Below are 56845 nucleotides of genomic sequence, written 5' to 3' on the forward strand. Positions count from 1 at the left end.
TGATCGTTTTCGGTCATCGGATGGACTTGCGTTTTGCGGCCCATGCGGCGAAACGGTGAGCAAAACACAATTCGATCATGGTCTTTATGGTAATTACTGCGGCCAGCTTCGTGATTGGGTGAAGTGTCGTTGAGAACGCCGAGTCGGTTGGCGGATAAAAGATCGTGCCAATTCATCATTGGGTGGGTTCCGATTGTGCGTAAAATACTTTGAATGCGTCAAAGGTGAGTGGGCGGCTATAGAAAAAGCCTTGGATGGTATCGCAGTGATGTTGCTGTAAAAATTCAACGCCAACGATGTCCTCTACGCCTTCGGCAGTGACGGTGAGATTGAGTCGATGCGCCAGTTCAATAATGCTTTGCACAATGGCGGCGTCTTTGCTTGATTCTTCAATGGTCTTGATGAAACTACGATCGATTTTCAGCTCATCAATCGGTAGCCGTTTTAAGTAGGATAGTGACGAATATCCGGTACCAAAATCATCGAGCGCCAGCATGCAGCCCATTGCTTTGAGCTGATAAAGCTGTTTGAGTGCTAATTCAATATCATCGATTAACGCTGATTCTGTAATTTCTAAAATGAGGGTATTGGCAGGTATACCCCATACCTCAAGCGCATTGGCGATATACGTCGCCAAACTGGCGTCGGAAAGATTGCTTGGACAGAGATTTAAACTCATCGTGCCGGTAAAACCATCGACGCGAAGTTGTGCAAATTGTCTAAGGCCCGATTGAATGACCCAGCGAGTTAGCGTGTCCATTAAGCCAAGATGCTCGGCAACATTGACGATCTGGTCAGGTGGCACACTACCCAGAAAGGCGTCTTCCCAGCGCAATAAAATTTCCGCACCGCTGACGCTTTGATCGAGACAACTGATTTTGGGCTGGAATGCCAGATGGAATCGATTTTGCGCTAAGGCTTCGCGCAGCGGAGTTTCTAGCCGGGCGATCTGCGTGCCCAGCCAATCGCGTTCTGCGTCGTACACGCCAATGTTTTCTTGACTAAATTCTCTGGCGGCAATCCCGGCTGCATGCAGTAAATCAGCTAAATTTTCGCCATGCTCGGGATAAATCGCAATACCAATGTGTGGATGCAAGCGCACGATGCTGTCTGGATTTTCGCTCAGTAGCATGTGTGCGCGATTGGCGGCCAGCATGGCGTGACTGACCCCGGCGATATTGGGCAACAGTAGTGCCAAAGTTTGATGATCAATCTGAAACAATTGATCATGCTCGCGCAGCATTGGCTGTAAAGCTTGCGCCATTTGCCCGATTGCTGATTGATTCTGCTTGGCGTGGCGACGATGGCGCAGCTCAATATGTAATACACCACATTGCCGTAATGCTTGAGTAGCAGCTATCGCGGCTTGCAAATACTGCGCCTGCTGTTGTTCGATCGCAGCGAGATCAAGCGCGGATTGGAAGCTCGGCATGCGTTTACTCCAAAAAGTATTCTCGTGGATCAATATGGTACGAACCGCGTGGTAATTCGCAGCGAATGGTGATCGGCAAACCGCTGGGTAGGCTTGGATTGGTAATTAAATCCAGTGTATGCGGGCGGGCGTAAGGTTGTTTGTCTGGCCCTAAAATAATCAATAACTTTGGTTTGAGGCGGCGAACTCGATTTTGCCCGATCACAATCCCGACTTCTCCGGTGGTTAGCTCGACCAGAGTGCCTACGTGGAAAATCCCTACGCATTGTGAAAATTGTTCAATTAATGCCGGATGAAAATAGCGCTCGCTCCATTTGTACATCAACTGCAGTGCTTCATGTGCTGATTTGGCGTTGGAGTAGCTGCGATCACTAGTGAGCGCCGTGAAACAATCCACAATTCCTGCCATGCTACCAAACATTCCAATTCGCTCGGCTTTGAGCCCGAGTGGATATCCGCTGCCGTCATAACGTTCGTGGTGCCGGGCGACCATATCAAACACATCAATGTGGATATTATCCATTTGTCCAATGATGTCGAGGCTATGGTTGACGTGGGTTTTCATCAACATAAATTCGCCCGGTGTGTAGCGACCTTTGCGACTGAGTAAGTCACTCGGTAACTTCATCTTCCCCACGTCCAACATCAAGCCCGCCATACCGAGTTTTTGTAATTCCTCACGCGGATAACCTAAGTGCCTGCCAAACGCTAACAAATACACCGCAGAATCGATCGAATGTGCGTACGTATATTGATCACGGTCTTTTAATTGGGTCAGCCATAGTAGGGCATTTGGATTGCGGATAATTGAACCGACTAGGTCGGACACGACTTCATTGACCTCTTCGACTTTAGGCTGCAAGTCTTGGCGAACCGACTCCATCAAACTTAACACAAAGCGCTGGGCTGTTTTGTGCGTTTGGCTGGCGACTTTAATCTCTTGTTCGACGGCTGCTGAATCGTCGTAAAGAATGATTTTGGGCTCGTGTTTTGTGTGTGGGTTATCAGTATTTTGTTGTTGCCGCCATGTTGAAAATAAGCGACGTAATTCGCGCAAAATATTCAAACGTTCGGCTTTTTGCTCTGGACTGAGCTCTGGTTCAAATCGTGGTAAACGTTTTGAGCGGCTGGATTTTTTATGGCTTGGCGCTTCGCTGAGCAAGGTGGTCCATTGCGCGATTCCCCCTTGAGAGCGCACTAAATCAACCGTGACGAATTCGCAGTATTCGATGAGTAACTCGATTTGTTGTTGATTTTCCAGTAAAAATCCTTGCATTAGAAAAGGCGTATCAAGCCATGGCCGATCAAGTTCACTAATGAACAGGCCAAGTTGCAGCTTGAGAACGGGAATGCGGATTTCCACGGGAGAGCTAGATCCTAAAGGTCGATATCGTTATTGATTTTTACAATTATAGGCTTTGTTTGATTAAATCCGGCTTGGAAAAGTATCGCTAGCATTAATTTAAGTCAAATAGGATCGGCTTTGGCGTTCATGGTTCCCTTTACGCTGTTCAAATTCAACCGCAATCGAGCCTATTCACAAGCACTGATGGCTAATATCTTGTTAAAATACGCGAAAATTTGTAGATAAGGGTTTATTCATGGCGCTGTTGGAAATCCGTGACGTCGTAAAACGCTTTGGTGATTTTACCGCTGTCAATCATGTGAGTTTATCGGTCGAGGCCGGCGAGTTTTTTACCTTATTAGGGCCTTCTGGTTGCGGCAAAACGACTCTGCTACGGATGTTGGCTGGCTTTGAGCAGCCCGATTCTGGAGAAATTGTACTCGACGGCGTCAATGTGGCTGCAGTGCCGCCGGAGAAGCGGCCGGTACACACGGTATTCCAAAATTACGCCTTATTTCCTCATATGACCGTAACGCAAAACATTGCGTTTCCGTTAAAAATGGCGAACGTTGCTCCGAACGAAATCAAGCAACGCGTTGATGAAGTGCTGGAGGATGTGCAACTGACTGCATTTGCACAGCGTTATCCGCATGAGATGTCGGGTGGCCAACGGCAGCGCGTGGCGATTGCTCGAGCACTGGTTAATCGTCCTAAATTATTATTGCTGGATGAACCTCTTTCGGCTTTGGATGCCAAATTGCGTGAAGAAATGCAAATTGAGCTCATTCAGCTGCAAAAAGAAGTTGGTATTACATTTGTTTATGTCACACATGATCAAGGTGAGGCGCTGGCTTTATCGCATCGAATTGCGGTAATGAATAAGGGTGAAGTCTCGCAGTTGGATGTGCCCGAAGTGATCTACAGTCATCCCAAAAACCGCTTTGTGGCTGACTTTATTGGGCAGTGTAATTTATTAGATGCCACGATTACTTCGATTGGAAGCGATCGGATGCAGCTTGAGATCCCTGGTGTGGGCGTCGCTGAGACCTTGTTGGTTGCGGGAGCACAGGTTGGCCAAAAAGGCACGCTGACTTTGCGTCCGGAGAAAATCAAATTGGCGGCGCAATTGCCGCAAGACGCGGTGGATGAAGTCCACTTCAAAGGCAAAGTCCACGATTGTTTGTACTTAGGTGATGTGACGATTTATGTGGTCGAGTTAGACAACGGGGTCTTGGTTGAAACCATGCTACCTAACTCGGCGCCGGGTCGTGCGAAGTTTTTTGATGACAATGATTTAGTGGAATTGGCTTGGCGTTTTGATGCCGGGCACTTTATTTTGGGTTGAGTGATGGCAAAAAATAAGTCCTTAGGTCGCTGGTTGTTATCTGGGCCACCCTTATTGTATTTGTTGGTGTTTTTTGCGATTCCAACGCTGATCATGGCTGCTGCCGCGTTTCGCTATCCTGGCGATTACGGCGGCCTATTGCCTTTGATTGATATCAATCCAGACACAGGAAAAAATGAGCTGCTGATTAATGCGCAAAACTGGCGCGATTTCCTCACTTTTGAGAACTTCGGCCGTTTTTTTGAAGATAGCATTTATATTGAGTTGTTCGTTAAGTCGTTTTGGTATGCGGGCATTACCACTTTGGTATGTTTGCTGATGGCTTATCCCTTAGCATGGCTGATTGCACGTAGTCCAAAGAAGTACCGTGACGTCATGATTTTGCTGGTGATTTTGCCATTCTGGAGCAATTTTCTGATTCGTGTTTATGCGTGGATGATCATCCTTGGGCCGCAAGGCTATTTCGTTATGACGATTAATCAAGCGCTGTCTTGGGTTGGCATCGCTCCGATTCAACTGATGTATACGCATTTTGCGGTGATTGTCGTATTGGTTTATGTGCACTTGCCGTTTATGGTGTTGCCATTGTATGCCAACTTAGAAAAACATGATGTTGCTTTACTTGATGCCGCACAAGATTTGGGGGCATCGAGCTGGCAGCGTTTCTGGAAGATAACTTGGCCGCTATCCCTCCCTGGGGTATGGGCTGGGGCGGCTTTGGTGTTTATTCCCGCCTTGGGGATGTTTGCAGTGCCGGATTTATTGGGTGGCACAGACGGAATGATGATTGGTAATTTGATTAAGCAACAATTTTTGGATAGCCGAGATTGGCCGTTTGGTTCGGTGCTGTCGATTATGCTAACGCTGGCGGTGTTGCTGATGGCAGGATTGGCGATGCTGGTAGGGCGTGGAGGCAAACGTAATGCACTCTAAACAAGCGAAATGGCTATGGGCTGCCGCTATTTTTGTGTATGGCTTTTTGTATGTGCCATTAATTATTGTGGTCGCTTATTCATTTAACGATTCAAAGCTCAATGCCGAATGGGTCGGCTTTACGTTTAAATGGTACGCACTGCTGATGAATAATGAGCAGATGCTGGTCGCGGCGCGTAATTCTTTACTGATTGCCTTGGTGTCGAGTTTTTTTGCGACGGTATTAGGAACCTTGGCTGGCTTGGCAATGCACAAGTATAAATTACGGTTGCTGCCTGTTTTGGTTCTGACGCCCATTGCGATTCCGGAAATTCTAATGGGCGTTGCGTTATTGATCTTCTTTGTGATGCTCAATCTGACCTTGGGTTTGCTGTCGGTGACTTTAGCGCATATTGCATTTTGCATTGGTTTTGTTGCGATTGTGGTGCGATCTCGTTTGCAGGGGATGGATGATTCTCTGGTTGAAGCCGCGCGTGATTTGGGCGCTACGCCAGTACAAGCGTTTCGCTTGGTGACAATGCCATTAATTATGCCGGGCATTATTGCGGGAGCCTTGATGGCGTTTACGCTGTCGATTGATGATTTTGTGATTACTTTCTTTACCGCGGGTGCGGGTGCGTCGACCTTGCCATTGCAGATTTATTCGATGATTCGTATTGCGGTCACTCCAGAAGTAAACGCGATTTCAACCTTGTTGATGTTGCTCACGCTCGGGTTGATTTTGCTGGCGAGCAAAGTGGCGCCAAGTGCGATTCGAGCCAGTTAGTTTTTGTGGTTAAGCGGACTGTTTGAATCGCCGGAGTCGCTTGTTTTTTGTGCCATAATTTATTGCTTTAGTGTTAATACTGGGCTTACTAATTTTAATTACACCCATTTGGAGTGAAGTCGCGATGAAAAAACTTCTGCTTGCTTTGATGATGACGGCCGGTCTGGCGCAAGCCAACGATGTGTTGCATGTGTATAACTGGAACAATTACATAGCCCCAGAGACGGTGAAACGTTTTGAGCAGAGCTGCAAGTGCCGTGTTGTGCAAGATTACTATGGTGCAATGGAAGAAATGCTCGCTAAATTATCGGCGGGAGCAAAAGGCTATGATGTTGTCGTGCCAACTGGGTTTGCGATTCCACCGTTGATTAAACAAAATTTGTTGCAGCCTTTGGATATGGCTAAATTGCCGAACGCCAAGAATATTAATCCGGCATTTATGAATAGCGTGTTTGATCCGGGTAATAAATATTCTTTGCCTTATTCATTTACCACAACGCTGCTGGGTTACAACGAAACAAAACTCAAAGAGTTGGGCATTAATCCAAACTCATGGGCAGTCATTTTTGACCCGGTTATTTTGGCTAAGCTCAAAGGAAAAGTGACAGTCCTTGATGATAGCCGTGAACTCTTTGCTGCAGCTTTGATGTATAACGGTTTTTCTGCAAATTCAACCAATCCCGCTGAGTTGAAAAAAGCGCAAGAAACGATTGTGAAAGCTAAGCCATTCTGGGCCGCATTTAATAGCCAAAGTTACATCAAGGAATTAACGGTGGGCAACATCTGGGTTGCACATGGTTATTCTAGCGATATGTTCCAAGCTGTAGCGGATGCGAAAGCGGCCAAACGTAAATTCACCGTGAATTTTGGCTTGCAAAAAGAAGGTAATACGCTGTCTGTAGATAGCATGGTGATTCTTAAAAATGCACCGCGTCCTGATCTTGCCTATAAGTTTATGAATTTCATGCTAGAAGGCAAAAATGCAGCTGATTTGACCAATATGATTGGTGCTGGCAATCCAAATCTAGCAGCAGTGGCTTTTGTGAAACCAGAAATTAAAGCACTGCAATCAGTATTCCCTGATCCAACGACAATGAAACGTTTGCAACAACTTAATGCGTTGGAAGGTAAGCAATTGCGTGAGTTAAATAAACTGTGGACTACAGTGAAAACCTCAAAATAAGGCGTATTTAGACCTCTAAGCGAATCTTCGCTTAGAGGTTTCTCCACTGAATGAAGCCCTCATCGATTAGCTTTCTCGCCCGAAAAGCGAAACCCACCATGGTTTCGCCTTTTTTCTTTGCCGTTTATTTACTCGTTATTTTAATTTTAAGCTGGTATCCGTTTTCTGGTTGGCGATTTACCGGCGAGCCAGTCTTTGCATTCTATAGCTATCCTCTACCTTATTATTTCACGCTCTTTGATAATACCATCAACATTTTGGCCTATATTCCGCTGGGTTTAAGTGCTGCTCTGATCTTGCGACGCTCACGTTTGGCGCTCATCTACGCCACATTAATCGGGCTTTTTGTATCAATGGGCGTTGAATTTGTGCAGCAGTTTTTACCAAGCCGTGTTGCTTCAAATATGGATATTTTAAGTAATGGCTTTGGGACCTTTTTGGGCGCAGTTATCGGCGTCCTGTTTAGCCATCGCAGTGTCATCAGGCGTTGGCAAGCATTTCGATATGACTATTTGGCGCCTGGGCCGGCAGTGGAATGGGGCGCCATTTGGTTGTTACTTTGGTTCACCACCCAATTTGACCCTAGCTTGCCTTTTTTGGGAGTGGTGGTACTTCCTCAAGGTTTACCGCAACCCTTTGTTTCTCCGATGAATAATCCAGCATTGTTTTTGAGATTACTGGAAGGGGGAGGGATGATGCTGCATTTGTTGGGTGTCGCGCTGTTTGTTTCTGTTTTGGTGCGTGAAAGTCGACAAATTCCGCGTGCAATGCTGGGCGTTTTATTTTGTGCTCTGTTGGTCAAAATGGGTTTTGCAGGCATGTTGCTGCAGCCCGAGCAGTTCTTTGCATGGCTCAATTTGAATATTGTTTTGGGTGGGGTTGTGGGTGGGATTGTACTGTGGGTGTTATGGCAGTTGAATCGCCGTCTTCGCGCCGCAGCTGGATTTGTTTCCTTGTTTGCTGCAACTTGGGTTAGTGATATATGGCCATTGACAGCCAAGGCCAGTCCGCAATTAATGATTTTTAGGTGGAATTACGGTCATTTACAGCATTTTAATGGTTTATCTCATGCGATTGGGGATGTGTGGCCATTTGGAGCGATGTTGTTCTTTTTGTATTTCATCGCCGTTCCAGCCCAAGAGCAAGATTGGTAGTGAGTATTTATTGAGTTCAATGAGTCAGTTTGTCTGTGATGTTTAAATCAAGGGAAATCGTCAATGGCATTGCCTTTTCGAGTAGGACAAGGATGGGATGTGCATCGTATGGTTGCAGAGCGACCGTTGATTATAGGTGGTGTTCATATACCCTATGAGAAGGGTTTGCTTGGGCATTCGGATGCCGATGCCTTATTGCACGCCATAACTGATGCGGTGCTCGGTGGTGCTGGATTGGGCGATATTGGGCGACATTTTCCGGATACCGCAGCAGAGTTTAAAGGTGCTGATAGCAGAGTACTCCTGCGTGAAGCAGTTCGACGCGTCAATGAGCTTGGCTGGTTGGTCGGCAATTTGGACGCTACTGTCCTTATTCAGCAGCCCAAAATGGCGCCACACATTCCGGCCATGGTGGCTAATATTGCTGCTGATCTTGGTGTCGATGTGGCGTGCGTGAATGTGAAAGCGAAAACTTACGAAAAATTAGGGCCGGTCGGTTGTGGAGAATCGGTTGAAGCTCAGGCTGTGGTGTTACTATATGCAAAGCCTTAGCTGACAAAATATGTTGGGTTTTTTTGTGTAAAACGCGGATTGAATTGATTGAATCTGGATTAGGCTGACGAGCTATGTTAGCATTGTTGGTCAAGCGATTGCACAAAGCAAGAGTTATTTTCAATATCACCGGAGATGAGCAATGCATAAAAATTTATTGGGATCCATGTTTTTGGTTGCTGGTTTGTTGCTAGGGCAAGTTGCACACGCAGAGCAGGCGGCTGCCGATGAAGTGATTATGAGTGTTGCTGAATTTGAAAAAGAGCAAGCCGTTGTGGTTTCTGTGGATCTGGCAACGCGTAGCGTGGTTTTAGCGATGCAAAATGGTCGTACGCTCGAGTTTGATGGTATTGATGCTAAAGTCGCTTTAGATCAAGTTAAGCCTGGTGATCTAGTGAATGTAGCGGGTTCACAAGCCATTGTATTGATGCTACATAAAGGCGGTGCGGGCATGCGCAGTATCGTTGAGACCTCAGGCCGAGATGCGACGGCCAATGGCGTAGGTACTGTGATTACACGCACAGTTCGCAATGATATTGTTAGCGTTGATCTAAAAAAAGGTGAAGCAGTTGTGCGTAATGTGCCAGGTGAATTTATTACGATTCCTGTACCAAATAAAGACTTGTTGGCGAGAGCTTCTGCGGGCGATCAATTGCTGATTGTGACTCGTATTAAGGCGGTTGTTTGGGGGCAGTAATTTAATAAATTTCAAAAATTGAATGAAAAGCCTGTGCCAATAGCACGGGCTTTTTTTTACCTAGCAATTTCAACATGATAGCCAAGCTTGTTCTATAACTAAACTCTGCCATCGGTGTGAAAGACTATTCTGGGTATTCTTATGAAGACAATAAAATATATGGCTTGTGTGGCAATACTCATGCTGTTTATTGCGGGCTTGTTACGTGCGGAGGTTCTTGAAACGATTGCGCTGCGGCATCGTTTGGCTGATCAAGTATTACCTGTATTGCAAGCGACATTTCCGCAGGCGAGGATTCAGGCTTTTTATGGCACTTTGATCGTCGCAGCACCCGATGCACAAAGCATGACCAACATCAGGCAATTGCTTCAGCAGTTGGACATGCCGTTGCAAAATTTAATCGTGACCGTTGAGCAGCGCAGCAGCAACCGTGATGCTCAATCTGGGATTGAGGCTCAAGGCCGTGTCATTCTCCGCAATGGCGACGTCGATGCAAGTGGGCGTATCACGCTTCAAGATCAGCAATCGCAAGTTCAGCGTTCTAGTGTGCAGACTTTACGTCTCCTCGATGGCGCGGAGGGCTTTATTCAATTAGGGCAGCAGCGCTTTATTCCCCAATTGAGTTTTATTTATCGGCCAGATTATTCCATCAGCCATTTTGGCGGTGTGTGGCAGAGTGCAGGAACTGGTTTTTATGTGGCCCCACGTCGAATCGGTGAAACAGGCGTGACTCTACAATTGATGCCACAGCAACGGCGATTCGTTGGTGCTAGAGGGACTGAAGGGCAGTCTGTGTTCAGTGAAGTACAAGGGCAGCTAGGGGAATGGCTGCCGATCGGTGAGACTCGGCAACAACAAGCAAGCAATGATAGCGGCTTGTTATCGCGTTCATCTGGCCGCCTTGAGCAAACTTATAGCGTTTGGGTTAAGGTTGAGCTGCCTAAGTAAGCTTGAATTCTGACTTATTGGCTCGTGTTGTTTTGTCTTCGCGCTTTGCCCGCACGAAGTCGCTCCCAATACTGGCTGCGGAGCGCGAAATCTTCCGAAGGCTCAAGCCAAATAATTTTGTCATCCTCTTTGAGGTGACCGGCAAGCAAGGTGTTTGGTAGCCCTTGGCGTCGACTGAGCGCAGCACTGATGTTTTTCTCTAGTGTGAAATTAATCCACTGCTCTGCGAGCGATTTGTTTTTTGCTGCAACGGTGATTCCCCAGCAATCCAGCCATGCTAAAGCGCCTTCCTTGGGAATAATATAAGCAATATCTGAATTGGTTTTCTGTAATTGCTTGAGTTGTTGCTGGCCGTAATTGGCAAACATCAAAGCCGCTTTATGTTTTAAAAACATTCGAATACTCTCTTCTGGGCCAGTATAAAACATAGGGTTTTGCGAGCGCAGTTGTAATAATTTTTTGACCGTTTTACTCATTTCATCGTTGGAAAGCTGAAATGGATTACTGAATTCGAGCAACAGAGCAGCTAGGCTAAAATTATGATTGCTACCGTCATACAGGATGATTTTCCCTTTGTTTTCTGGCTGCCATAAAGCACTCATGGACGTTGGTGCTGTTTTAAACTGCTTCGAGTCATAAATTAAGCCCATTTCTGAATAAGTAAATGGAATACCATAAAGATTGCCATTGTGAACTAAGCCAGCAATCTTTTCCGTTTCTCTAAAGCGAGGTAGTTGATTTTTAATATTGCTGATCTTGTTGATTTTAATTGGCGCAGCAATATCATGGCTGATATAGCGTTGTAATTCTGCGGTATTGGCGGCGAAGACATCATAATCAGCACCGTGATTTTTGCTCAGCTTTTCCCATAATTCATCATCGCTTTCAACAAAACTGACCTCAATGCGGACATCGTGATCCCGCTCGAACTCTGCCACCCAATCGGCATCGGCGTACCCATGCCAAGCGATGATTCTGAGTACATCGTCGGCCGCCCATACCGCTTGCGTAAGCTGCACGATAATAAACAGTACTGCTCCGAGTTGATTTAAGGTTTTCATATGCAGAAGACAGTTCTTGGTTGATCTCAAAAATATAGTTGAAAACATCATTTAATCAATGGTTTATTATCTTTGTTGCATATTTATTACGTTCTTGCTTATGGGTGAGCAGGGCGCCAAGGAAGCCGGCAAGATGCGCTCTGAGGGCTGGGACTATGTGGTGAAGGATGGTGACGTGCTGAACTTCCTGTTTAACGTCTAGCTAGTCACCCTATCCCACTGCAGCGTTTGCCAATAAAAGGCTATAAAACAATACCCAGACCCCGCTTCGGCGGCATAAGTATCTACACATCTTTTCCCAAGAACTGCATAGCCGTTGCTTTCAAGGCGGCCAGCTCTTCTGGGGTGTAGGCTTCCATTACTTCGAGCATCGACAGCCATACCCACAGTCCAGCTAATAAGGCTGGGTGTGTGATCGGCTTGCTGCGTTTCACTTGCCGCCCACTCAATTTCATCAAGAATTCTCGCAGTTCTGCCGCTTCCTGCGTTTTTGCCGCCGCAATTTCCCACACCGTGACGCATGCCATACTGCTGACCAACAGCCGCTTGCTGATCGCTAAGGCCGACTCTTGTTGCCACGATTCGAGCTGATGCCCAGCCTGTTTCAATAGCTTGAAGAAGCTCTCAATTTGCCAGCGCCAGTAATACCATAACGCCAGCGTAGCGGCATCCACTTCCGGAAGATTGCTCATCAACAGCCACTGCGCCAGCACTTCGCCTTCGTCCGATACAATACGGCTGACGATCAGTCGCGCCGCCACTGGGGCTCCTGGCTCTTTGGGCTTATAGCCTTTTTTCTGGCTCGGCTTGGCCGCCCGCGTTAAGGTCACCGCTGTTTCGGCGATCCATTGCCAGTGGACTTTGCCCCGATAGGTGATCTGGCGGGTTTTATTAAAACTCAGTGTGTTGGCGACATCCTTGCAGGCCAACTCCTGCCCTGCGTGTTCAACTTTCGGGTTGTCATTCACCCGCACTAACCAGCGGCAACCCGCTGATTCCCAACGCCGAATATGCCCAATCGAATCGCCTTCGCGATCAATCAGATGCACCAAGGGTTTGGCAAAGCCCTGTGCGGCCAAGTGTTCAATGCAGTCGCTGACTTCGTCTAAGTGGGTCTGAACTTGAGGCGCTAACGTCGTTGCGCCATACGTGGCATAACTGCCTTCTGCACTCACCAAACGCTGCGCCACCGGAGCAATCGGCTGGCCAGTTTGATCACTGACGATGAGGCTGGTTTGCAAGTCATAGCCCACATCGGTGGCATGCGTGATGGCGTAAGTATCGGTTTTATTCTCATGCCGATAATGCAGGCGCGACCAATCATGAATGCACAGCGCATACCGGCTGCAATGCTGGGCAATCCCGGCATGGGCGGCGTCGGTGAGTGGTTGCTGCAGTCCTGAGAGCGTAATAGCCTCATTAGCGTAGAAACGCCAAGCCGCCTGTGTACTGGCAAAGCTGTCGATTTTATCGGGCAAGGCCTTAAGGCCTGCGCTCAGACGTGCGCTACCATTCATATGTTCTGCCACCAAACGCTGGTAACGCGCATTAAGACGGGCATCGACGCCCTGTAGTGTTTTTTATAAGCCATACTACATCATGCCAGTTTATGCGTTAAAAGATGTGTAGATACCTATGCTTCGGCGGGGGGGGGCCATGTCGATGCGGTGATGATCTCTAACAAAAAACCGCTCAGTTTGCACTGAGCGGCATCGCAGTAGAGTGGGGCTTTTTACGGGTCAAGCGATGTTATCTGCCTCAGTGCTCCAGTTCGTCGCTGTAAGTGCGCTTGCCTTTTACTTCGAAGGTTGTTGGTGTGGCTGATGCTGCTGGTATGAGGTGACTACGATCTAGGATCGTGTTCAGATCGACCAGTACCCCACCGCCCTTGCTTGAAACGGATGTGCCAAGCGCCAATTCGGCCAGCTCGCGGCGCGATAGGTCAATGTGAGTGCTGGCCTTCGTGCTGGTTTCAGTAATTACGAGTACGCTGTTGCGTAACTCGAGCCGCCAAAGCTGTGGCTCGCCCTCGACAGACATGGTGAAGGCCAGGCGCTTGCCCTCGGCCTTGCTGGGGTTGACGAGGTAGCGCACGAACTGCAGATTTTCCTCTGCTTTGGTTGCCATCAGTTGGTCGAGGCTTGGGGTACCCACAAATGCGCGGATTGTGTCCAGAGTCATTGGTCGGCCCTCGACTTTCAAATTCCCCTCCAGTTGCAGGGCTTCAGTGAGGTAGAAGCCGCGGGCATTCGCCGAACTTGTGCGCTGGCCAAGGGCTCTTGCCGCGTCGGCGCGAATCTTGCGGGCATCGGCATCTTTGGCGTCGAGCTGCAAGAGCAGTGATGTCAGCTTGAGGCTCCAGCGCCAATTTGACAACCCGCCTTTCCTGGTTGCCTCTGCTGCGACTTTGCGCACGGCATTACGACCACCCATCATTTCGACAAACTTGCGGGCTTCTTCATTTACTGATAACGGATTGATCTCGTACACGTCACCATCAAACCACCCGACCGTCCCGTTATATATTTGGCGTACATGACTTTCGACTTGTCCGTAAGCCTCGCGCCCCTGGCGCAAGTGCCTTGGCATGTACAGATTTTCAGCGGCTTCACGCGGCCCCATGCCGCTGGCAATCAGGCGCATTGTCTGGTCGTGAATGAGTTGCACCTGGTCTACGGAACGTTCGATTGCTGCTTGGACGACCTTGTTGCCTTTTAGTGTCGGGCCATGGATATCCAGCAGGACTTCGGCATTTTTGGACTCAACCCAGCGGGCATCGTTGAGAAACGTATCCGGATTACGGAAGGCCCCGCCGCGCAGCGTATAGATGTTGAAGATCGCCCCGGTCACCATCATGTTGGTTATAACCAGACTGTGTCTTGGAAAATAAAACGCGACGCTGTCACCCGTGTCCGTTCTGTTGGGGGCAACCTGCACCGGTTCGCCAGCAACCATGATGTCGAGAACTTTGCCATCTTCGAAAAGGCGATTCGGTGGCTGATAGCCAGACTCGGCGAGCAATTTTTCCGGAAAGAAACGCATCAGGCTCGGAAAGGCATCCGGGCCTGTCAGCGGATGGAATACGCCGAATTGTGCGATTGCTCGTGTCTGGTAAAAGCCACTTTTAATGCTTACACCTTTTGAGGCATTGCGATTGCGGTCAAGGTGTTCATGCCCCCAGATTTCTGTGCCTTGGTCAGCCCAAGCATTGGTGCCGTCGGCATAGTGCCAGTGAGTTAGCAGAATGGCTGCGACTTTGACTTTCTTCCCTAGTGTCTGCTCGAGTAATTCGCGCATTTCTGAGGCCGCGCGGGTGGAATCGCCAGTATCGATGATGATCCAGCCTTCCGGAGCCTGAATGGCGTAACTGCTGGCGATGCCCCAGCCCCGCAGGGCGTAGATATCGGAAGTGACTTTCTCGGCGGTCTTGCTTTCTGTGAGGCCCCAGAGGGCGTTGGCTTCAAGTTGTACGGGGTTAGTAATGGCGCCATTTGGTGCGGTCACCGTTTCCATGCTCAGCGATGGGCTGTGCCAATCCACTGCCGTTTTCGCGGGATGTTTTGCCGCTGCGCCAGCGTTCTGGTGGAAGCCCAGTGCCATGCTTGCCAAAATGGCACAAGCCACCGTGGCTTTGCTGAACTGTGATGTCATAGTTTCGTATCCTTCGTGTGGAGAATGGTTTTCCAGGTAGTAGGCCGTTCATGTGCGAGGGGTTCCCCCGCACGGTCAGCGGCAACGGATGCAATCCGCCCCGCTCAGAACTTGTAATTCATGTTGGCGGCCATAAACAGAATGCCCGCTGGGCGATCATAAGAACCACTTAAATTGCCACGTAAACCTCCAGCGGGGAGCGCGGCTGAGAGATTGGTGTTGAGGGTGCCTGCGTATAAGTATTGCAAGCTGAGCCCCCAGCTCAATGCTTTGCTTTCATTGATTTGGGCGCCCACACCAAAGCGCCAAGTGTCATTGGCGGGAATTGCAGGTGGGATAGCGCTACTATCTTGAAATTCGCTGTCGTATGCGATGCCGCCCATCAGCGTATAGCGTTCAGAGAGCCGATATTGCGTACCTGCGGCAATATGCCAAGTGTCTTTAAAATCGCGTGCGGTGGTGAGGTTACGTGGGTTATTGCTACTAATTCCAATATCCACTTCGCCGAACTTAGACCATTGCTGCCAGCCTAAACTGCCTAGCAGCGCCCATTGTGAGTCTAGCTCGTGATAGATCCCAGCATTAAAACCCTGTGGCACGTTCATGCCGAGGTTGATATTTGCATTTTGCAGGCCGGTTCTTTGTAGACCCGCATTTAACAGAGGTCCAACCCCGCGCCATTGCGGTTGGCTATCAAAATCGAGCTTGATTTGTGAATGGTAATTCAAACCTACACGGGTGCTGGGAGTGAATTCATAGAGCAAACCGAGGTTGGCGCCAAAGCCCCAAGTACTGTCATCCAACTCAAGTTGCCCATCTGCGCCAATGAGATTATTGATGGCGACCTTGGTTTTAAATGAGCTACGCATGGCATTCATTGAGGCGCCCAGCGATAATTTGTCATTGATGCGATAAGCCACAGCAGGCACCACAGAAAGCCCAATCAGAGTGGCCTCTTGGGTGTAGTAGCGGCCAGCCCACGCATCATCATACTGAACTGAGAGACCAAAATTCCCCGTCATTGCTAAGCCCACTTTGAAATCGGGCGATACGCTATGCGAATAGAATAGCCCTCCTCCAGGAAAAAAGCCGGTAGCATTCCCACCGCCATGATTGCCTAGCCGTGCAGAGCTATTCGCCTCATCGACGTTGAATTTAGTGCGACCAAACAGCGCTTGCACACCTAGGGTAACTTGGTCGCCATCCAGTCGCGTCATACCGGCTGGATTGGTGAATACGGTGGCAGCATCTTGCGCGCGCGCTGTATAGCCAGCAGCGGCTAAGCCGACATCGGGGGTGCCTACTTCATATAGTAATAGACCACCAGCTTGAGCGCTGGCTGCAGTAACTGCAGCGATTGCTAGCGCGAACTGGGTGGCTCGCCATACTGGGGTGGATATTTTTTTGCCCATATGAGGTTCTCCCTTTGAAACATTGCCGGAGAGGGAGGGCTGCTCACCTACCGGATCAAATTTGTTACAAGCTTGCTGTGGTAATAAGTAGGCAAGCCATCGCAGTGCTAGCGATGGCTTCTCTTGTTATGAAATAGGGGTGTTTGATGCATTGACTGAGTGGTTCGTAGGAATTTAGTTTCATCTATATTTTTACTTAGTCTTTGGCCACCCACACAACCGTAATTACCCCGTCGTATCGTGATACGGCGGGGTATCTAGCCTTGTTTAGTCGTCGTGTTCTACGATATCAACGACTTCAAATGGCTTAGGTGCAACTGATTTTTTCTTCGGTGCTGTGCCTGGCATGATTTCAAAATCAGGAGTGAATTGAACAAGTGTTGCACGTAATTTGTCAAAGCTGCTGCGATCACCATCAAACTTCGCTTTGCCTGCACTGATCAAGTCATCAAAGCTGGCTCGTCCCATCATGACCTGATTCAGGTCTTCGCGGTTCACGGTAATTGTCAAGCTTGGCTTGTCACTTTGGAAGCCTTTGATCGTGGTCAGTGTGGCGTTGCTCAGTTCAACCACAAATTTTTCGCCATTATCCGGAGTGACTAAGTTGATGGTGAACTTCAATCCTTCAGCTTTTCTCGGGTCGAGGCTGATGGCGATGAAATCTAACCATTGTTCGGTTGACATTGCGCGGATCGTGTCAGGTCCAGTACTGCGAGGTGGGGTGCCGCCTGGAAGGCCATTGCGGAGCTCATAAGCACCTTGCAGGAATACGTTACGTACGCTGGTACTTTCAGCGCGGTAACCGAGTTGCTCAAACGCATCGGCCAGTAGGCGACGTGCAGCTTGATTACGTGGTTCGGCAAAAACCAATTTATTTAGGATTTCAGTGGCTTCTAGGTATTTGCCCTTGGCGATCAATTGCTTGCCTTTGGCGATGATTTTGGCTGAGCCGCCCATCATCTCTACATACAGTGGTGCAGAATCTTTCGGTGACAGCGGAATCAGGTTGGTTGGATTGCCATCGAAATGTCCGAGGAAGCGATTGATTACGCCGCGTACATTGTTTTGCACGTCACCGTGATAGCTGCGTACTGACCACTGTTGCTGTAGGCTTTTCGGTACCTGATAAACATTGTGGATTTCGTTGATCGTAACACCTTTGTTGGCGTAGTGCAGCGTTTGATTGTTCAGGTTGGCGTAGGCATCTCGCTGGGCGCGCATCACTTCTTGAATGCGGTCATTACCCCAGCGTGGCCAGCTATGCGAAGCAAACATCACTTCAGCTTCGCCACCGAAGTGATAAAGAGAGTTGTTGATTTCTTTTGACCAGTTCATTGCGTTGCGTACAGCCGCACCGCGAACTGTGTAGATATTATGAATCGTACCGGTCATCACTTCGGCAGCCCAGAATGCTTTGAAGTCAGGGAACCAAGTGCTCATCTGTACTGGTGCTTCTGTGTCCGGCTGGTTTTGAAACACCATTTTAACGCCATCGACTGTGATTTCTTCGAAATCTTTGCTCACCAACACATTGGGCGCGATCAGCCCGATATTGCCGGAGGCGACATTTTTGCCAATGGCTTGGTCAACGTGGCCGTTGGGGTGGCGGTCTAGCAGCATGGAGTATTGCCACTGTAGGCGGCGATTCATCGCATTGCCGGCAAAGACGTTTTCTGCAATCGCTTTATCCATGAATCCTTCGGGGGCGATCACTTTGACTTTGCCGCTTTCTACGTCTGCTTCATCGACGACACCACGTACGCCGCCGAAGTGATCTCCGTGTGAGTGTGAGTACACCACACCAACGACTGGGCGCTTACCAAGTTGCTCGTTGATAAATTTCAGCGCCGCGCGGGCGGTTTCTTTCGCGGTCAGCGGATCGAACACAATCCAGCCAGTGTCTCCCTTAATGAAGGTAATATTGGCAAGATCAAAACCGCGTACTTGGTAGATGCGGCCTGGCAGAACTTCGTAGAGCCCATAGGCCATATTGAGAATGGCTTGACGCTGCAGCGATGGGTGGATCGATTCAAAATCTTTGCCGGTCAAAAGCCAGCCGTAGCTGCCCATGTCCCATGCGACGTTGCCGGCGTCGGCCATGATTTTGGTAAAGTCAGGTTCAGCGATAAAGCCACGCTTAGCTTCTTCGAAGTCACGTTTGTCTGCAAAGGGGAGCTTTGCTTCTAAACCTTTGCGTAATTCGAGTGTAAATGTTGATGGCGGTTTGCCGAGTGGGTCGAAATGTTTCGCTGCGCTAGCACCCTTGTCGGCAGGCTTGAGGACCGCGCCCGGTTGAGCTGCGCTGACCAGTGCTGGGAGTAAGCCTGCGACTAAAAAAGCTGCGCGGATTTGGCGGCTTAAAGTATTGTTCATGAGGAGCCTCTTTAATTTTGGTTTTAAAGTTGTGTATCTCGGTGCAACGTTGCTGAGTGTTTAAGTTAGGGTTTAGAGTTCGGCTTCGATGGTCTACCTAGCGTAGCATACTTAGCGCATTTTCTTTTGAAAACGGCTTGAGTATGAGCTTGGTTGATTTGGATCAATAACTTGTAAAATAAAACTTGTCTATGAAATTTTTACGTCAGAACGAGTTCAGAGTTTACAAAATTTGGCTTTGGCTTGCCACCCGTTGATCGTTTTTTCCGTCGCTATTTATTCAGCTCGTTGAGTTTGAGTTGACCGTCTTGGCAGCTTAAGTAACCTCCCACGCCGTCTTTCCAATCAGGTAATACCCAGCGAACGCCATTGTCGTGCTGATGTTGAGCGGGGCGATGGGTATGGCCATGAATTAAGATTTTGGCAGGGCTGCGTTTCAATTCGGTTTCTATGGCTGCCGGATTGACGTCCATGATGGCTTTGTTTTTGAACTGATTGGCTTTTTTGGATTTTTCTCTGAGCTTGTTGATTTGCTTGTCGCGAATTTTTTGCGGCAAGTTGAGCCAGATAAATTGAACAATTCGATTGTGCGCGATTCGGCGGTAGCGTTGGTAGGCAATATCGTCAGTGCAATATAAATCACCGTGCGCCAAGATGATTTTTAAGCCTTGTAGCTCAATGACCGTTGGATCGGGCAATAGCGTGAGTTGTGCGGCACGAGCAAAACGTTTTTTGGTCAGTAGGTCACGATTGCCGGCCATAAAGAAAACTTGGACACCGCTTTGGGCAACGGCGGCAATCTGCTCGACTTGCTCAGCATAAAATGCATCGCTCAATTGGTCGTCACCAAACCAGTATTCAAATAAATCCCCTAGTATATAAAGACGTTCCGCCTCTCGTGCCGTCGTGCGCATGAATTGTTGAAAGGCTAGAACAGTAGCCTCATCGTTGGGCGAGAGATGCAGGTCGGAAATAAAGTAGCTAGGTCGAGTCATGAATATACTGATCAGTTGAACATAAAAAAAGCGCAGGCTGAGCTGCGCTTGGCGAGTTTGGCTGCTAATTAAGCGAGCACTTCAGCGCTGATGATGACCACATCGGTTTTGGGTACGTCTTGGTGAAAACCATTGCTGCCGGTTTTTACTTTTTCGATTTTATCCACGACGTCTTGCCCTTCGATGACAGTACCAAATACTGCATAGCCCCAGTCTTGGGCTCTTTTATCGTTGCGGTGGTTGAGGAAATCATTGTCAGCCGCATTGATAAAAAATTGCGATGATGCTGAATGTGGCTCAGGCGTGCGCGCCATGGCGATGGTGTAAATGTCGTTCTTCAAGCCATTGTTGGCTTCGTTTTGAATCGTTGGGTGCTTGTCTTTCTTTTCTTTCATGCCCGGCTCAAAGCCACCACCTTGGATCATAAAACCATCAATGACGCGGTGAAAGATCGTGCCATTGTAGTGGCCGGCAGTGGCGTATTGAATGAAGTTAGCGACAGTAATCGGTGCTTTTTCTTCATTGAGTTCCAAAACGATGTCGCCCATGCTGGTGGTGAGTTTTACTTTAGTCATGTCGTTTCCTTGATTAAAAAATTATTTTGCGTTGGCTTTGCTTGCGCTGCTGGCTTTGGTTTTTTCTGCTTTAGCGGCTTTTGCGGCGACTGTTTTTGCAGAAATCAGCACGATTGGTTTTGCCGGCGTATCACCCGGTAGGATGGTGACCGTTGCCATTTGGTCAGCTACTGCCATGCCGCTGATCACCCGACCAAATACGGTATAGCCGTAGCCATCTTGCCCTGGGTAATTTAAAAAGCTGTTGTCTTTATAGTTGATAAAGAATTGGCTGGTGGCTGAGTGAGGTTGACCAGTACGTGCCATCGCGATGGTGCCGCGTTCATTGCCTAAGCCTTTTTCTAGCGCCAGCTTGGCTTCATTTTGAATCGAGGCTTTGGTTGGTTTTTGTTCCATTTGTGCAGTGAAACCGCCACCTTGCGTCATAAAGCCTGGAATCACGCGATGAAAAATGGTGCCGTCATAGTGCTTGCTGTCGACATATTGCAAAAAATTCGCCACCGTGAGTGGTGCGGCTTCGGGATAAAGTTCAACGACAATTTTACCCATGCTGGTATTGAGTTCGACTTGTGGATTGGCGGCAAAAGCCGTCAAACTCGATAGCGCGATGGCTGCGGCAGTGATGAGGCGTTTCATAGTGCGTCCTGCAAAAATGGAAATAGGAACAATCTGCTAATCATATCATGGCTGCAGTGTAGAATTGTCGCCTAAAGGAGAACCCATCATGCTGAAATTACCTTCTGTTGATCAATTGATTACTGAGTTTGATACGGTGTTGCGTACTTTGGCTGCGCCGGCGACCAGTGCGCGCCAACATCCCGACGCCGCACTTGAAGAGGCGGAGTTAAGCGAAGCAGAAAAAACACATGCGGCCGGCTTGATGCGGGTGAATCATTGTGGCGAAGTCTGCGCTCAAGCCTTATATCAGGGGCAGGCGCTCACCGCGCGCGATCCGGCGGCACGCGACGCGCTGAAGCAGGCCGCACAGGAAGAAGTCGAGCATTTGGCGTGGACTGAGCGCCGCTTGGCTGAACTAGGTAGCCATCGTAGTTTATTGAATCCTTTGTGGTACGCCGGATCGTTTGCAATGGGGGTGACCGCTGGGGTGATTGGCGATAAGTGGAATTTGGGTTTTTTGGCTGAAACTGAGCGACAAGTAACCGCGCATTTGGAAAGTCATCTGAGCCAATTGCCGGAGCAAGATGCTAAAAGTCGCGCCATTGTGACTCAGATGGCGATCGATGAAACCAGCCACGCTGAACAAGCGGTCGCCCTGGGGGCTGCGCCATTGCCCTTGCCCGTGGTGCAGTTGATGACGGCCACGTCAAAAGTAATGACGGGCTTGTCGTATCGAATCTAGTACTGTCTGATTGGCTAGGGTATTTCTCTATAAGCTTTGTTTAGATTTGATTATGGGGAGATACCCTTTTTTTATTGGCTTTGGTTTTGTTCGGTGTTGTTGTGCTATTGGTCGTCTGAAGCCAGTTGCACGCAATTAAAAATACCGACGTTTTAGTGTAATAGTACCTTGTTGATTACTGTCAATGTGTGTTCGTAAGCATGGTGGCACTCTAGTCCTGACGCAATAAATCTTTATCGGGTGGCATAAAGACCTGCGCATTTTGATGACTGGGGGTCATGATGGCTAAGAATCGGTGGTTGATGGCAGCAGCGGGGGTCGGAATTCATATTTCGATTGGTTCTGTGTATGCATGGAGTGTGTTTTCAAAACCTTTGATGGCACAAATGGGGTGGAGCTTGAAAGAAGTTGGCTTCACTTTTGGCTTGGCCATTTTCATGTTGGGTATGTCAGCGGCGGTGATGGGGCATGTGGTTGAAAAACGCGGCCCACGTTTTTCTGGCACGGTATCCGCTGTATGTTGGTCTTTGGGTTTGCTGGGTGCGGGCTTTGCTGTTTCGATCGGTAACCTTTGGCTGCTGTATTTATGCTACGGCGTATTAGGGGGCGTGGGTTTGGGAACGGGTTATGTAACGCCGGTTTCAACGCTGATGAAGTGGTTCCCTGACCGTCGTGGTTTGGCAACGGGTTTGGCAATTATGGGCTTTGGTTTTGCCTCATTCTTTGGTGCTCCGCTGATGGCGAAGTTGATTCAATCGGTTGGGATTGCCAATACGTTTTATACCTTGGGTTTGATTTATGCGGTGGTGATGTTGTCATCAGCGCGCTATCTGGAGCCGCCACCTGCGGGCTGGAAACCGGCTGGTTTTGAAGATAATCTAGCCAGCGGCAAAGCCAAAGTGGCGATGGACTTGATGCCGATGACGGCCAATGAAGCGGTGAAAACCAAACCATTCTATGGCTTGTGGATCATGATGTTTATTAACATCACTTGTGGTATTGCGGTGATTTCTGTGGCATCACCGATGACACAGGAAGTGACTGGAATGAGTCCGTTAGCCGCCGGTGCTGTTGTGGGCTTGATCGGATTGTTTAATGGCGGTGGTCGTCTGGTATGGGCTACATTGTCAGATTATTTGGGGCGTCCAAGCACATACATCACATTTTTTACCATTGAAGTGGTCGCGTTTTATTTCTTACCTTCGATGCGCGATGCTTTGGTGTTCCAAGCGGTGCTGTATCTGATTATGACTTGCTACGGTGGCGGTTTCTCGACCTTGCCAGCCTATATCGGTGATTTGTTTGGTACGAAGCAAGTTAGCGCAATTCACGGTTACGTGTTAACCGCATGGGCGATGGCGGGCTTGGTGGGATCATCATTTGCGTCATTCTTGCGCGAAGCGACGGGCAGCTACGCCGCGATGACGGTGGTGTTCTCTGGAATCTTCTTATTTGCCTTGGCGGTGTCGATTGCAATGAAAGTATTTGTTAATCGTGAGTTGGCGAAAAAACAAGCCGGCGTTGCGAATGTGGCTTTTGGCACGGCGCAATAATCGGGTAAATTTGATATGACGCAAAAGAGCCGAATTCTCGGCTCTTTTTCGTTAGGATTTGGTAATTTTGTGCGTTTATTTTAATGGCATGAAGCCTAGAATATGATTTCCGCATGTCTCGTTGGTACTCAATAAATGGCCGCCTCAAATATTTTAAGTCCTGATCATCTTGTGAATTATATTGACGACGCTGCCGTCACTAAAGTGGCGTTGCGTCCGCCACGTTTGTTGGTGATGGCGTTTTTGGGCGGCATTTTTATTTCGCTCGGTGCTTTGTTGGCCGTCGTGGTGGCAGGTGGTGCAACGCAACTGCTCGCAGAAAATCCGGGTTTAGATAAATTATTGTTTGGCGCGGTTTTTCCGATTGGTTTTATTGCCGTCGTGTTAACCGGCGCTGATTTATTTACGTCTAATTGCGCGACGCAAATGGTGCCTTGGTTTCGCCGTAAAGTGAAATTGCAGGAGGTCGTTCGCGTCTGGGGCGTATCTTATTTGGGTAATCTGATTGGTGCTTTATTTGCGGCTTGGGCTTTTGCCTATATGACCGGATTACTCACTCCCAGTCAGCCTTGGACTGCGTATATTATTCATTTGGCCGAACATAAAGTGCATCAACCCTTTCAGGTGGTGTTTATGAAAGGGGTGTTGGCTAATATGTTGGTTTGTGTCGCGGCATGGCAAGGGTATTCTGCCAAAGATACCTTGGGGCGGATGGTGGGAATTTGGGCGCCAGTGATGACTTTTGTTGCACTGGGAATGGAGCACAGTATTGCTAATTTATTTTTTGTGCCAGCGGCGATGCTCGCAGGGGCGGATATTACTGTAGTTGATTTTGCGACTCATAACTTATTACCGGCAACGCTGGGTAATATTGTTGGCGGCGCTTTGCTGATCGGCTTGCCTTATGCTTGGTTGTATTCTGAAACCGATGGCAAGGTCACTACACCGACGGATATCGATTTACCATGAGCAATCAAGCTGCCACTGGTTTAGAACCAAGTCGTTACCATCCATTATCGATTTTGCTGCACTGGCTGACGGTGTTGTTGGTGCTGGGTATTTTATTGTCTTTGGGTTTGGCGCACTGGTTGGGGCGAGGGCATGCGGGTTTTGCGCCCTGGATGCAAACACATTCGCTGCTGGGACAAGCGACTTTTGTGGTGAGTATGTTGCGTTTGTTGGTGCTGAATTTTTATGGCGCCCCTCCGCCTTGTGGTGTGGATGAGGCGCAGCTTTTGGTGGCAAAGATTATGCATGCGCTGCTGTACGGACTGATTGGCTTTTTGGCGTGTAGTGGGATTTTGCTCAGTATTGCATATTTGGCGGGGCAAACGGTTTGGGGTTTCGCAATACCAATGACTTTGAATCCTGCTGCCATGGGCTTGATTCGGCAATTGCATGGTTTGGTGGCGATGGGCTTTATTTTTATTGCATTCGCGCATGGACTCTATGCCACCGCGATGCACTATTTTGCAGGGCAGGTCGCGTTGCGTCGTTTGGCTGTACGAGATTTAAGCGTGGTGGATGCGATTGTGGCGCCGCAGATTGATGTGCACTACATCCAATTAGAGCAGGAGCAAGCCTAGTCGGCAGCTATGGTTAAATCGGTCAATCAACGCTTTGTGGCAATCATTGCTGGTGCGGTGTTGTCTTTGCTGCTGATTGGTCTAATCGGGGTGTTGAGTACGCGGCAAATGGCCGATGAGCTTGAATATACCGATGAAAGCATTATTCGTAGCTTGGCCATATTGTCTGGGATTGAGCGCGACTTTTTATTGATTCGCGTTAATGCGCTGTATCACCTATCTTATTCCGAAGTTTCTAAAAAAGAACCGCACGAAGCAACCATTCGGCACAATATTGCTGAAACACAAAACTTGCTTGACGAGTATCGGCGCACCTTGGTGGTGAATGCGCGCGACAAAGAGCTCATTGAACAGGATATTCGCTTGTTTAATGTGTATCTAGCGGCCTTAGAAAAGGTTCTGGCGCATTCGAATGCCAATCAGAACGAGGCTGCGGTCGTCGTGGTCGAAAGTGAATGGAAACCCGCAGGAGAGAGTTTAACGTCAGCCTTGGCGCAACATGCTCATTTTAAAGAGCAGTTTGTTGAGCAAGCGGTGCAGCGTTCTATGCAATCGGGCCGACGTCAGACTTGGGTGATTGTTTTGCTCACCGTCTTGGGTGTGCTAGGCGTGGTGGTGGCGGCGTATTTCTTTCGTAAAAGCCTTGTGGCCACCTTGCCTCCGCGCTAGCATCAATTTGGTTTTTTGCTTAGTTGGCTTCTAACACTTCAAAGTCATGCGTAATCGGCACGACTTGACCCAGCATAATCGATGCCGAGCAATATTTTTCAGCCGACAATTTAATTGCTCGCTCTACCACTTCAGGCTTGAGCCCTTTGCCGGTCACAATAAAGTGCAGATGAATCTTGGTGAAGACTTTAGGGTCGACTTCAGCGCGTTCAGCATCCACTTCGACAACACAATCGCGCACGTCTGCGCGGCCCTTCTTCAGAATATGAATCACATCATAGGTTGAGCAGCCAGTCATACCCATCAGCAGCATTTCCATCGGGCGTGGCCCCAGATTACGACCACCACCAGCAGGTGGGCCATCCATTAAGACCGCGTGGCCTGATTCAGACTGCGCTAAAAAGCTAACTTCTTCGACCCACTTAACACGTACTTTCATTTTGCAGTTCTCGCTGACGGGAGGTTAATTAGAAAACGGTCAGCTATTTTAGCGGGATTCCAATTGCGTAGGATAATTTGTGAGTGAACTCACTGCGCCAAAAGCGTGCCACCATTAATCGCATTGCACCAAAGTAGGTTGCCTTACATTGGCTTGTCTGTGATAATCGACAGTGACATTGGGCTTGCTCAGTGTCGTCTCCTCCATCCTCCATTAATTTGGTGGAATTTCGCGCAATCACGGCATGCCTTGGTTGCGTTTTTTTTGTCTCAGACATAAATCTCTTTGCAAATGCATTTGACAGAGTGGCATTTTACCCGCTACAATCCGCGACTTTCTCAAATTCAAAAACGTGGACTAGCAGTCATGAAAACCTTTTCTGCCAAGCCGCACGAGGTGAAGCGCGAGTGGTTCGTTGTGGACGCCACAGACTTAGTGCTGGGCCGTCTCGCAGCCGAGATCGCCAAACGCCTGCGTGGCAAACATAAAGCTGAATACACTCCGCACGTCGATACTGGCGACTACATCGTTGTGGTAAACGCAGACAAGCTCCGCGTTACTGGCGACAAAGCTGCATCGAAAAAGTACTACCGTCACACTGGTCACCCAGGCGGTATTTACGAGCGTACCTTCACTGAAATGCAAAACAAATTTCCTGGCCGTGCGTTGGAATTTGCTGTTAAAGGCATGTTGCCAAAAGGCCCATTGGGTTACGCAATGATCAAGAAAATGAAAGTTTATGCCGGTGGCGAGCATCCGCACACTGCGCAAGAACCTAAAACTCTTGCTCTCTAAGCGATCGCAAAACTTAAAGGAATTGCATCATGGTAGGTAAATACAATTATGGTACTGGCCGTCGCAAGAGCTCTGTAGCTCGTGTGTTCTTGGCTAAAGGTACTGGCCAAATTATCGTTAACGGCAAAGCATTAGATAACTACTTTGCTCGTGAAACTGGCCGTATGATCGTTCGTCAACCACTCGTGTTGACTAGCAATTTAGAAGCTTTCGACATCATGGTAAACGTGGTTGGTGGCGGCGAATCTGGCCAAGCTGGCGCGGTTCGTCACGGTATCACACGTGCTTTGATCCAATATGATGCAGCGTTGAAATCAACGTTGAAATCAGCGGGTCTGGTTACTCGTGATGCTCGTGAAGTTGAACGTAAGAAAGTTGGTCTGCGCGGCGCACGTCGTCGTAAACAATTCTCTAAACGTTAATTCGTTTTGGATTGTTGGATCAAAAAGCCATCCTGCGGGGTGGCTTTTTTGCGTTTGGGCGTAAGAATTCAGCTGTGTTTTCCCCTCTACAGCTCACACTTCACTGCTTTTTTGCTTTATTATCGCAATCATATTTTCAACAGGATAAAGAGCATGATTAAGGTTGGCATCGTTGGCGGTACTGGATACACAGGGGTTGAATTGCTGCGCTTATTGTCGCGCCACCCGGATGTTGAGCTCAAAGCCGTGACTTCACGTAAAGAAGCCGGCATGAAAGTCGCCGAGATGTTCCCTAGTTTGCGTGGTCGTGTTGAGATTGCTTTTTCCACGCCAGAAGAAGCCAAGCTGACTGAGTGCGATGTGGTTTTCTTTGCTACGCCACATGGCGTTGCGATGGCGCAAGCGCGTGAGTTGCTTGATGCGGGCGTCAAAGTCATCGATTTGGCCGCCGATTTCCGCTTGAAAGATCCGGTTGAGTTTGAAAAATGGTACGCAATGGAACACAGCTGTACCGATTTGCTCGCTGAGGCCGTGTACGGTTTACCAGAAGTAAATCGCGCAGCAATCCAAAAAGCGCGTTTGATTGGCATGGCGGGTTGTTACCCAACTTCAGTTCAGCTTGGTCTATTGCCATTGATTGAAAATGGCCTGCAACTCATTGAAACGACAGGCATTATCGCCGACTGCAAATCGGGTGTTTCCGGTGCTGGCCGTAAAGCCGAAGTGGGTACCTTGTTTGCTGAAAGTAGCGATAATTTCAAAGCCTATGGCGTTAAAGGCCATCGCCATTCACCAGAAATCATGCAAGGTCTGTCGGCGATTCACGGTGCTCCAGTGCAATTGACATTTGTGCCGCATTTGACGCCGATGATCCGCGGTATTCATTCCACAATTTATGCGCGTTTGACCGAAGCGGGTAAAGCAGCAGATATCCAAAAATTGTTCGAAGATCGTTTTGCGGGTGAGCCGTTTGTCGATGTGATGCCAGCGGGGTCTTGCCCTGAAACGCGTTCGGTACGTGGCAGTAATACGGCACGTATTGCCGTGCATCGCCCAGGCAATGGCGATTTGCTGGTGATACTGGTCGTCGAAGACAATCTGGTTAAAGGTGCGTCAGGTCAATCAGTGCAAGTGATGAACTTGATGTTTGGTCTGCCAGAGCAGCACGGTCTTGATGTTGTGCCGCTACTACCTTAAGCAATAATGCCAATCAAACGCCTCTATCGTTTGCAGCGGGCGCGGCTGACCGCCACGCCCTTGGCGTTGCGACCGCAATTGGGTTTCAAAGCAAGACTGCTTCGTTATCTGATATTGCTTGGGGTATTGCTATTAGCGGCTTATATTGGAATGCGTTACGGGCAATACCAGCAAGAAATGGCTTTGGCCAAAAATGCGCAAGCGAAGCAAAATCAAATCCAAAGCAATCAACAGCGACTGGCTACGTTAGAACAAGAAAAGGCCTTGTTGACGCAGCAGTTGACTGTGATTGGGGCAGAGCGCGATGCACTTAAGCGTGATTTATCGACGCTGCAACAAGATGCCGCGGTGACTCGTGAAACGCTGTCTTTTTTTGAATCCTTATTACAAAGCAATGATCGTAGTCGTTTGGCGAGTTTTGTCGCTTGTGATCTGCAAATGCGAGCTACTGATCGACTGGGCTACCGTTTGTTATTGGTGCAAGGAACGGATAAAACGACGGAATTATCAGGCCGCTTGTTGCTGAGTTTGCAGTTTGTGGTTGATGGCAAAAAACAAACGTTGACGCTAGGGGATGAGCAAAGCCCGGTATTGGCGGTCAAGCATTATCATCGTGCGGAAGGCGAGTTTAACTTACCGGAAAATGCAGCGGGTCCAATGTTGATGGATGTGCGCTTTGTTGAGGCGGCAGGTAAAAAAGTACTCGCCAGTTGCCAAAAAAAAATCTAAGAGGGGATGTCTGTGTTTAGCAAGAAAAAAGGCAGCACGAAGATTGATAGTTTGATTGGTCAAGGTACGACGGTAACTGGCGATGTAAAATTTGCCGGTGGCTTGCGTGTCGATGGGATTATTATCGGCGACGTGGGTATGGCTGATGAAAAAACGGGCACCTTGGTGGTGAGTGAAAAAGCGCGGATTGAAGGCAAAGTGACGTGTTCGCATTTGATTTTGAATGGCGAAATTCGTGGCCCGATTGAGGTGAGTCACTATGTCGAGCTACAGCCCAAATCGCGAATCATTGGAGATTTGGCGTATAAAACCTTGGAAATGCACCCCGGCGCGATTATTGAAGGGCATTTAGTGCATGTTCACAACGGTAAACGAGAGGAAGTCGCCGCCGCTGATATTCCGCGTGTGGAAGCGAAGTCAGCGCAGTGATTGACCACGCAGGGTGAGAGGCGGATAATAAATCCTATCAATTTAGTCAACTATTATTTGCGGAGCTGTTATGAGCACTGAAACTGAGATGCCAATGCCTTTTATTTTTACCGATAATGCAGCCAGCAAAGTCAATGAATTGATTTTAGAAGAAGGTAATCCTGATTTGAAACTGCGAGTGTTTGTCACTGGCGGTGGTTGCTCAGGTTTCCAATATGGGTTTACTTTTGATGAAATCGTCAACGATGATGACACGCCAATCACTAAAAATGGCGTGACTTTATTGGTGGATCCGATGAGCTACCAATATCTAGTCGGCGCAGAAATCGATTATGTAGAAAGCTTGGAAGGTTCACAATTCACGATTAAAAACCCAAATGCCCAGTCAACTTGCGGCTGTGGTTCATCTTTCTCGGTGTAATTGCGCTGGTAAATTGATCAGAAAAGAGGCGAAAGCCTCTTTTTTTTTGCTCAAGGTGGCGCGTAGGGTACAGTTTGTAGTCGATGTATATTCGCTTGGCTTTTGTTTTACTTGTCTTGTGTTCATATACTGTATCAATATTCGTTTTTTGATTTCGTAATTGCGCAACTCGGGCAATAATGAAAGCTCATTTTTGGGAGTCATATCATGTTTGAATCGGCAGAGTTGGGGCATAAGCTAGACAAAGCGTCATATCAGACTTTTGAGGCCGAGTTGCGGCAAAGTTTATTGTCGATTCAGTATGATTTAAAACAGCGCGCAGATTTTCCGGTAGTAATTTTATTGGGCGGTGTTCCGACTGCAGGCAAAGGGGAAACCGCAAATTTATTGCTTGAATGGTTAGATCCGCGCCATATTGCCACACATGCGTTTGCCGAGCCCACCGATGAAGAGGCTGCTCGACCTCCATTTTGGCGTTACTGGCGAGTCTTGCCGCCCAAAGGCAAGATGGCGATTTTGTTTGGCGGTTGGTACAGCGGCCCGATGTGGGATCATATGCAAGATCAGGCTGATCCTGCCGCTTATGAGCGAGAGCTGGCGAAAATTGTTCGCTTAGAGAAAATGCTGGCCGATGAAGGGGTTTTGGTGCTGAAATTTTGGCTGCACTTGCCCAAAGAACAGCTCAAAAAACGCCTGAAGAAGCTCAGTGCGGATCCACGTACTGCATGGCGCGTTGAAAAATCCGACGAGTGGTTTTTAAAAAATTACGATGAGATGATCGAGCGCTATCGTGATTTATTGCTACGTACTAATTTGGCCGATGCGCCTTGGCGGGTGGTGGAAGGAACTGATGGTAACTATCGAAGTATTTCGGTTGGCCGCCAAATTGAAGAAGCCATTCGGCATCATTTGCAGCGCGCTTCAGTGAAGCAAAATCGGGTCGATGCAGCGCCATTGATGCCCTCGATTGATGGAGTGCGCTTGCTTGATAAATTACCGCTGGATCATGAATTAAGTAAAGAGGCTTATAAAATCCAGCTGGAAGAACTGCAAGGTCGTTTAAATCGTTTAACCCACCATGCCAAATTTAAAAATTTTTCGGTGGTGTGTGTATTTGAAGGGATGGATGCCGCAGGTAAAGGCGGTGCGATTCGCCGGATTACCGCGGCACTAGATGCACGGCAGTACCGCACGATTCCAATTGCCGCGCCAACTGAAGAAGAGCGCGCGCAGCCCTATTTATGGCGCTTCTGGCGTCATTTGCCACCGCATGGGCAGATTACCCTGTTTGACCGCTCTTGGTATGGTCGAGTTTTAGTTGAGCGTGTAGAAGGCTTTGCCAGTCGCGCAGATTGGATGCGTGCGTATGGTGAGATCAATGATTTTGAAGCACAAATTGGTGCGGCCAATGTGATTGTGGTGAAATTTTGGCTGGCGATTAGTAATGAAGAACAACTTAAGCGTTTTAAGGGGCGTGAAGCGATTGAGTATAAGCGCTTTAAAATTACCGAAGAGGATTGGCGCAATCGGGACAAATGGGATGAGTATGTGAGCGCAGCCAGTGATTTAATTGAGCGTACCAGTACCCCTGCTGCTCCTTGGCATTTGATCGGCGCGAATAATAAGTATCACGCTCGGCTTGAAGTATTACGCCATTTATGTGAGCAAATTGAAGCCGCCCTGAATGTGAAAGGGCAAAAATAATGCCACAGGCTTTATCTGCAGCGGCTCTGGAGCAGCTATTTACGCAAGCTCGCACTCATCATCATTGGTTGGCGCGCCCAGTACCGGATGAGCTATTGCATCGTTTGTATGACTTGCTCAAATTTGGCCCAACTTCGGCTAATTCGTGTCCAGCTCGTTTTGTCTTTATCAAGTCCGCAGAGGCCAAGGCAAGATTGCGGCCTTGTTTGTCGGAATCGAATATCGAACAAACGATGGCAGCACCAGTGACGGTGATTGTTGCGCATGATTTAACTTTTTTTGATGATCTGCCCGTTTTATACCCGCGCGCGGATGCGCGCAGTTGGTTTATCAATGGCAGCGCCGAAAAAATTAGCCGAACAGCTTTACAGAGCGCAACACTACAGGCTGCGTATTTGCTCATCGCGGCGCGGAGTTTAGGTTTGGATTGCGGACCAATGGGCGGATTTAATCCCGCTTTAGTTGATGCGGAATTTTTAGCGGATCGTCAGTGGAAAAGTAATTTACTGATTAATTTGGGTTATGGTGATGCGGAGCAATTACAGCCACGTGACCCACGTTTAAGTTTTGCCGAGGCTTGCCGGATAGAATAGTTTTGCGGTGACGATATTTAGCTTTCTAGCCGAAACATGGTTGCAGGCCGTTCAATTTACAGTTGTATTGTGTTGATATGTAGTGGTTGATTTATTCAGGGATTAAAAGACAGCATGGCGGATTGGAGTATTTGGCAAGCATTAGAAGAATGGCGCAATAAGCGGCATGAGCTCGATCCGGTATTTGCCTACGCAGGGGTTGCCCCGGAGCTTGATAGTCAAGCTAATCGAATCGCCCTCGATTTGCGCCGCAGTCCACCAACGCGCCCCTTATTGTCCGGTGACAAAGCCAAAGACGAAGAAGAAGTCGGGCGTTATAACGAGGCGTATTTTCGTCACTATGATGAGCCGCTAGATAAAGTCGAGCAATTATTGCGCCGACCTTGGGTACCGGAAGCGGGGCCGATTGCTGATTTGGTGCGTCAAGAATTAAAACGTATCCGTGACTTAATGCGTGAGCAACCGGGCACGCATCCTCAATTTGATGATTTAGATGGATTGATCCAGCATTATCTGCATTTAGATCATCCGGCGGTCATGATCGATCCCGATGTATTGGCTGCTAGACGTCGAATGTTAATCGATGTGGCTGGATACCCGTTGCAGGTGCAGCACGCATTGAAAGATCCCTATAACGACAGTGTGCCACCACTAGCGAGTAGTCAGTTTCGCGATGTGTTACATGGCAAGATGGCCGAGTATTTGGAACATAAATGGCTGCATTCGCGGGTCATTACGCATTGGTATATCAGTCTTGCTCTCGATGGTGCGCTGGCTCGTAAAAAACGGGATGCAACGGACGATACCCGGATTGCGTCGATGATGAAGCGTCGTTGGCCCGCGCTGTCGATCATCACGCCTGGATTTGATCAGGCCGACCAAGTTTGGTATTTAGTGCTGACATTGATTGCGATTTGTTGTTTGTTTTTTGAGTTTTGGTGGATTGCTGGTGGTTTGATTTTTTGGCTGTACTTATCGGTCGGTGGTCATCAAAGAGAGCGCAAAGAAATCGAAGCCCGTCGCGCTCAGTTGGCTGCGCGAGCAACCAGTATGAAAAATACCCGTGATCGTTTCGCTCAAAATCAAATGACACTCGAGCGTCTATCGTTTCAGTTGCGGCAACTGGATGAAAAAGGTGAGTATTTTGATGATACGGTGTTTGCTTTACTCAGCTTGCATCAGAGCGAAGCTTAGCTTTAATTTTTCGCCGTTGCTAAAGCCAGCGCCAAGCAAGCTGAGCAAGGTTTGAAAAACCATAGTGACGATTGTGGATGTTTGCTCTGCTTGATTAATCTTGTACGCGAATACATAATTTCTTGCTTGGTATATTTAGCTAGTTCTTATTTAGTAAGGGCTAGCTGAATATACTGTCTTCTATACGGTAGTGCCATCGACAAACATCAGTAGCTCGCCTGCTTGCATCGCTGTCCATGTTTCATTGTCGGTCAGTGGCTGTGTCGCAATCATCGCAACTCGGTCGTTGGGGGTGGTTTCGGTCGAGAAATCAACCGCCATATCCATATCTGATAAATGCGCCACCGTGAAGGGCGCTTGTCGCACAATATAATGTAGCGCAGTGCTGCAGTGGGCAAACAGTGTGTCACCGTCCGACAGTAAAAAATTGCAAGTGCCATGCAGCGCTAATTGTTGTGCCAACTGCTTCATCGCCGCATGCAATTGAGCACGATTTGGCATTGCGCTAAATTGCTGTGAAAGCTGGTTCAGTATCCAGCAAAATGCGTGCTCACTATCGGTATTTCCGACGGTTTGAAAACGAGATTGGCCAAGCGCAGGCAAGTCAGTTAGGTTGCCATTGTGAGCGAAAATCCAATATCGCCCCCACAATTCGCGCTGAAATGGATGCGTGTTTGCCAGATTAATTTGGCCTTGTGTCGCTTTGCGAATGTGGGCGATGACATTTTTGCTTTTGATTGGATAGCTACGAACTAAGTCGGCGACGGGGCTGCTGATTGAAGGTAAATAATCCAAAAATAGCCGACAGCCATTGTCTTCAAAAAAAGCGATGCCCCAGCCATCTGCATGTTCATCGGTGAGCCCTCCACGGCAGCGAAATCCTTCAAATGAAAAGACGATGTCGGTTGGGGTATTGCAATTCATTCCGAGTAACTGGCACATCGTCGGCAACCTCTTGATTCTATATATAAAAAGCGTAGACTAAAAATAGCAAGCCAAGGTGATTGACTGTCTTGATGTTCATGGCTGGCAAAGGTTGTCTATCATGCTCAGCACGATTGGAACTCGTACAGACTGGTCTGCTGTACGCAATAATGCGATTGCCTCTCCTGCCCAAGCTGGCGGTGGCGGGCTGTCCGCGACTCAAATTTACCAAATAAACCAACTTGATGCAGTGAGAAAAATAGGCCCATCGGCTTTAAGCGCGTCGGCGAGTTATTTTTCGCCGCAAAATAATTCAAGTTTCAATCCGGGTGGCAGTAGCGATGTTCGTCTCTCTGCCGCTGCGCGCACACAGTCTAGCTTGGCTGAATTTAAAAAGACACTCGAAACGGTTACGCTTAATCTGACAGCGCCTTTGCAAGCGCAAGTATCTAGTTCTGTTTCCAGTTCAATTTCAAATAGTGACGCCAAAGTATTGAGTGCAAAAGCCTTACAGGGTGGAAAAACGCAGGCTGCACTGGATATTGAAGTCCAGCAATTGGCACAAAGTCAGCAAATCCAGTCTAAAAACTTCACTCCTGCTGATGTGACTGTTGGTACTGGAAAACTAACGATTCAAAGTGGCGAATTAACGGCGACGGGTGGGCAGGTTTCGGGTGGTAGGGTGGTGACGATCACGATTGATGGCCGTAATAATACCCTGGCAGGCATCGCAGAGGCGATCAACCGTAGCGACGCGAAAGTGAGTGCCCAAGTCGTTCGTGATGCGTCTGGCAGCCGTTTACAACTCACTGGGCAAGAAACGGGCGCAGCGAATGCGTTTACGGTTAGCGTGCAAGATGGCGACGATAACAATAATACCGACGAGAGTGGCTTGTCTGCGCTACGATTTGACGCGGTCAGTACGCCGCCGAATCGTCTGGCTCAAGATGCTAAGTTGCGTATCGGCGAGCGCGATGTCATCGCGCAAAGCAATACTGTCAGCGATAGCAGTAGCAATTTACAGTTGCAGTTGTTTACAGAAGGAAAAGCGAGTGTCGCGTTGAGCCGAGATAGCGCGGCGGTGACAAGTAAGGCGGTCGATTTAGTCGCTAATTACAATAAAGTACGCGAGCAATTATTGGCGATTGATGATAGTAGTGCACGCCGAGAATTGAAAAATTTAGATGATAGTTTCAAAGGGCTTAGCGTGAACACGGGCGGGGAGCGCTTAGTGAGCGCTGATTTGGGCTTGAGTCGCGATGTGACTGGCAAGTTATTTATTAATGAAACACGCTTGAGCCAGCAAGCTTTGAGCAAGCCCGAGGCGAGTAATGATTTAATCAATACTGCTGTTGATAAATTAAGCACCCAATTGAATGCAAGTTTGAATGAGCGTGGCAGTCTGGTATCGACGATTAAAGTGATTCGCGATAGTCGTGGCGTGCAAGCCGGTGTGAGTTCTTTGCTGCAATCGTTTGGTAGTGGCGGCGATATTATGTTGAATCGGCGTGCGACTGGGGGAATACAGCAGTATTTGCTGGTGGCTGGGTTTTAGTCACCCTAGTAGTTACTGCGCGCGTTTTCTCTGTTCGTAAAAGCAAAGCCCGTTCTATTAGTAGATACGGGCTTTGTTCTGATTGTGTTTTAAACTTAGCCAGCTAAAGCGCCTGCGCCGATGCTAAAACCCATGTCAACGTGCAAGATTTCTCCGGTCATACCTGAGCACAAGTCAGACAATAAGAACGCCGTCACATTGCCGACTTCTTCCTTGGTCACATTGCGTTTTGAAGGCGTGGCTTCGGCTGCGCCTTTGAGCAATTTACCAAAGTCAGAAATCCCTGCCGCAGCCAATGTTTTGATTGGACCAGCTGAAACACCATTTACGCGAATCTCTTTGCTCGTGCCTAAAGCAGCAGCCATATAGCGAACATTCGCTTCAAGGCTGGCTTTTGCCAAACCCATTACGTTGTAGTTAGGAATTGCACGCTCTGCACCTAGATAAGACATCGTTACCAAAGATGATTTTTCATTCAACATTGGGCGAGCTGCTTTGGCTAGCGCAGCAAAGCTGTATGAGCTGATGTCATGCGCAATTTTGAAATTTTCGCGCGTTACGGCATCAAGGTAATCGCCTTTTAGGGCATCACGTGGTGCAAAGCCAATCGAGTGAACGATACCGTCAAATGTCGGCCAAAATTCTGCTAAAGCAGGGAATAAGGCTTCAATTTGTTCGTCGCTGCTCACATCACAGGGCAATACAATGTTGGAATCAAAATCAGCGGCTAGTTTCACCACGCGATCTTTAAGGTCTTCACCGACGTAGGTGAATGCCAGTTCAGCACCTTCACGGCGGCAAGCTTCAGCAATACCGTAGGCAATGGAACGGTCTGATAATAGACCACAAATTAAGATTTTTTTATTAGCGAGAAACCCCATGGGGCGACATCCTTGCTTATGCGAATTTCGCGATTATATGATGAAATCGCTTTTTTGGGTTTAGTTCAGTGTGTACGGCAGGCTTAATTGCGTCAGTTTTGGGCCGTTTGCGTCATGTAAATGCAGACCTTGCTCAATACTGGCGATTTGTGCCACCACTAAAACCTCTGTGCCACCTTGTGGGGCAGGCGCTGCGAGCATGATTTTGCCACTGGCTTGCCCATTCATTTCGGGGCTGTAAACATCTTGCCCAGCGACGACGTCGAGGCTATCTACATGCATACGATAAGTGCGACGTTTCAGTTTGCCTAGATATTGAGTGCGCGCCACAATTTCTTGACCGGGGTAGCAGCCCTTGGTAAAGCTCACGCCACCAATTAGCTCCAGATTGGTCATTTGCGGAACGAATTCTTCTTGAGTCGCGGCGGTAATCCACGGCGCACCAGCACGAATTTCGGTCAGTTGCCAGACTGCGCTTCCTGCTGCAATTGCGCCATGAGCGATAAGTTGCTCCCAAATTAATGGCATTGCAGCTGGGCTAGCCATGATTTGAAAACGTGCGCCTTCTAAGCCAATCACACTGGCATGATCATGATGTTGCACTTCAAGTACCGCTGGTGCTGTCGCAAATAGTTTTGTGATCAAGCTGGCTGCATGTGGGCCAGCTAAGCCGATTTGCACTAGTTGATCGTTGGCATCGCTCACTTTGGTTTTGCTGCGCATAATAAACATTGCCAGTCGTTTTTGAACCGCGGCTTGTAGTTCAGCGGCAATCTGCAATATGAAATCGTCGCCTTGGCGAGAAATCAAAAAGCTCGCTTGCATGCGGCCTTTCGGTGTTGAATAGCTAGAATATTGTGCGGTATTGTTGTTCAGCGCGCGTATATCGCTCGACAGTTGGCCTTGTAGGAAGGCTTGGCTGTCTTCTCCCTGAAAACGGATCAAACCATATTGCAGTAATGGGCAACAAACGGCGCTGCTTTCTAGCGCTTCGAGTTCGTTTTTTGCATCAGCAAAGTAAACATTATTCTCGCCTTCGATGGTTGCACCTGCTTGAAGTAGAAAATCGTTCCAGTTCATTGCATCTTTCCTATTGAGCAAAAAGTAAGTACGCCCCGTAAAACGGGGCGCAAAGGCATATACTTAGTTTAACGGATTATTCCGTGATTTCGTCTTTGCTAGGGGCGGTATTGTTGATAGTTTCACTTTGTGGCCGGTTTGCACCTTCACTACGCAACTCAGGAGCCGACAGCAAACCAGCGATGCTGAGATTATTACTTACAATAATTGCCCCTGCTGCTAACTGCGAGGCGACCGAGCCTGAAATTTTTCCATTTTGAATGACGACATTACCCCGCGAACGTAGTTTGCCTGACTCAAGTATCAGGTTGCTAAGCTTGATTGAATTGCTATTGATAGCAATACCCCCTGCTAGTGAGCTGAAATTAGTTTGGCCCCCACGGCGTAATACAGTTGGGCTTTGCGATTTTAATGGGGTGATTAAATCAAAGTTATGTAAGGTGCCGTCTTGGATGATAAACCGTCCTTGAATTTGTGGTTCTTTAAACAGTTGATGGTAAGAAGGGCTCTGATATTTGAACGTGACATCGCTGTTCATCCGACCAGTACTGCGGGTGATTGGGCTAAAAATGGTCATGAGCGGCTCTACATTGATGCTCTTGCTAAAAAGTTGCCCTGTAAGCACCCATTCTTGGCCCCATGAAAGCTGTGCGCTACCTGTTACGATGCCACCATAGATATCTCCACGAATATCTGGGATTTGCAAACCATCGGCATTGGCGGTGCCCATCAGCTTAAGGAAGTCAAATTTCACTGGATAAGTAAACGGTAGCTCCCAGCCTTTAGCATTAAATTGCACTTTAAATTCACCTGCTGACGCCGGTTGCACTTGAATTTCTGCGCGACCTTGGTCGGCACGAATCACTAAGTCGCCGATGCTGCCATCAGGGTTGAAGTGTAATTCACCATCGACCGGTCCTACGGTACTTGATTCGAGTTTAACTGAGGCTTGCTCTAGTTTTAGCCGATCAATTTGGACTCCTTTGTTGGAGTCGGATTTGATACGATTGGGTAAATCCAGCGCAAAACGACGTGAAAAGGTTGCATTGCGTATCGTGACGTCACGAATTGATTTGCTAAAATTCAGCAGGTTGTAGCTGGTTACCGGAATAAGTACTTCAGCAATTTGAGCGGCATCAGCTGAATCGATAACCACGTTGCGTAAAGTAAAAACAGGAGCAGGCTGATAGCTAAATTCAATTTTAGCGATTGTGGTTTTGCCACCATTGATGGTGCTAAGTGTATTTTCTAGATCGCTTTTGAAGGCATCGTAAGGAAATACGAGCGGCAAGGCCGCCGCAAGACCAATAATAACAGCGCCGCCGATAAGTATATTTTTTGGATTAGGCATCTTTAGTCGATAAAATTGTTAGGTTATTCTTGACTACACCGTGGAGGGTGGCTATTATACGCCTCCTAAGCAATTCCTCGATAGCTCAGTCGGTAGAGCAACGGACTGTTAATCCGTGTGTCCCTGGTTCGAACCCAGGTCGAGGAGCCAAGAATACCGAAGTTGTTATAGTAATAGCAACATCAAAACGATTTGATCGTAAGTTTAGATCAATTCCTCGATAGCTCAGTCGGTAGAGCAACGGACTGTTAATCCGTGTGTCCCTGGTTCGAGCCCAGGTCGAGGAGCCAAACATACCGAAGTTGTTACCATTGTAGTGACAATAAACTGATTTGATCATTATTTTAGATCAATTCCTCGATAGCTCAGTCGGTAGAGCAACGGACTGTTAATCCGTGTGTCCCTGGTTCGAGCCCAGGTCGAGGAGCCAAATACAAAGGGCTAACTAAAAAGTTAGCCCTTTTTCTTTGCTTTGCAATCTGATTTTTTTTGAACTTCGTCTTTGACCCGTTTATGCTGCTTGTATATTCGTTACGAAGGATGTTCTCAATGTCTGAAGATGTACCGGCAGCCGAGCCGACACACGCTCCCTCTTTAAGTTTTTTTGCACAGCATCGCATAGCCATCATTGGCGCCGGAGTGTTCGTTCTCCTGATTTTGTTTCTTCTAGTCGGTATCGCGATAGGGATGGCGAAAAAGAATTTTGAGAAGAAATTTTATTTAACCCAAATTGAAAAACTAAAAGAAGCACTGACTGATTCTTTAGATAAACGCACTGAGTTAGATAAAGAAATGAAGGAGCTCCGTGTTGAGCTGAAAGCAAAAAAAGATCATATTCGGGATCTTGAAGATAAAGTTGCTGATTTAAAACATGCCAATAACAAAGTCGATGCCGCCGAGTTGCACTCAAAAGCTGTTTCTTCGGGTGGTGCTACAGGTGTTGCACCTGATCCAGGTGAGGCTTATTTACGTTTGAAAGCAGGGGATTGTTTGATAGAGGGAAGCGGTAGCACTTCGGCTAATTGGCAAGAGTGTTTAAAAAAAGGAAAGAAGACCGCCGCACCATCAGCAGCGCATTAAGATGTGCTTGAAGTCTATTAGCATGCTGTACACGCATGACGGTAAAGATAAAAAAGCGGCCTCAATTGAGAGCCGCTTTTTTATGTACTTAATAATAAGAATTAACGCGTCAGCGCACCGGTGGGTGACATCATGGTGATCTCGCCGAAATGTGAGCCTTCACGTTTTTTGTCCGAGAAATCAATCACAAAACCGCCCATATCGTACTTTTTCAGTGTAGTAAGTGCATTGTAGATTGCGGAACGTGTGGGGTTTTTTCCTGCTCGTTTAATGGCTTCAACGATCAGGCGCGCCGAGATATAACCTTCCAGCATCGCGTAGCTTGGGTAGTTGGCAATCGCCGCTAGTGAGTCTTCTTCGCCTGAACCTGTTCCCATTTCATTAAATACGGCCGCTTGGAATTCTTGAATAATGCGTTCGCGAGGATTACGCGGGTAAGGGAATACTTGGCTGATGCCTAAGCCATGGCCACCTTTCTTGCCGATGGTTTTTGCAACCTCTTCAAATTGGACTTGAGACAGCGCATAAATCTGCGAAGTGCCACCTTTTTCTTTGTATTGCTGTACAAAGTTTGCAGCAGGCTTTGAGAGGGCAACAATAATAATGGCCTCAGGGTTGAGTTTGGCTAATTCTTGCGCCGCTTTACTGGTATCGCCGGATTTGCTGTCGAAGTAGGCCTCGCCCATCAAGCTTAATTGTTTTTTGGCGAGCGATCCTTTTAATGAGGCCACTCCTGCTTGACCTAATGCGCCTTTTTCGGCCACAACAGCGATTTTGGTTACCCCAAGATTGCCTGCTAACAACTTCACTAGGCGATCGGTTTCTTGGCTGAAGTTCGCTCGCGTATGAAATACGAAAAGATTGCCACTATTCCGTAGAGAGTCTGCACCACTGTGTACGCCTAGCAGTGGGATTCCTGCGTTGTCCAAAGTTTTTGTTTTGATCAGTTCGGCCACGCCTTCGGTACCAAAGTAGGAAATCAAAGCAACTGCATTTTCTTTTTCGATAAAATCGATCGTGTTTTTAACGGTGCGTTTTGCATCGTAGCCATCGTCACGAACAATATGCGTGATCTGTTCGCCGTTGATGCCGCCGCGGCCGTTGATGCTATTAAAGTAAAGTGAGGCACCCAGTGCAATCGCTTTGCCCGTTTCTGCGGCAATACCGGTCGTAGGAACAGACTGCCCAATGATGATGTCAGCTTGAGCTAATGTTGAAATAGTTAAACTCACGCCAATAATGATTTTTTTAAACACGTTCTATTCCCCTCCGAGTGTCATTCTCTGGCAAGCATCTTAAATTATTGTTTGCTGATGGTATAGTATTCGCCGTTCGCAACGTAGTAATACGTTTGAGATTGCGCACTTTTTCATGTTTTGTTGCTGGTAAGTCCGCGCAAAATGCCGCATCATGCCGACCTAAGCTTGCTAGAGATTTTTATTTTTGAGTGATTCGTTTGGAGTGGGGTATGCGGCGGGCCGTTTACGCAGGGAGCTTTGATCCGGTTACCAAGGGTCACTTATGGATGATCGAACATGGCGTTGGTTTGTTTGATGAAATGATTGTTGCGATTGGTGAAAATCCAGACAAACGCTATACCTTTAGCCTTGCCGATCGCGTGGCGATGTTGCGTGAAACAACATCGCATTGGTCAAACTTGCGGGTAGAAACTTTTGAAAATCGCTTTTTGGTTGATTATGCCCGTGAACAGGGGGCGCAATTTATTTTGCGTGGCATTCGCGAAGCGGCTGATTATGAGTTCGAGCGCAAAATGCGCTATGTCAACGCTGATTTGGCGCCGCATATTGATACTATTTTCTTGATGCCACCGCGAGAAATCGCCGAAATTAGCTCAACGATGGTCAAAGGTTTAGTCGGCCCCACCGGTTGGGAAAACGTAGTGAAACAATATGTCCCTGATCCTGTCTTTTTGCGCCTCTTGGCTGGGCGCCGTTAAACCTTGATTGTGCAGAAAAAACGCGCATAAACGCGAGAATCGCGGCCTGAGCTGCTAAACTACGCTTTTGCTTTTCAGTTGCCGCCATGTCTGATCTTTCCAGTTATAGAAATCGTCTTACCAAAAATATGCGCCATTGGGGTAAATGGGCGCGTCGTCAGGGGCTGACGTGCTATCGCGTATACGATCGCGATGTGCCCGAGTTCCCGATGATTGTCGATGTGTACGGCGACCGGGTGCATTTGCAAGAGTACGATACTGGCTGGATGGAAACTGACGAGGCGTATTCAATTTGGGTGGATGAAGTCCATGCGGTGACTGCTGAAGTCTTTGCTATTCCGCTCGAACATGTTGCGCTGAAAATTCGCAAGCGGATGAAAGGTTTGGCGCAATACGAAAAAGCCGAAGGCGCTGGCGAATTTTTTGTTGTAGAAGAAAACGGTCTAAAATTCGAAGTGAATCTCGAAGCCTACCTTGATACGGGCTTATTCCTTGATCACCGCAACACACGTAAACGTGTGATGCTGGAAGCTAAAGGCAAACGATTCCTGAACCTATTTAGCTACACGGGCGCATTTAGTGTTTATGCGGCTGCCGGTGGTGCGGCCACAACGACCACGGTGGATTTATCGAACACCTATTTAGATTGGGCTGGACGTAATTTTGTGCTCAATGGTTTTGATTCGGTTCAGCATCAAAGAATCCGTGCTGATGTGTTTGAATTTTTGCGTGAAGCGACGTGCAGTCCGCAAAAATACGATTTGATTGTGATGGATCCGCCGAGTTTTTCCAATTCGAAAAAAATGCTTGGCGTGCTCGACGTGCAGCGCGACCATGCCTACTTAATTGAATCGTGCATGGCGATGCTGGCGCCCGGCGGCGTGCTGTATTTTTCGAATAATCTGCGCAGTTTTGAGCTCGATCCGATGTTTGTTGGCATCTCGGAAAACCTCACTGCATCGTCGATTCCGGAAGACTTCCGCAATAAGCGGATTCATCAGTGTTTCCGCTTTGTGAAAAAATAAGGCTAAAAACATTAGTCCACGAAAGGCACGAAAAACACGAAAGTTAAAGCAAATGCAGTTGATGCTGCGGCGAAATTGAGATGGTTTGTTTGTGCCTTTCGTGTTTTTCGTGGACTATTGCCCTGTAGTTTTCTTTTGAATTCCCTTTGAGTTGACGTATGCCGCAGCCGTTTTATCCTGCACCGCTGGTGTTGCTGGATTTGGAAACCACGGGAGCCAATCCATCGCTTGATCGCATTACCGAAGTCGGCCTGATTCAAATTAATCCTCAGCAAGTTGATGGTGAGGGTATTGCTACCTGGTCATCATTAGTCAATCCTTGTCAGGCAATACCCCATTTTATTCAGCGTTTAACAGGAATTGATGATGCGATGGTTGCCGCCGCGCCGTTGTTTGCGGAGTTAGCGCCCGCTCTTTTAGAAAAACTCAAAAATCGCGTCTTCGTTGCGCACAATGCGCGCTTTGATTACACCTTTTTGCGTAATGAATTTAAGCGTCTTGGCTTGACGTTTCGCGCCAAAGTGCTCTGCACCGTGCAGCTGTCGCGCAAACTTTATCCTGATGAATTCAAGCATAGCCTTGATGCCTTAATAGCGCGGCATGGGCTGGAATATCACGGCGAGCGCCACCGAGCGCTGACCGATGCCGAGCTGATTTACCAATTTTTGCAGGCGGCGGTGAAAGACTTGGGCGCTGAACGCGTTCAGCAAGCCATTGATGAATTGATTCGTCCGCCCGCATTGCCGCCGCAAATTGACGAGTCGGTGCTTGATGATTTGCCCGATACCGCCGGTGTGTATGTGTTTTACGGCGAGAACGATGAAGCGCTGTGGATTGGTAGCAGCCCGAATATTCGCCGCCGTGTGTTGCAGCATTTCGGTAAAAAAGCCAATGAAGGCCCTGCGGCATATTTGGCGCGCGATTTAAGGCGGATTGACTGGATTGAAACTTCGGGCGATTTGGGTAGCGCATTGCTAGAGCGCAAATTGATTCAAGAGCTGCGCCCGCGGATGAATCCGGTGGTGCGGCAAAAAGTGGATCAAACCCAGTCGGTCTGGGAAATCGCCTTGCCCACGTTATCGAAGGCGGTACGTGGCGAAGAAATCGCCGCGCTGCAGCCCAAATTATTGCCTTTGAGCCAGCTTGCCACTGCGCGTGGTGAATTGTTTGGCCCGTTCCGTGGCGCGCGCGAAGCGCAAAACATCATGAATCGCATCATCAAAGGGCAGGGCTTGTGCCGCCAAGTGTTGGGCTTAGAAGCACCGCGCAAAGACGGTGGCCCGTGTACGGCATATTTGCAAGGCGATTGCCGTGGTGCGTGCATTGGTCGCGAGGCGATGGGCCTGCATAATGGTCGTTTACTCGCTGCGCTGGCTAAGCACAAACTCGCACCGTGGCCGTATACAGGTGCGATTGCGATTAGCGAGGGACCAGAATGGGCACCGGTGCTGCATGTGATTGACAATTGGTGCTATCTTGGGCAAATCCATGATTTGCGCGAATTGCCAGAATTAATCGCCAGCAGCGAGCCAGCGTATGATGTAGATATGGCGAAGTTGATACGTAGCGAGATCAAAAAACAGGCAGGTAAAATTCAGCGGCTCTAATTGAAGCGATGTTCTAATTGCCGTCGAGACAGTGATGCAGGGCGACTAAAAAAGTAAAAAGAATTTCATACTGACCTCGACTTCGAGTTGCTATCGAGTCGTCAATTTGTTTTTTATTAAAGGCAGTGCGATGCAAAGATTTAGGCTGCTTATCCTTTTATGTAGTCTTGTACTGTCGGCAGCACAGGCTACGCCACTGGCTGAATGTCTTGGACTTCCGGCAGCCGGAAAATACCTGATTGTGAATGCCGATGATGTCGGGATGCATCCTGATTTGGATAAAGCTGCATTCAAGCTGATTGATGCGGGGCAGATTCAAGATATTTCTATGATGCCGCCGACACCGAATTTTGCCGCCGCCGCCAAAATGGCCAAAGCGCGTAATATGAGTGTTGGCGTGCACCTCACCCTCACGAATGAATGGCAGGAAAAGCAGCCTTGGGGCGCGGTGCTTTCCAAGAAAGAAGTTCCATCGCTGTACAACCCACAAGGTCGTTTGTGGGCGACGACAGCCGAAGTCGCCCAGCACGCCAAATTGCCCGAAGTAAAAAAAGAATTGCTGGCGCAAATTGCCAAAGTGCAAGCAGCAGGGCTGAAGGTGACGCATCTGGATGCGCACATGCTGTTTTGGGATGCGAGTAAGCCATTAACCGAGCTGTATTTTTCGCTTGCTAAAGAAACGGGGATTCCCGTCTTATTGCAGGTGTTTCGCCAATCGAATGCTGAACAAATGCAATTAACGCAGCAATTTCAAACTGAATTTGGCGTTGTGACGCCCGATACGTTTTCGATGCATTACAACCCCAGCCAGCGTGAGCGCGGCGTGGCATATCGTGGTTATTTTAATTTAATCAGTGAGCTGCCCGCTGGCGTGCATACCATCGGGATTCATCCTGCCGAAGACAGCGCGTCGGCCAAGGCTGCGATTGCCGATCTGACTTTGCGGCTGACTGACTTTGCCGCTTGGCAAGATCCGGCTTTGCAGCAGCATATTCAAAGCTTAGGATTTCAACCGCTCACCTATGCGCCATTACACGTTTTGCAGCGTAGCGTGGTGGCCAATTCCAAAAATTGTTTAAGCCAATATAAATAACACGCACCGGGTATATCGTTGAAATAAATTATTTGATTTAATTTTGGCGCTATACCCTAATCACTGCTGCCCTTTTGCCACGGCCAGCGGCCAGAGAGTTCGAGTTCCATCGTAAAGCTGAGGAAGGTGCGGATCAGCACAACGAGGCCGAGCTTAATGAGATTGTCGAGCGTGAGCTCAATCGCGATGGTGTAGATAATGTCGCTGATAATTAGAAATTCCAAGCTCAGCAAAATGCCGCGCCCTAGCTGTTGCCGCAGCGCGTGATAAGCGGGTTCTAGTTGCTGCGTTTGTAGCACATCACGGGCAAAGAGCCCTAAACCGATGAGCGTCGACAGCAGTAAAATCCCAATTCCGAGGTATTCGACTGCCATGGCAATGCTGTGTAGTGAAATGTCCATAGTTTTCTCTTAGAAGTATTGCCTTTAAAACCTTATTTATTAATGCTTGGCTCAATATACATACAAAAAAACCGCACGATCAACATGCGGTTTTTTTTGTTTTGAAAACGATTACGCCAGAATCGCTTTAATATCATCGCTTTCGCTAATCGTGAATTTTTTGTCGGTTGGCACCAAGTCGTTGCCGTCAAAACGGCCTACATGGTAAATCGAACCAAATGAGAACGTCGGCGCTGCGGCACCTTGGCCGCCGCACACTTCGGCACCACGGCGAACGTTGTCGGCCATATAGCCTGGCAGACGCAAGTGGTATGGATTGCGGCGAACTTCTTCCACGTGGCAAGCCAAAGCCGCGATCAAATCGGCCGTATCGTTGATGCTCGTTGCGATCAAAGCATTTGGCGCTTCCATTTGACGCCAGAATTCGCTTTGTACCAAGACACAGCTGTGATTCGCCGCTTTGAGTGCGTCGGTGAGCAGGTAGTAAGTGCCGATGTGCGCTGAGTGGTAGTCGTTATTGTGTGGGCAAACGACGACTTGCGGTTTGTATTTACGCAGGATGTTGGCGATGACTTCGACTTTTTCAGCCCATGCAGTTGGGTTGCCATCACGTGTTTTGCAGTTTACATCCATCAAGCCGCCCGGAATGGTTTCGAGCAAGCCCCAGCCGAGGTAATCGCAGGCATTTTTAACTTCAACCCAGCGTTCTGGCTGGCGTTTGAGGTTTGAGCCTTGTGAAACGGCGACGTTGATGACGTTGAAACCGGCTTCGCGGCCTAGGCGTAGTGGCAAGCCGCCGATAATGCATTCGTCGTCGGGGTGCGGTGCAAAAATCATCGCGATTGGCGCATCAGCAGCCAATTCAGCTTTTGGTGCGTGACCCAGCTCATCTAAATTTGAAAACAAAGGCGCGTCGGTTTTTTGTAATAGGGCGTTATGCGCCTCAACCAGCGCGATATATGGGTTGCTCATTGGCTAAACTCCGGTGCGGATTGCAGGACAGAAAAAACATTATTCAGAGTATAGGCTTTCAATCCCCCGTCACCAAGAGTCTGTCGTGCACAACTGCGATTTGAGTTGATTTTTCACAGTATTTACGTAAGAAATTGCGTGCTCAATAGCCTAGTTTGGCAATCAGCGCAGAAGGCTGGCGGGCAAAGTGCGGCATAATGCTTGAAATTCATTCGAGGTTGGCATGTTTCATTATTTTCATAGTTCATTGATTGTGACGCTGATTGGCTTTATCGGTGCATGGTTGATCGCGGGTTGGGGCGGCTTGTGGATTGCGTTTAATTTGGCGCTGCTGGAGACCAGTCTGAGTTTTGATAATGCGGTCGTGAATGCCTCGGTGCTCAAACATTGGGATGAAAAATGGCGCAAACGCTTTTTGCTGTGGGGCATGTTGATCGCCGTGTTTGGTATGCGGGTGTTGTTTCCGCTGCTGATTGTGGCCGTGATCGCGGGGCTGGCACCGCTGCCGGGTCCGATGGCGCTGATTGATTATTTCAGTAGTGGCGTGTGGCCAGCGAATGATGTGCTGTCGATGGCGATGGTCGATCAAAATCGCTACGCCAGTATTTTGACGTCGGCGCATATCGAGGTATCGGCGTTTGGTGGCGCATTTTTGCTGCTGGTGTTTTTGAATTTCTTTATTGATTCAGAGAAAAAAACGCATTGGTTTTTGCCCGTGGAGCATGTGTTGGCCAAGTTGGGCAAGCTCGATATGGCGGCGATTGTGCTGAGTTTAATTTTGCTGGCGCTGATGGCAGCCTCACTCCCTGCCGCCGAAGGCTATCGATTCCTCGTTGCGGGCGTGTGGGGCGTGATTGTGTTTGTGTTGGTCGATGGCTTGGGCGATTTGATTGGCGACGAAGGCGCGGCGGCGAAGACCGGCTGGGCCGGGTTTATTTACCTTGAAGTTTTGGATGCTTCGTTCTCATTCGACGGCGTCTTAGGCGCGTTTGCACTGACCAAAAACATCTTTTTGATTGCGATTGGGCTGGGGATTGGCGCGATGTTTGTGCGTAGTTTTACAATTTTATTGGTCGAAAAAGGCACGCTCAACGCGTTCAAATACCTAGAACACGGCGCATTCTGGGCCATCGGCGCATTGGCTGCCGTGATGCTCCTCGCCGCACGGTTTCATATCCCCGAAGTCATCACGGGCGGCGTGGCGGCGGTGTTGATTATGGCGGCAGGGGTGCATTCTTGGTTGATTCAGCGGGATGTGAAACAGCAAACGATATCGTAGGTACGAATAGCGCAGCGTATTCGTACGCATGAAATGAATAGGATAATGACGATGGCGCGGCGAAGCCTCCGATTACGCTGTGCTAATCGGAGCTACGGCGCTAAAGCGAAAGGTGTTTGTAGGTTGGTGCTGAGCTTGCGAAGCCCAACAATCGCGGTGAATGTTGGGCTGGATTTCATTTAGTAAGTAATGCTCGAAATTTGCTCGCAGTTGCAACCACAGGCAGCACCCGACCCAATACGGACGCTGCTTAACAAACAACACGAGTGACTTATTTCGCAAATAAAGTTACCGCTCATTCGGGTTCAACTTGGCTAATGTTATTTACTGCAAATGGCAATGCCTGAACATGCTGTATTAAATTCAAGCCCTCTGCAATCTCGGGTAACATGACGAGGTTAGGTTCACAGTTGGTGTTATGTACCCATACCCCGCAATCGACAAAATAGGTATGGAAATCCTCAACTTCTAAGTTATACACCCGCACTTTTAGGTAGGGATCATCGTCACCCCAATCGTCTTCAGTAGGATCATATTGACCGGGGATAGGTTCTCGACCGCGATTGAAGTCAGTCAGATTGCCATAATCATGTCTATTCGGGTCTTGAAGCAGCGGAATAAAGCCAACACCCTGCTCCTTCGTGCAATAAACCGGAAGAATTGCCGATACCATCGCCAACGAACCATCCGACAACTGAACATGGTGTTTATAACGAATCAGTTCATCCGCCGGCAACCAGCCGATGGCGGTGAAAGATGAGGTTGAAACCAACTCACCATTCTCCAGCTCGCGCCATTCTTCTTTTTCCTCGACCACCCAGAACGGGTGGTTTCCCGTTGGATAAATAGTTTTAGTGTACTCGCCGACCTTCACACGAAGCTGCAAGATTTCCTTAGCTTCGTGCACAAAGGTTTGACCACGCGCTTGTATTGTTGCTCGCCTTCACCATTTTCAGGTTTAGACAGCACCATATTGCCAACCTGAATTGCCTCAATGGGTTTAAGCCCCTGGTCGGTCCACACTTGCGTACCTGCCACAAAGCAACCTGCATCTCCCATGATTTCACCTCAAGAAACACCAGAAAATTTCACCAAAACTTCTCGCATCCAAATACAAGAAAGCAAAGAACATCGGCGCTACTTCATCACCATTATCAAAATGCGGATGTTCATTCTGGCATGAAAAAACGCAGCATTACTTCCGCTCTTGGCCGAAATCAGTCTGTCACGTAGTTTAACTCAAGCACTTCAGCTAGGCATTTTCTCCACGTGCTCAGTGGCGAAATGGATCGATTTTTTGCTAAAACAACGGCGATAAATCCGTTGATAAGTTGAGTAAAGTTTGCCGCGTAATCAAGCAAACAACACCAAAGGCCGCTCTGCATCTTTGGGGTGCGGCAGTACGGTGACGGGTAGATCGTAGGTTTGCTCCAAAAAGTCGCTACGCAGAACATTGCTGGGTATACCGCTGGCGATAATACTTCTATTGGCTAACATGGCAATACGGGTGCAATACCTTGCGGCTAGGTTGACATCATGCAGCACAGCAACGACGGCGATGCCGGTTTCTAGCGCCAATGTTCTGGCGGCGGATAAGAGGCTGTGCTGATGGAGCGGGTCGAGGCTGGCCGTTGGTTCATCGAGTAATAGACAGCGATATTCTCCCGATTGATAGCAGGCCAAGATTTGCACCATTGCCCGCGCAAATTGCACGCGTTGTTGCTCACCGCCCGATAGACTGGGGTAGCAGCGGCCTAATAGATGAGTGACATCGGCTCTTTGTGCGGCGCGCTTGACTTGCTCGGCGACCTCTGCCGGTGATAGCTCTGGAAAAGGGTAGGCGCCCATTGTGATGACGGCGTCGACCATCAGATTGAAATTTAGCCCCGGATTTTGTGGCAAGACGACGCGTTTGCGGGCTAATGCCGCCGTATTCATCGCAGACAATTGCTGATCGCCCCAGAGTACCTGCCCCGCGCTAGGCGCAAGCTCGCCAGCGGCAATCGATAACAGCGTTGATTTCCCTGCGCCATTCGCGCCCAAAATTGCGGTGAAGTCGCCCGCCGGAATGTCGAGCGAGATGTCCTGCAAAACTGTCGATTTGCCGCGCGAAAAAGAAATATTTTTGAGCTGTAACATACCCATTCCTGTTTATTTGCGACGCAACAAAAGCGCGAGAAAAAACGGCCCGCCAATCAGGCTGGTGATGACGCCAATCGGTAATTCGGCGGGCTGTACGGCGATGCGCGCCAGCCAATCGGCCAGCAGCAAGGCTATTGCGCCGAGCAAAAACGAGGCTGGCAGCAGCCTGCGATGATCCGCGCCCAGCACCATGCGTATGCAATGCGGTACGACCAAGCCGACGAAACCAATCCCGCCGGTGGCGGCGACCAAGGGGCCGATGAGCAGGGCTGTGAGCGTAATCAGAATGCGGCGCAAACCTTTAATTTCAAAGCCTAAATGATGCGCTTCGCGCTCGCCCAGTAGCAGCGCATTCATTGCGCGCCAATAGCGCATCATGCATAGCGAGATGAGCAATAAAAACGGCGCTAATATCGCTAATCGTTGCCAACTCGCGCCCGCCAAACTGCCCATATTCCAGAAAGTGAGGCTGCGCAGTTCGTTGTCATCCGCCAAGTAAGTGAACAGGCCAATCAAGCTGCCGCAAATCGCATTAATCGCAATCCCCGCCAACAATAAACCCGCCATGCCCGGATAACGGCGACCGAGGTGATAGGCCAAAGCGGTGGCGATTAAGCTGCCGATAAAAGCAGCGGGCGCCAGCACAGCAAAACTACCCCCACCCAGTACAATCGCCATCACCGCACCCAGCGAAGCACCGGACGATATACCTATCAAACTTGGCTCCGCTAATGGGTTGCGAAATAAGGCTTGCATCGTCGCGCCAGCCAGCGCTAACACGCCACCTGCTAATGCCGCCAACAAAACGCGCGGTAGGCGAATATCGAGCAATACATCACGCCAGAATTGTTGGTCGCCATCCAAGCTGGCATTAAAAAATACGCTAGGCAATTCGCGCAGCGGAATTTGCACGCTGCCGTGGCTGGCGGTGATTAAAATCAGCGCTATCAAAACGCCGCCGCTGGCGAACCAATGAAGAGGATTATCTTTGCTGATCATTTGCGAGTGAGCTGCTTGAGTTCAGTGAGCGCTTCGGGCAGGCGAGGGCCAAAGCCGAGTAGCAATAAATCATCCATCACTAACACCCGTTTTTGTTTCGCGGCGGGCGATTGCGACAGGCCGGGCGAGGCGAGCATTTTATCGATGCCGCCCAAGCTTTCCACCGAGCGCGTGGTGGTGATGATGACATCAGGGCGCAGCGCGGCGAGGCTTTCTTGCGACAGCGGTTTATAGCCTTGTTGTTTCGCCAGCACATTGCTCATGCCGGCCAAGCTCATCATCGCATCGGCGCTGGTGTTTTTTCCCGCACCTTCTGCTGCACCAGTGCGGCTCATTAGCATCAGCGCGCGGGTTTGATTCGGTTTTTGCGCCAGTGCTGCGACTTGTTTTTGCAAGTCGGCGACCATTTTTCGCCCGTCATCGCGCAAACCGAGCGCAGCGGCGACACCGTAAATGCGTTTTTCTAAATCCGGCATCGTCGAGCCGCTTGGCAACACAACAACGCGACGCCCCATGCGGCGCAATTGTTCTAGCGCCTCAGGCGGCCCCGCTTGATCAGACGCCAAAATAAGGTCGGGCTTGGCTGACAACACGCCTTCGACTGAAAACTGGCGGTAGTAGCCCACTTTCGGCAATTGATTCGCTGCCGCGGGATAAACGCTCGATTGATCGACAGCGACCAAGCGATTGCCGGCATTGAGCGCATAAACGATTTCAGTCAGCGGCCCGCCCAAACTGACAACGCGCATTTCGGCGGCAAACGCCACGGCGGTAAAGGCGCTGAGGCAGTACAGCACCATGATGGTGGTGATGGAGTAAAAAGTTCGCATAGCATATTCCAACAAGCAACGACTCAAGCTACGAGTCATATAAATTCATATGGTATTAGCCTGTAGGCATTATTTAGTAATGCCTATAGGCTAATACTAATTATTTAGCGAGTGGCGTGCTGCACAAGCTTTCCATCAATGCACGCCATTCTGGCAATTCGGGTACGCCAGGTTTGCGTACGCCAAAGAACTGCACGATGAGTTCGCCATCGGCAGCGTAGACTTCGAGCGAGGTCACCCAGCCGTCGCTTGTTGGCTTGTTAACGACCCAGCACGATGCAATCGCTTCGGTATTGAGATGCAGATTAAATTTCGGATCGAGGACGTTGTACCAAGGGCCGGTGCGAAGTAGTTTTTGGACTGGGCCTGAATGAATTTGCACGATGCCGCGATTGCCGACAAAACACATAATCGCTAGTTCGGAAGCGGCTGCAGCTTGCAGCATCGTTTCAGTCGCATCGATCGCAACCGATTGCGCCAAATCATCGCCCGCAGCTTGCAGCGCACCAAGGCGGCTGACTTTGTGTTTGCGCAGCATAGGGAAAAAACCGTGCGTATCGGTGAGCGCCAACCATGCTTCGCGTAGTGCAGCGGCATCGCTGGCTTGGGTTGGTGTTTCATCGACCGGGTAGGCGGCGATGTGCGGCCATGCTGGTTCTGCTGCGGCAAATTTCGTGATGATGGCGTCAAAAGCAGCGATATGGCTGTGTTCAGTCAAATATACTTTATGGATTGCGACGCCTGCGCCGTCAAAAAACTGCACGCTGCGGCGTTCGCCTTCGATGACGGCAAATTGGGTTTTCCACATTGCGAAAAACATCCGCAAATCTAAATCTTTACCCAAAACGAGACCGATGCTTTTCTCGGCGTCGACCTGCTCGTACTCGCCGTGACGCTCGTGTACACACCAATCGTTGCGGCTCAGTACCATCACTTGGCCTAAAGTCGGTAATTCGCGGAAGATTTCTTGTGGTGTGCCAGCCAGCGGCGTTGCCGCCACGCCGCATTGCGCAGCGACGAGTTCTGCTTCGCTGACGTTGAGGCGTGCCGCGCGCTCGCGGGCACGTAGTTTGGGTTCGGTTTCCAGTAGGGCTTGGTAGGCTGCTTGCAAAGTGGCGGCGCGCTCGGTAAATGTCATCGCATTCATGGGGATTCCTTTATTAGTGTGTATGGGTATATTGCTCAATCAAATTTTAAAATTGACTTATAAGGCTATACCTAAGGTATAGCCTTGCTTCTTTAGTCTTTAGAATTTCTGCCGTTTAAAATTTCCAGTCCGCCACAATTCGCGCATTGCGGCCGGGCTGGGTCAGGCGATCCAGCGTGCTGGTATTGGTGGCGATGCTGCGCACGTCGCTGTCGATCCAATATTTTTTGTCGGTCAGATTAAAAATACCGCCAGTTAGCGTTAGATTTTTGACGGGGCTCCACCATGCAGTCAGATCGACTACACCGTAACCGGGGGCTTGAAAATCTGTGGCGTTGGGGGTTTCGGTTTGTTTTTCGACCGCAGTGAAGAGCAATTGGCTGCCCCATTGGCTTTGGCTATACGACACGCCAAAGACGCCTTTGAGTGGCGCAACTGAGCCCAGTGGCTGATTGTTGCTCTCATTCTTGCCTTTGGCCCAAGCGACATTGCCCCAAGTTTGCCAGCCATCGGCAAATTGCCAGTGCATCCGTGCTTCAGCACCGTAAATGCGCGCTTCGCTGATGTTTTGGCTTTGGTAAGTGACAAAGGTGCCGGGCACGCACGCTGTGTTGCCGGGGCAGTTGATGCTCATTTGTTCAATAAAATCGTCGTAGCGATTATCAAATGCCGTTACGCTGCCGCCGAGTGTGTTGTCGCCAAAGCGCGAGCCGAATTCGAAACCACGGCTGGTTTCTGGTTTGAGATCGGGGTTGGCAATTGCGGCGTAGCCCATTGGTGAGACATAGCTGCCGTTGAGCTCCAGCGCATTGGGCGCACGAAAGCCGCTGCTGTATTGACCAAATAGCGTCACCGTCTCTGCTGCGCGCCATGTTGCGAGTAGTTTTGGTGAAATGGCAGAGTCTTTTAGACCCGTTGCTTTCCCCCCACCCTTGCTAAAGGCTTTGTCTACTTCGGGCGTCAGCTCGTAGGCGTCGTAACGTAGGCCTGGAGTTAAGGTGAAACGGCCATCGGCAAAGCCCAGTTCGTTTTGCGCATAAATACCCCATTGCGTGGTTTTGGTTTTTGGAATATCGCGGACATTCAAGCTGCTCGATGCCGGTGTGCCATCGCGTAATTCACTGAAATCGGTTTGAAACCACTCGGCTCCGATTGTCCAGCGCTGGCTGATTTCGCCATCGATTTTTTTCTCGACCAGGCCATTGATGCCCGTGAGGTCTTGTTCATAGAAAGAAACACGGCTCCAGTTGGGCGTGATGACCTTGCCGCTTTGGCGTACTTGATACGAGCTTTGCGTGGTATCCATGCTTTGGCGGTAAATTTTGGCTTGCGCACTGTCAATCACGCCGCCTGCCGCGGGTGCGGTATAGCTATAGTCGAGTGAAATACGGCGGCGTTCTTGCTCGTCAGAAGCATGGCTGGATTTCACTGAAGTGAGCATCGGCGCACCGATTTCGGAATACAGGGTGGTGTCGACTTCGCTGCGATACGTTTCGGCGGTTAGCCCTAGTTTGTGGCCGCCATCGAGGTAATGCTGCAATTTGACTAAGGCACTGCGTTTTTCGGTATCTTGCGGATTGGCGGTGGTGCGGCCATATTTTTGCGTGTCGATCGTGCCCTTGTTTTCTAATTCATGCCCACGACGGCCTGCGACTTGTACGAGCCCGAGTGTATTTTCACCCATCGCAAAAGCGACTGCGGCTTGCCCGCCATAGCTTTGATCGGCGCTGCCGTAATCGGCTTTGACTTGACCTGCTACTTGTTGCCCCGGCTGCAATAAATCTGCAGGCTCGGTCGTGCGCATGCCAACGATACCGCCCAACGCATCTGAGCCATAGAGCGTTGAAGAGGGACCACGGACGACTTCAATCGCAGAGAGTTGTGAGAAATCGACTTGGTCACGGCCACTATTGAGGTAAGCACCAAACGTAAACACATCGGGCAGTCGAATCCCGTCGACCAACATCAACACGCGATTGCCTTCTAAGCCACGAATATTGACGCTCGATAAGCCAAAGCGCGAATTTTTACTGATATTCACGCCTGGTTCCGAGCGTGCAAAATCACGGAAATCGTTAATCATATTGGTGTTGAGTTCGTCACGTTGTGTCGCGCTCACCGAGGGGGGTAAGTCCGCTAAATTACGCTCGGTGCGGGTGGCGGTGACGACTACGGGATCCAATTGATTGAGCGCAACTTGCTCGGCGGTGGTGGGTTTGGTCGCGGTGGCTGGCGTAACGGCAAAGGCTTGCTGTAGTGACATCGCGAGTAGAGTCAGAGTAAAGAAAGAGCCCTTCATTTTTTTCCCTTGGTTAATTTTTGGCTTTTGCGTAGTGCGGGTTGCATCACGTGGGCAAAGCGCTTAGAGAATTATTTTGTATTGATAATCATTCTCTTTTGATGTTTGCTATGATATCGATAGTCATTCTCATTTGCAATTGATTTTGTACTAGCCTAGAATTCACTCACTCCATTGCTGCGTGTGATTTTTGAAAATGAAAGTGATTTATTCTTTGATTCTGGTGAGCATGTTGTCGGCTTGCCAAAGTGCGCCGACGGCTCACAACACTGTGTTATTGGGCGAGGTGCACGACAATGCAATCGGCCATCAGCAACGCTTGGCTTGGTTGGAACAAAAAGTAGCGCAAGGCTGGCGACCTGCGATTGCGATGGAGCAATTTGATCGTGAACGGCAAGCTGATATCGAGCGCGCAAGAAAAGAGCGCCCAAATGATGTTGATTATTTAATTCAAACCGTAGGCGGAGCACGCTGGGATTGGTCGTTGTATAAACCGGTGCTTGATTTGGCCTATCGCTATGAGTTGCCGATTCTGGCCGCCAATTTGTCGCGTCAAGAAGCGGGCGAACTATTTAAAACCGGTCGAGTTGATTTACAAGGCGCAGAGGGCGTTAATTTAAATGATCCTTTGCCCACCAAACTGATTGAGCAGCAGCGCGTTGCTGTGCAATTAGGGCATTGCGGCCAGTTACCTGTGGCGATGGAAGAAA

Annotated in this window: 56 protein-coding genes and 3 tRNA genes (2 of these 59 only partly in view); 34 read left to right on the plus strand and 25 right to left on the minus strand. The window is 48.9% G+C overall.

The genetic code is table 11. The features are described 5' to 3' along the window. The 3 genes in view from GM173_RS10275 to GM173_RS16310 are tightly spaced (at most 4 nt apart) and all read right to left on the minus strand, a layout consistent with a single transcriptional unit that may run on beyond the window. Positions 1-179 carry the start of a deoxyguanosinetriphosphate triphosphohydrolase gene (locus GM173_RS10275; RefSeq protein ID WP_203571292.1) on the minus strand. 1144 nt of this gene lie to the left of the window's left edge, so 179 of the gene's 1323 nt are visible here — the first part of the coding sequence; its start codon is at positions 177-179; its stop codon lies beyond the left edge, outside the window. After that, entirely contained in the window at positions 176-1432 is a 1257-nt protein-coding gene (locus tag GM173_RS10280) for a putative bifunctional diguanylate cyclase/phosphodiesterase (protein WP_203571293.1), read from the minus strand. Before GM173_RS10280 ends, GM173_RS10275 begins: the two co-directional genes overlap by 4 nt. 4 nt (positions 1433-1436) lie before the next feature. Continuing rightward, a complete protein-coding gene (locus tag GM173_RS16310; RefSeq protein WP_203571294.1) occupies positions 1437-2795 on the minus strand; it encodes an HD-GYP domain-containing protein in 1359 nt (452 codons plus the stop codon). Positions 2796-3033: 238 nt separating this feature from the next. Between GM173_RS16310 and GM173_RS10290 the strand changes: the two genes are divergently transcribed. The 8 genes from GM173_RS10290 to GM173_RS10325 all read left to right on the plus strand — a co-directional run bounded on the left by GM173_RS10290 (position 3034) and on the right by GM173_RS10325 (position 10355). Further along, positions 3034-4122 (plus strand): ABC transporter ATP-binding protein, encoded by a 1089-nt coding sequence (locus GM173_RS10290; RefSeq protein ID WP_203571295.1) that lies wholly within the window; start codon positions 3034-3036, stop codon positions 4120-4122. Positions 4123-4125: 3 nt separating this feature from the next. After that, a complete protein-coding gene (locus GM173_RS10295) occupies positions 4126-5055 on the plus strand; it encodes an ABC transporter permease (RefSeq protein ID WP_203571296.1) in 930 nt (309 codons plus the stop codon). Beyond that, a complete protein-coding gene (locus GM173_RS10300) occupies positions 5045-5821 on the plus strand; it encodes an ABC transporter permease (RefSeq protein ID WP_203571297.1) in 777 nt (258 codons plus the stop codon). Before GM173_RS10295 ends, GM173_RS10300 begins: the two co-directional genes overlap by 11 nt. Before the next feature lie 124 nt (positions 5822-5945). Continuing rightward, positions 5946-7004, plus strand: coding sequence for an ABC transporter substrate-binding protein (locus GM173_RS10305; protein WP_203571298.1), 1059 nt, complete (start codon positions 5946-5948; stop codon positions 7002-7004). Between the two features lie 98 nt (positions 7005-7102). Then, positions 7103-8158: a VanZ family protein gene (locus tag GM173_RS10310; protein WP_203571299.1), complete on the plus strand. Its 1056-nt coding sequence runs from the start codon at positions 7103-7105 to the stop codon at positions 8156-8158. Positions 8159-8221: 63 nt separating this feature from the next. Further along, on the plus strand, positions 8222-8710 hold the full coding sequence (gene ispF / locus GM173_RS10315) for a 2-C-methyl-D-erythritol 2,4-cyclodiphosphate synthase (RefSeq protein WP_203571300.1): 489 nt from the start codon (positions 8222-8224) through the stop codon (positions 8708-8710). Between the two features lie 142 nt (positions 8711-8852). Beyond that, entirely contained in the window at positions 8853-9407 is a 555-nt protein-coding gene (locus GM173_RS10320; protein ID WP_203571301.1) for a hypothetical protein, read from the plus strand. Between the two features lie 141 nt (positions 9408-9548). After that, complete coding sequence (locus GM173_RS10325; protein WP_203571302.1) at positions 9549-10355, plus strand: hypothetical protein; 807 nt, start codon at positions 9549-9551, stop codon at positions 10353-10355. A gap of 14 nt (positions 10356-10369) precedes the next feature. On the opposite strand, the gene GM173_RS10330 is transcribed toward GM173_RS10325, so the two are convergent. Beyond that, positions 10370-11416 carry an extracellular solute-binding protein gene (locus GM173_RS10330; RefSeq protein WP_203571303.1) on the minus strand — a complete coding sequence of 349 codons (1047 nt, stop codon included), beginning with the start codon at positions 11414-11416 and terminating at the stop codon, positions 10370-10372. 100 nt (positions 11417-11516) lie between these two features. Here GM173_RS10330 and GM173_RS10335 point away from each other — a divergent pair, with 100 nt between their 5' ends. Beyond that, positions 11517-11618, plus strand: a complete 102-nt coding sequence (locus GM173_RS10335) for a DUF933 domain-containing protein (protein ID WP_444542499.1) — start codon at positions 11517-11519, stop codon at positions 11616-11618. Between the two features lie 82 nt (positions 11619-11700). Here GM173_RS10335 and GM173_RS10340 read toward each other — a convergent pair whose 3' ends face one another. The 7 genes from GM173_RS10340 to GM173_RS10370 all read right to left on the minus strand — a co-directional run bounded on the left by GM173_RS10340 (position 11701) and on the right by GM173_RS10370 (position 21058). Next, complete coding sequence (locus GM173_RS10340; RefSeq protein ID WP_203571304.1) at positions 11701-12933, minus strand: transposase; 1233 nt, start codon at positions 12931-12933, stop codon at positions 11701-11703. Between the two features lie 241 nt (positions 12934-13174). Continuing rightward, positions 13175-15067 (minus strand): alkyl sulfatase dimerization domain-containing protein, encoded by a 1893-nt coding sequence (locus GM173_RS10345; protein ID WP_203571305.1) that lies wholly within the window; start codon positions 15065-15067, stop codon positions 13175-13177. 104 nt (positions 15068-15171) lie between these two features. Continuing rightward, on the minus strand, positions 15172-16479 hold the full coding sequence (locus tag GM173_RS10350; protein WP_203571306.1) for an OmpP1/FadL family transporter: 1308 nt from the start codon (positions 16477-16479) through the stop codon (positions 15172-15174). Positions 16480-16746: 267 nt separating this feature from the next. Beyond that, positions 16747-18852: an alkyl/aryl-sulfatase gene (locus GM173_RS10355; protein WP_203571307.1), complete on the minus strand. Its 2106-nt coding sequence runs from the start codon at positions 18850-18852 to the stop codon at positions 16747-16749. A gap of 272 nt (positions 18853-19124) precedes the next feature. Beyond that, positions 19125-19847, minus strand: coding sequence for a UDP-2,3-diacylglucosamine diphosphatase (locus GM173_RS10360; protein WP_203571308.1), 723 nt, complete (start codon positions 19845-19847; stop codon positions 19125-19127). Between the two features lie 68 nt (positions 19848-19915). After that, a complete protein-coding gene (locus GM173_RS10365) occupies positions 19916-20422 on the minus strand; it encodes a peptidylprolyl isomerase (protein ID WP_203571309.1) in 507 nt (168 codons plus the stop codon). A 21-nt stretch (positions 20423-20443) separates the two neighbouring features. After that, a complete protein-coding gene (locus GM173_RS10370) occupies positions 20444-21058 on the minus strand; it encodes a peptidylprolyl isomerase (RefSeq protein ID WP_203571310.1) in 615 nt (204 codons plus the stop codon). An 88-nt stretch (positions 21059-21146) separates the two neighbouring features. Here GM173_RS10370 and coq7 point away from each other — a divergent pair, with 88 nt between their 5' ends. From coq7 to GM173_RS10395, 5 genes are all read left to right on the plus strand, one after another. Further along, the gene (gene coq7, locus GM173_RS10375; protein ID WP_203571311.1) at positions 21147-21782 is read left to right on the plus strand and encodes a 2-polyprenyl-3-methyl-6-methoxy-1,4-benzoquinone monooxygenase; all 636 of its coding nucleotides are present in this window, start codon (positions 21147-21149) and stop codon (positions 21780-21782) included. Between the two features lie 281 nt (positions 21783-22063). Continuing rightward, entirely contained in the window at positions 22064-23335 is a 1272-nt protein-coding gene (locus tag GM173_RS10380; protein WP_239078481.1) for an L-lactate MFS transporter, read from the plus strand. A 135-nt stretch (positions 23336-23470) separates the two neighbouring features. Further along, positions 23471-24304 carry a formate/nitrite transporter family protein gene (locus GM173_RS10385; RefSeq protein ID WP_203571313.1) on the plus strand — a complete coding sequence of 278 codons (834 nt, stop codon included), beginning with the start codon at positions 23471-23473 and terminating at the stop codon, positions 24302-24304. Further along, on the plus strand, positions 24301-24921 hold the full coding sequence (locus GM173_RS10390) for a cytochrome b (protein ID WP_203571314.1): 621 nt from the start codon (positions 24301-24303) through the stop codon (positions 24919-24921). Before GM173_RS10385 ends, GM173_RS10390 begins: the two co-directional genes overlap by 4 nt. Before the next feature lie 9 nt (positions 24922-24930). Continuing rightward, positions 24931-25590 (plus strand): MCP four helix bundle domain-containing protein, encoded by a 660-nt coding sequence (locus tag GM173_RS10395; protein WP_203571315.1) that lies wholly within the window; start codon positions 24931-24933, stop codon positions 25588-25590. 19 nt (positions 25591-25609) lie between these two features. On the opposite strand, the gene GM173_RS10400 is transcribed toward GM173_RS10395, so the two are convergent. Continuing rightward, positions 25610-26029: an OsmC family protein gene (locus tag GM173_RS10400; protein ID WP_203571316.1), complete on the minus strand. Its 420-nt coding sequence runs from the start codon at positions 26027-26029 to the stop codon at positions 25610-25612. Positions 26030-26395: 366 nt separating this feature from the next. Between GM173_RS10400 and rplM the strand changes: the two genes are divergently transcribed. The 9 genes from rplM (at position 26396) to GM173_RS10445 (ending at position 33513) form a co-directional block, all read left to right on the plus strand. Beyond that, on the plus strand, positions 26396-26824 hold the full coding sequence (gene rplM / locus GM173_RS10405; RefSeq protein ID WP_203571317.1) for a 50S ribosomal protein L13: 429 nt from the start codon (positions 26396-26398) through the stop codon (positions 26822-26824). 29 nt (positions 26825-26853) lie between these two features. Then, entirely contained in the window at positions 26854-27246 is a 393-nt protein-coding gene (rpsI, locus tag GM173_RS10410; protein ID WP_203571318.1) for a 30S ribosomal protein S9, read from the plus strand. Positions 27247-27399: 153 nt separating this feature from the next. Next, a complete protein-coding gene (argC, locus tag GM173_RS10415; protein WP_203571319.1) occupies positions 27400-28443 on the plus strand; it encodes an N-acetyl-gamma-glutamyl-phosphate reductase in 1044 nt (347 codons plus the stop codon). A 6-nt stretch (positions 28444-28449) separates the two neighbouring features. Continuing rightward, positions 28450-29172 carry a DUF6776 family protein gene (locus GM173_RS10420; protein WP_203571320.1) on the plus strand — a complete coding sequence of 241 codons (723 nt, stop codon included), beginning with the start codon at positions 28450-28452 and terminating at the stop codon, positions 29170-29172. Between the two features lie 12 nt (positions 29173-29184). Continuing rightward, positions 29185-29601 carry a bactofilin family protein gene (locus GM173_RS10425; protein ID WP_203571321.1) on the plus strand — a complete coding sequence of 139 codons (417 nt, stop codon included), beginning with the start codon at positions 29185-29187 and terminating at the stop codon, positions 29599-29601. A 70-nt stretch (positions 29602-29671) separates the two neighbouring features. Further along, positions 29672-30022, plus strand: coding sequence for an iron-sulfur cluster insertion protein ErpA (erpA, locus tag GM173_RS10430; protein ID WP_203571322.1), 351 nt, complete (start codon positions 29672-29674; stop codon positions 30020-30022). A gap of 207 nt (positions 30023-30229) precedes the next feature. Next, a complete protein-coding gene (gene pap, locus GM173_RS10435; protein WP_203571323.1) occupies positions 30230-31726 on the plus strand; it encodes a polyphosphate:AMP phosphotransferase in 1497 nt (498 codons plus the stop codon). Beyond that, positions 31726-32319, plus strand: coding sequence for a malonic semialdehyde reductase (locus tag GM173_RS10440; protein ID WP_203571324.1), 594 nt, complete (start codon positions 31726-31728; stop codon positions 32317-32319). Before pap ends, GM173_RS10440 begins: the two co-directional genes overlap by 1 nt. Before the next feature lie 114 nt (positions 32320-32433). Then, the gene (locus tag GM173_RS10445; protein WP_203571325.1) at positions 32434-33513 is read left to right on the plus strand and encodes a hypothetical protein; all 1080 of its coding nucleotides are present in this window, start codon (positions 32434-32436) and stop codon (positions 33511-33513) included. A 180-nt stretch (positions 33514-33693) separates the two neighbouring features. On the opposite strand, the gene GM173_RS10450 is transcribed toward GM173_RS10445, so the two are convergent. After that, on the minus strand, positions 33694-34455 hold the full coding sequence (locus tag GM173_RS10450; RefSeq protein ID WP_203571326.1) for a class II glutamine amidotransferase: 762 nt from the start codon (positions 34453-34455) through the stop codon (positions 33694-33696). Positions 34456-34558: 103 nt separating this feature from the next. On the opposite strand from GM173_RS10450, the gene GM173_RS10455 reads away from it, so the two are divergent. Further along, positions 34559-35992 (plus strand): flagellar filament capping protein FliD, encoded by a 1434-nt coding sequence (locus GM173_RS10455; protein ID WP_203571327.1) that lies wholly within the window; start codon positions 34559-34561, stop codon positions 35990-35992. A gap of 95 nt (positions 35993-36087) precedes the next feature. Here the strand turns inward: GM173_RS10455 and GM173_RS10460 are convergent, their stop codons facing one another. From GM173_RS10460 to GM173_RS10470, 3 genes are all read right to left on the minus strand, one after another. Next, on the minus strand, positions 36088-36873 hold the full coding sequence (locus GM173_RS10460; RefSeq protein WP_203571328.1) for an enoyl-ACP reductase FabI: 786 nt from the start codon (positions 36871-36873) through the stop codon (positions 36088-36090). Positions 36874-36933: 60 nt separating this feature from the next. Then, the gene (ygfZ, locus tag GM173_RS10465) at positions 36934-37953 is read right to left on the minus strand and encodes a CAF17-like 4Fe-4S cluster assembly/insertion protein YgfZ (protein ID WP_203571329.1); all 1020 of its coding nucleotides are present in this window, start codon (positions 37951-37953) and stop codon (positions 36934-36936) included. Positions 37954-38029: 76 nt separating this feature from the next. Next, on the minus strand, positions 38030-39304 hold the full coding sequence (locus GM173_RS10470; RefSeq protein WP_203571330.1) for an AsmA-like C-terminal region-containing protein: 1275 nt from the start codon (positions 39302-39304) through the stop codon (positions 38030-38032). 74 nt (positions 39305-39378) lie between these two features. Here GM173_RS10470 and GM173_RS10475 point away from each other — a divergent pair. The 4 genes from GM173_RS10475 (at position 39379) to GM173_RS10490 (ending at position 40384) form a co-directional block, all read left to right on the plus strand. After that, positions 39379-39454: transfer RNA gene (locus tag GM173_RS10475), tRNA-Asn, on the plus strand. 64 nt (positions 39455-39518) lie between these two features. Next, positions 39519-39594: transfer RNA gene (locus GM173_RS10480), tRNA-Asn, on the plus strand. A gap of 64 nt (positions 39595-39658) precedes the next feature. Next, positions 39659-39734, plus strand: a tRNA-Asn gene (locus tag GM173_RS10485). Positions 39735-39853: 119 nt separating this feature from the next. Further along, positions 39854-40384, plus strand: coding sequence for a hypothetical protein (locus tag GM173_RS10490; RefSeq protein ID WP_203571331.1), 531 nt, complete (start codon positions 39854-39856; stop codon positions 40382-40384). Between the two features lie 101 nt (positions 40385-40485). Here the strand turns inward: GM173_RS10490 and GM173_RS10495 are convergent, their stop codons facing one another. Beyond that, entirely contained in the window at positions 40486-41640 is a 1155-nt protein-coding gene (locus tag GM173_RS10495) for an ABC transporter substrate-binding protein (RefSeq protein ID WP_203571332.1), read from the minus strand. 212 nt (positions 41641-41852) lie between these two features. Between GM173_RS10495 and coaD the strand changes: the two genes are divergently transcribed. The 4 genes from coaD to GM173_RS10515 all read left to right on the plus strand — a co-directional run bounded on the left by coaD (position 41853) and on the right by GM173_RS10515 (position 46066). Then, positions 41853-42341, plus strand: a complete 489-nt coding sequence (gene coaD / locus GM173_RS10500) for a pantetheine-phosphate adenylyltransferase (RefSeq protein ID WP_203571333.1) — start codon at positions 41853-41855, stop codon at positions 42339-42341. Positions 42342-42427: 86 nt separating this feature from the next. Next, positions 42428-43366: a class I SAM-dependent methyltransferase gene (locus GM173_RS10505; protein ID WP_203571334.1), complete on the plus strand. Its 939-nt coding sequence runs from the start codon at positions 42428-42430 to the stop codon at positions 43364-43366. Between the two features lie 158 nt (positions 43367-43524). Further along, positions 43525-44973: an exonuclease domain-containing protein gene (locus GM173_RS10510; protein WP_203571335.1), complete on the plus strand. Its 1449-nt coding sequence runs from the start codon at positions 43525-43527 to the stop codon at positions 44971-44973. A 130-nt stretch (positions 44974-45103) separates the two neighbouring features. Beyond that, positions 45104-46066: a ChbG/HpnK family deacetylase gene (locus GM173_RS10515; protein WP_203571336.1), complete on the plus strand. Its 963-nt coding sequence runs from the start codon at positions 45104-45106 to the stop codon at positions 46064-46066. A 56-nt stretch (positions 46067-46122) separates the two neighbouring features. On the opposite strand, the gene GM173_RS10520 is transcribed toward GM173_RS10515, so the two are convergent. After that, positions 46123-46467 carry a DUF1622 domain-containing protein gene (locus GM173_RS10520; RefSeq protein ID WP_203571337.1) on the minus strand — a complete coding sequence of 115 codons (345 nt, stop codon included), beginning with the start codon at positions 46465-46467 and terminating at the stop codon, positions 46123-46125. 111 nt (positions 46468-46578) lie between these two features. Continuing rightward, positions 46579-47439: a PIG-L deacetylase family protein gene (locus tag GM173_RS10525; protein ID WP_203571338.1), complete on the minus strand. Its 861-nt coding sequence runs from the start codon at positions 47437-47439 to the stop codon at positions 46579-46581. A 223-nt stretch (positions 47440-47662) separates the two neighbouring features. On the opposite strand from GM173_RS10525, the gene GM173_RS10530 reads away from it, so the two are divergent. Continuing rightward, a complete protein-coding gene (locus GM173_RS10530) occupies positions 47663-48718 on the plus strand; it encodes a DUF475 domain-containing protein (protein WP_203571339.1) in 1056 nt (351 codons plus the stop codon). Between the two features lie 295 nt (positions 48719-49013). Here the strand turns inward: GM173_RS10530 and GM173_RS10535 are convergent, their stop codons facing one another. From GM173_RS10535 to GM173_RS10560, 6 genes are all read right to left on the minus strand, one after another. Then, on the minus strand, positions 49014-49625 hold the full coding sequence (locus tag GM173_RS10535) for a hypothetical protein (RefSeq protein ID WP_203571340.1): 612 nt from the start codon (positions 49623-49625) through the stop codon (positions 49014-49016). A gap of 446 nt (positions 49626-50071) precedes the next feature. Continuing rightward, complete coding sequence (locus GM173_RS10540; RefSeq protein ID WP_203571341.1) at positions 50072-50857, minus strand: heme ABC transporter ATP-binding protein; 786 nt, start codon at positions 50855-50857, stop codon at positions 50072-50074. Positions 50858-50869: 12 nt separating this feature from the next. Then, on the minus strand, positions 50870-51859 hold the full coding sequence (locus GM173_RS10545; RefSeq protein ID WP_203571342.1) for a FecCD family ABC transporter permease: 990 nt from the start codon (positions 51857-51859) through the stop codon (positions 50870-50872). Further along, a complete protein-coding gene (locus GM173_RS10550; RefSeq protein ID WP_239078482.1) occupies positions 51856-52689 on the minus strand; it encodes a heme/hemin ABC transporter substrate-binding protein in 834 nt (277 codons plus the stop codon). The genes GM173_RS10545 and GM173_RS10550 overlap by 4 nt, the downstream gene beginning before the upstream one ends. 100 nt (positions 52690-52789) lie before the next feature. Further along, entirely contained in the window at positions 52790-53836 is a 1047-nt protein-coding gene (locus GM173_RS10555; RefSeq protein WP_203571344.1) for a hemin-degrading factor, read from the minus strand. Positions 53837-53951: 115 nt separating this feature from the next. Next, entirely contained in the window at positions 53952-56135 is a 2184-nt protein-coding gene (locus tag GM173_RS10560) for a TonB-dependent hemoglobin/transferrin/lactoferrin family receptor (protein ID WP_203571345.1), read from the minus strand. A gap of 196 nt (positions 56136-56331) precedes the next feature. On the opposite strand from GM173_RS10560, the gene GM173_RS10565 reads away from it, so the two are divergent. Next, on the plus strand, positions 56332-56845 hold the 5' portion of the coding sequence (locus GM173_RS10565) for a ChaN family lipoprotein (RefSeq protein WP_203571346.1). It continues 251 nt past the right edge of the window; only the first 514 of its 765 coding nucleotides appear in the window; its start codon is at positions 56332-56334; its stop codon lies off the right edge, out of view.

This window comes from Deefgea chitinilytica (assembly GCF_016881405.1).
Classification (GTDB): Bacteria; Pseudomonadota; Gammaproteobacteria; order Burkholderiales; family Chitinibacteraceae; genus Deefgea; species Deefgea chitinilytica.

Coding starts and splice junctions, on each gene's coding strand:
- argC (WP_203571319.1), top strand. CDS start 27,400: ATGATTAAGGTTGGCATCGTTGGCGGTACTGGATACACAGGGGTTGAA.
- GM173_RS10330 (WP_203571303.1), bottom strand. CDS start 11,416: ATGAAAACCTTAAATCAACTCGGAGCAGTACTGTTTATTATCGTGCAG.
- GM173_RS10370 (WP_203571310.1), bottom strand. CDS start 21,058: ATGAAACGCCTCATCACTGCCGCAGCCATCGCGCTATCGAGTTTGACG.
- GM173_RS10515 (WP_203571336.1), top strand. CDS start 45,104: ATGCAAAGATTTAGGCTGCTTATCCTTTTATGTAGTCTTGTACTGTCG.
- ispF (WP_203571300.1), top strand. CDS start 8,222: ATGGCATTGCCTTTTCGAGTAGGACAAGGATGGGATGTGCATCGTATG.
- GM173_RS10510 (WP_203571335.1), top strand. CDS start 43,525: ATGCCGCAGCCGTTTTATCCTGCACCGCTGGTGTTGCTGGATTTGGAA.
- GM173_RS10400 (WP_203571316.1), bottom strand. CDS start 26,029: ATGAAAGTACGTGTTAAGTGGGTCGAAGAAGTTAGCTTTTTAGCGCAG.
- GM173_RS10505 (WP_203571334.1), top strand. CDS start 42,428: ATGTCTGATCTTTCCAGTTATAGAAATCGTCTTACCAAAAATATGCGC.
- erpA (WP_203571322.1), top strand. CDS start 29,672: ATGAGCACTGAAACTGAGATGCCAATGCCTTTTATTTTTACCGATAAT.
- GM173_RS10380 (WP_239078481.1), top strand. CDS start 22,064: ATGGCTAAGAATCGGTGGTTGATGGCAGCAGCGGGGGTCGGAATTCAT.
- GM173_RS10355 (WP_203571307.1), bottom strand. CDS start 18,852: ATGAACAATACTTTAAGCCGCCAAATCCGCGCAGCTTTTTTAGTCGCA.
- GM173_RS10470 (WP_203571330.1), bottom strand. CDS start 39,304: ATGCCTAATCCAAAAAATATACTTATCGGCGGCGCTGTTATTATTGGT.
- GM173_RS10320 (WP_203571301.1), top strand. CDS start 8,853: ATGCATAAAAATTTATTGGGATCCATGTTTTTGGTTGCTGGTTTGTTG.
- GM173_RS10540 (WP_203571341.1), bottom strand. CDS start 50,857: ATGTTACAGCTCAAAAATATTTCTTTTTCGCGCGGCAAATCGACAGTT.
- GM173_RS10395 (WP_203571315.1), top strand. CDS start 24,931: ATGGTTAAATCGGTCAATCAACGCTTTGTGGCAATCATTGCTGGTGCG.
- GM173_RS10520 (WP_203571337.1), bottom strand. CDS start 46,467: ATGGACATTTCACTACACAGCATTGCCATGGCAGTCGAATACCTCGGA.
- GM173_RS10345 (WP_203571305.1), bottom strand. CDS start 15,067: ATGACATCACAGTTCAGCAAAGCCACGGTGGCTTGTGCCATTTTGGCA.
- GM173_RS10340 (WP_203571304.1), bottom strand. CDS start 12,933: ATGAATGGTAGCGCACGTCTGAGCGCAGGCCTTAAGGCCTTGCCCGAT.
- coq7 (WP_203571311.1), top strand. CDS start 21,147: ATGCTGAAATTACCTTCTGTTGATCAATTGATTACTGAGTTTGATACG.
- GM173_RS10280 (WP_203571293.1), bottom strand. CDS start 1,432: ATGCCGAGCTTCCAATCCGCGCTTGATCTCGCTGCGATCGAACAACAG.
- GM173_RS10335 (WP_444542499.1), top strand. CDS start 11,517: ATGGGTGAGCAGGGCGCCAAGGAAGCCGGCAAGATGCGCTCTGAGGGC.
- GM173_RS10460 (WP_203571328.1), bottom strand. CDS start 36,873: ATGGGGTTTCTCGCTAATAAAAAAATCTTAATTTGTGGTCTATTATCA.
- GM173_RS10440 (WP_203571324.1), top strand. CDS start 31,726: ATGCCACAGGCTTTATCTGCAGCGGCTCTGGAGCAGCTATTTACGCAA.
- GM173_RS10290 (WP_203571295.1), top strand. CDS start 3,034: ATGGCGCTGTTGGAAATCCGTGACGTCGTAAAACGCTTTGGTGATTTT.
- GM173_RS10365 (WP_203571309.1), bottom strand. CDS start 20,422: ATGACTAAAGTAAAACTCACCACCAGCATGGGCGACATCGTTTTGGAA.
- GM173_RS10385 (WP_203571313.1), top strand. CDS start 23,471: ATGGCCGCCTCAAATATTTTAAGTCCTGATCATCTTGTGAATTATATT.
- GM173_RS10550 (WP_239078482.1), bottom strand. CDS start 52,689: ATGCGAACTTTTTACTCCATCACCACCATCATGGTGCTGTACTGCCTC.
- GM173_RS10300 (WP_203571297.1), top strand. CDS start 5,045: ATGCACTCTAAACAAGCGAAATGGCTATGGGCTGCCGCTATTTTTGTG.
- pap (WP_203571323.1), top strand. CDS start 30,230: ATGTTTGAATCGGCAGAGTTGGGGCATAAGCTAGACAAAGCGTCATAT.
- rpsI (WP_203571318.1), top strand. CDS start 26,854: ATGGTAGGTAAATACAATTATGGTACTGGCCGTCGCAAGAGCTCTGTA.
- GM173_RS10325 (WP_203571302.1), top strand. CDS start 9,549: ATGAAGACAATAAAATATATGGCTTGTGTGGCAATACTCATGCTGTTT.
- rplM (WP_203571317.1), top strand. CDS start 26,396: ATGAAAACCTTTTCTGCCAAGCCGCACGAGGTGAAGCGCGAGTGGTTC.
- GM173_RS10450 (WP_203571326.1), bottom strand. CDS start 34,455: ATGTGCCAGTTACTCGGAATGAATTGCAATACCCCAACCGACATCGTC.
- GM173_RS10360 (WP_203571308.1), bottom strand. CDS start 19,847: ATGACTCGACCTAGCTACTTTATTTCCGACCTGCATCTCTCGCCCAAC.
- GM173_RS10445 (WP_203571325.1), top strand. CDS start 32,434: ATGGCGGATTGGAGTATTTGGCAAGCATTAGAAGAATGGCGCAATAAG.
- GM173_RS10455 (WP_203571327.1), top strand. CDS start 34,559: ATGCTCAGCACGATTGGAACTCGTACAGACTGGTCTGCTGTACGCAAT.
- GM173_RS10390 (WP_203571314.1), top strand. CDS start 24,301: ATGAGCAATCAAGCTGCCACTGGTTTAGAACCAAGTCGTTACCATCCA.
- GM173_RS10560 (WP_203571345.1), bottom strand. CDS start 56,135: ATGAAGGGCTCTTTCTTTACTCTGACTCTACTCGCGATGTCACTACAG.
- GM173_RS10525 (WP_203571338.1), bottom strand. CDS start 47,439: ATGAGCAACCCATATATCGCGCTGGTTGAGGCGCATAACGCCCTATTA.
- ygfZ (WP_203571329.1), bottom strand. CDS start 37,953: ATGAACTGGAACGATTTTCTACTTCAAGCAGGTGCAACCATCGAAGGC.
- GM173_RS10545 (WP_203571342.1), bottom strand. CDS start 51,859: ATGATCAGCAAAGATAATCCTCTTCATTGGTTCGCCAGCGGCGGCGTT.
- coaD (WP_203571333.1), top strand. CDS start 41,853: ATGCGGCGGGCCGTTTACGCAGGGAGCTTTGATCCGGTTACCAAGGGT.
- GM173_RS10555 (WP_203571344.1), bottom strand. CDS start 53,836: ATGAATGCGATGACATTTACCGAGCGCGCCGCCACTTTGCAAGCAGCC.
- GM173_RS10350 (WP_203571306.1), bottom strand. CDS start 16,479: ATGGGCAAAAAAATATCCACCCCAGTATGGCGAGCCACCCAGTTCGCG.
- GM173_RS10305 (WP_203571298.1), top strand. CDS start 5,946: ATGAAAAAACTTCTGCTTGCTTTGATGATGACGGCCGGTCTGGCGCAA.
- GM173_RS10310 (WP_203571299.1), top strand. CDS start 7,103: ATGGTTTCGCCTTTTTTCTTTGCCGTTTATTTACTCGTTATTTTAATT.
- GM173_RS10490 (WP_203571331.1), top strand. CDS start 39,854: ATGTCTGAAGATGTACCGGCAGCCGAGCCGACACACGCTCCCTCTTTA.
- GM173_RS10295 (WP_203571296.1), top strand. CDS start 4,126: ATGGCAAAAAATAAGTCCTTAGGTCGCTGGTTGTTATCTGGGCCACCC.
- GM173_RS10420 (WP_203571320.1), top strand. CDS start 28,450: ATGCCAATCAAACGCCTCTATCGTTTGCAGCGGGCGCGGCTGACCGCC.
- GM173_RS10530 (WP_203571339.1), top strand. CDS start 47,663: ATGTTTCATTATTTTCATAGTTCATTGATTGTGACGCTGATTGGCTTT.